We start from the raw sequence: 56303 nt of genomic DNA, 5'->3' as shown, positions 1-56303 counted from the left end.
TGCCGAAGCGCTATCCGGCGCTGGTGGACGCCGGCATCATCGATATGATGGCGGAGAACCTGCGCAGCCGGCTGTCCGGCGTCGGCGAATCGGTGGTCAAGTTCTCGCTGGCGTCGCTGGTGGGGCTGCTGACGCTGGCGATTTATCTGATTCTGGTGCCGATGATGATGTTCTTCCTGCTCAAGGATAAAGAGCAGCTGCTGAACGGCGTGCGGCGCATCCTGCCGCGCGACCGCGGGCTGGCCGGCCAGGTGTGGGCGGAGATGAACCAGCAGATCACCAACTATATCCGCGGCAAGGTGCTGGAGATGGTGATCGTCGGCGTGGCGACCTATCTGGTGTTCCTGGTGCTGGGCATGCGTTATTCGCTGCTGCTGGCGGTGCTGGTCGGCTTCTCGGTGCTGATCCCCTATATCGGCGCGGTGCTGGTCACCATTCCGGTGGTGGTGGTGGCGATGTTCCAGTGGGGCGTCGGCGCGGATTTCTGGACGCTGATTATCGCCTATCTGGTGGTGCAGGGGCTGGACGGCAACCTGCTGGTGCCGATTCTGTTCTCGGAGGCGGTCAACCTGCACCCGCTGCTGATTATTTTGTCGGTGATTATTTTCGGCGGGCTGTGGGGGTTCTGGGGGGTATTCTTCGCCATCCCGCTGGCGACCCTGGTGAAAGCGGTGATCCACGCCTGGCCGGATGAGATGCTGGTTGAGCGCGACGGCGAATAAGCCTGCGCCCCGCCGTAAAAGCAAAGGCCCCGGAAACGGGGCCTTTGGCGTTATCAGCGCAGCGCTCTTCAGTGCGCCTGAAGATACTCCAGCACGATATCGTGGTGGTTAGTGGTCTTGAAGCTGTCAAACACCTTCTCCACCTTGCCGTCCGTACCGATCAGGAAGCTGATGCGGTGGATACCGTCATAGGTTTTCCCCATAAAGGTTTTTTCACCCCACACGCCGAATTGCTCGGCAACCTGATGGTTCTCATCAGACAGCAGGGTAAAGTTCAGCAGCTCTTTTTCGGCAAAGCGGGACAGCTTTTCCGGCTTGTCGGTGCTGATGCCCAGCACTTCAACGCCGGCCTGCTTCAGCTGATCCATATTGTCGCGCAGACCGCAGGCCTGCACGGTGCAACCGGGCGTCATGGCCTTCGGATAGAAATAAACCAACACCTTCTGTCCCTGGAAGTCGGCCAAACTAATTTCCTCACCGTCCTGGTCAGGCAAACTAAATTTCGGCGCTGTATCACCGGCTTTCAATGGGCTCATCACTACTCTCCATCTCTCTCATCATGCTGTGGATAGTTCACGACGTTAATACTGCCTTGTGCATTCAATTCTGTACATAGGCGATGGAAGGCTTGCTCAATATTTAACGCATCCGCCTTGCCGGGGCTGTGCGCGGTAATCTGAATATACAGCTGCGGCGGCCGATCGCCCTCGGCCGGCTGGGTGCGCGACACCAGCTCGGCGATATTCATCTGGCTGGAGTCGAACAGATCGGTAAAGCGTTCGATGATATGCGGCGAATCCTTCACTTCCACCTGCACCCAAACCGTGGCCGGCATTGGCGGGCGTTCGTGCGCATTGGTGCGTTTCATCACAATCAGCAGCTCAAGTTCGGCCCCTTTCTGCGGCAGGGTCGACTCGATCAGCGTAATGGCGTTCCAACTGCCGGACAGCAGCATAATAAAGGTGAATTCCTCGCCCAACATGGCCAGACGGCTATCTTCGATATTGCACCCGCAGCTACTGACGTGGCGGGTGATGGTGTTGACGATACCGGTGCGGTCGGCGCCGAGAGCGGTAATCACCAGATAGTGTTCAGCGGGCTGTGGCGACATGGGGCTTCCTGTTGTGCTCAATGGAATACGCGGGGGATGGCCTCCGCCGGCGAAGACAACGCCGCGTATTTTGGGTATACCATGGTAAACACAAAAAAAACCGCCTGCCAAGCGCTTACAACGCCGTTGTTTGCTTGCTTTTGGTCAGGCAGCAAAAGTACCATGGGTGACTTGTTTGTGGAGGGGACGGCCAATGTTTACGGGAAGTATAGTTGCACTGGTTACGCCGATGGACGACGCGGGCGCCGTCGATCGTGCGAGCCTAAAAAAACTGATTGATTACCATGTTGCCGCCGGGACGTCGGCGATTGTTTCCGTCGGGACGACTGGCGAGTCGGCAACGCTTGCCCATGATGAGCATGTGGACGTGGTCCTGCAGACGCTGGAGCTGGCCGATGGCCGCATTCCGGTGATCGCCGGCACCGGCGCCAATGCCACCGCCGAGGCGATTGCCCTGACTCAGCGCTTCAACGGCACCGGCGTCGCGGGCTGCCTGACGGTGACGCCGTATTACAACAAACCAACGCAGGAAGGGCTGTTCCAGCACTTCAAGGCGATTGCCGCAAGCACCGATCTGCCGCAAATTCTGTATAACGTACCGTCTCGCACCGGCTGCGATATGCTGCCGGCGACCGTGGCGCGGCTGGCCAAAATTAAAAATATTGTCGCAATTAAAGAGGCGACGGGGAACTTAAGCCGCGTTAGTCAGATCCAACTGCTGGTTGATGATGAAGATTTCATTCTGCTGAGCGGCGACGACGCCAGCGGACTGGACTTTATGCAACTGGGCGGTAAAGGGGTAATATCCGTGACGGCCAACATCGCCGCGCGTGAGATGGCGCAGCTTTGCCAACTGGCCGCGCAGGGCGATTTCGCCGCCGCGCGCCGTTTGAACCAGCGCCTGATGCCGCTGCATCAGGACCTGTTTGTCGAAGCGAACCCGATTCCGGTGAAGTGGGCCTGCAAGGCGCTTGGCCTGATTGCCAACGACACCATGCGTCTGCCGATGACGCCGCTGGCCGACGCCGCCCGCCCGATTGTTGAGCGTGCGCTGAAAAGCGCCGGTTTGCTTGAACCCTGAACGCGTGATGCCGCGGTAACGACGCCGCGGCGAGGGTGCGCAGGATGAAACTCTTAAAGGAAATTTGATGGCTTATTCATTGCAAAAGTCGACGGTGGCAAAAGTTGTCGGCATCTCCCTGGTGATGATGCTGGCGGCCTGTTCCAGCGATCAGCGTTATAAACGTCAGGTTAGCGGCGACGAGGCCTATCTCGACGCGGCGCCGCTCAAAGCGCTGAGCGCACCGGCCGGCATGATTCTGCCGATTCAAAATGGCAACTACGACGTGCCGCAGACCGCTGCCAAAGGCCAGGTCGGCAAGCAGCTGGACATTCGTCCGCCGGTGCAGCCGCTGGCCCTGCTGAGCGGTTCTCGCGCGCAGTACGCCGGCGACAGCGGCACGCTGCTGCTGGAAAACAGCCCGCAGAACCAGAACCTGTGGTCGCGCGTCGTCAGCCAGCTGCAGGCGAAGAACATCAGCATCGCTTCCCGTCAGGACGCCGGTCAGACGCTGACCACCGACTGGGTGAAGTGGAACCGCCTGGATGAAGACAACCAGTACGAAGGCCGCTATCAGATTAGCGTCCAGCAGCAGGGTTACCAGCAGGCGCTGGTGGTGAAAACCGTCGGTCTGCAGCAGCAGGGTAAAACCGAACAGGTGACCGACCCGTCTGAAGTACAGCGCTACAACGGCATGATGATGAACACCCTGGTGGAAGGGCTGGATAAACAGGAGAGCCTGACCAACGCCCAGACCGCCAACCGCGCCGGCGCGCTTGACGTGCAGAGCGGTGCTGACGATACCGGCCTGCCGGTGCTGATCGTGCGTGCGCCGTACACCGTGGTGTGGGACCGTCTGCCGCCGGCGCTGGAAAAAGTCGGCATGAGCGTGGGCGACCGCAGCCGTCCGCAGGGCACCGTGGCCGTGACCTACAAATCCCTGAGCAGCAGCGACTGGGATGCGCTGGGCGTGAAGGATCCGGAACTGACCGAAGGCGATTACAAGCTGCAGGTCGGGGATCTGAACAACCGCACCAGCCTGCAGTTTATTGCCAACAAAGGGAAACCGCTGACCCAGTCGCAGAACGACGCGCTGGTTGCGGTATTCCAGTCTGCGTTTAGTCAAACCAGCGCAAAATAATCAAAAAGGGGCCGCGGCCCCTTTTTGTTTTGCATAGACGGTATCGTTTGCGTCGGAGTTTTGGCACAATAGAAGCCCGTGCGTTGAGGCATTTTTTTAGAACTATTCTTTATTGGAGTAAGTAAGATGCAAAAGCTAGCTGAGTTGTATCGCGGCAAGGCAAAAACGGTCTACACCACTGAAAATCCGGATCTGCTGGTGCTGGAATTCCGTAACGATACGTCAGCACTGGATGGTCAGCGCATTGAGCAATTCGATCGCAAAGGGATGGTGAACAACAAGTTCAACCACTTTATCATGAGCAAGCTGGAAGAAGCCGGTATCCCGACGCAGATGGAACGTCTGCTGTCCGATAACGAAGTGCTGGTGAAAAAGCTGGATATGGTGCCGGTCGAATGCGTTATCCGCAACCGCGCCGCCGGTTCGCTGGTGAAGCGCCTGGGCATTGAAGAAGGCCTGGAGCTGAACCCGCCGCTGTTCGACCTGTTCCTGAAAAATGATGCGATGCACGACCCGATGGTCAACGAATCCTACTGCGAAACCTTCGGCTGGGTCGGCAAGGAACATCTGGCGCGTATGCGCGAGCTGAGCTACCGCGCCAACGAGGTGCTGAGCAAGCTGTTTGACGATGCTGGCCTGATCCTGGTGGACTTCAAGCTGGAGTTCGGCCTGTTCAACGGCGAAGTGGTGCTGGGCGACGAGTTCTCGCCGGACGGCAGCCGCCTGTGGGACAAAAATACCCTCGACAAGATGGACAAGGACCGCTTCCGCCAGAGCCTGGGCGGCCTGATCGAAGCCTACGAAGAAGTTGCGCGCCGCATCGGCGTAACGCTGGATTAATTACCTGCGCTAACGGGACGCGGCAAGCGCGTCCCGTCATTTCAGCCCCATTTCCGGAAAAATTCTGCATTTCCCTCCGCCGCAAACCTTTATACTGTAGTCACTGACAGGACAGACGATGCCACGTTCGCTATTGCGGGCAGCCGTCTGATTACCTACGATTATTAAAAAATTCATCTGGAGTTTACTTATGCGTTGGCAAGGGCGTCGGGAAAGTGACAATGTTGAGGATCGTCGCGGGCAATCTTCAGGTCTGGGCGGCGGCGGCGGTTTCCGCCCGCCGATCCGCGGCAAGGGCGGCATTGTGCTGCTGGTGGTGGTGCTGGTCGCCGGGTATTACGGCATTGATCTGTCGCCGCTGCTGACCGGCGGCGATGTAACGCCGCAAACCCAGCAGCAGAGCGCCAGCATCAGCCCGAAAGATGATGAGCTGGCGAAGTTCACCTCGGTGGTGCTGGCCTCTACCGAAGATAACTGGAAAGAAGTGTTCCAGCGGATGAACAAAACCTACCAGCCGCCGAAGCTGGTGATGTACCGCGGCGTCACCGCTACCCGCTGCGGCACCGGCCAGTCGGCGATGGGGCCGTTTTACTGCCCGGGCGACAGAACGGTGTATATCGACCTGTCGTTCTACCAGGATATGAAAGATAAGCTGGGCGCCGGCGGCGACTTCGCCCAGGCGTATGTGGTCGCGCACGAAGTGGGTCACCACGTGCAGAATCTGCTGGGCATCGAGCCGAAGGTGCGCCAGATGCAGCAGGGCGCCAGCCAGAAAGAGGTTAACCGCCTGTCGGTGAAAATGGAGCTGCAGGCTGACTGCTTCGCCGGCGTGTGGGGCAAGTACGCCGAGAAACAGCAGATGCTGGAAGAGGGCGACCTGCAGGCGGCGCTGAATGCGGCGCAGGCGATCGGCGATGACCGTCTGCAGCAGCAGGGCCAGGGGCGCGTGGTGCCGGACAGCTTCACCCACGGCACCTCCGAACAGCGTTACACCTGGTTTAAACAGGGCTTTGACAGCGGCGACCCGAACACCTGCAACACCTTCGCCAGCCGCTGAACACGCGCTTTTTATGTTGACCGAGATGCCGGCGCGCTTGCGCCGGCATTTTTATATCCGGGCTGAATAGTTATGTTACCGACAATGCAACAGCGCATGCAGCGACAGGGCATCCGCCGGCTGCTGGTGTTAAGCGGCGACGCCGCCTGGTGCCGTCAGCAGGCGCAACGGCTGATGGCCGCCATGCCCGGCGACTGGCCGTGGTGCGGCGGCGAAGCGCCGCACGGCGCGCAGGCGCTGAACAGCGGCGAGGTGCGCGGCCTGTTGGGGCAGGAGCGGCTGCATGCGGTGTTTGACGCCGGCGACGGGCTGGACGTGGAGGCGTTGGCGCAGCTGGCCGGCGTGCTGCGCGCCGGCAGCTGGCTGCTGCTGCTGACGCCGCCCTGGCAGACGTGGCCGCAGCGCCGGGATGCCGACAGCCAGCGCTGGAGCGACAGCCCGCAGCCGATCGCCACGCCGCATTTTATCGCGCATCTGCAGCAGCGGCTGACGGCGGATGCCGAAGTCAGCATTTGGCAACAGGGTCAGCCGCTGCAGCTGGCGCCGCTGCCGGCGCGGCCGGACTGGCAGGCGCCGGACGGTTCCCCCACCGGGGAGCAGCAGGCGCTGCTGACGCAGCTGCTGGCGGGCGAGCGCGGCATTTGGGTGCTGACCGCGCCGCGCGGCCGCGGCAAATCAACGCTGGCGGGGATGCTGGTGCAGCGTTCGGCGCTGAACTGCTGGATCACCGGCCCCAGCCGCGCGGCGACCGAGGTTGCTGGCCGCTGGGCGGAAGACAAGGCGCAGTTCTGGGCGCCGGATGCGCTGCTGGCGCACTGTCGGCAGTCAGACAGCGCGCTGGCCGACTGGCTGCTGGTTGACGAGGCGGCGGCGATCCCCGCGCCGCTGCTGCAGCAGCTGATCGCCTATTTCCCGCGGGTATTGCTGACCACTACGGTGCAGGGCTATGAAGGCACCGGCCGCGGCTTTCTGCTGAAATTTTGCGCCTCGCTGCCGCAGTGGCAGGGGCTGAGCCTGCAACAGCCGATGCGCTGGGCAGCGGGCGACGCGCTGGAGCGGATTATCGATGATGCGCTGCTGTTTAATGAACTGCCGCCATGGCAGGCGGCCGGCCAGACGATTGACTACCGTCCGCTGACGCAGCAGCAGCTGTGCGGCGATGACGCGCTGCTGCAGCGCTTTTACGCCTTGCTGACCAGCGCGCACTACCGTACGTCGCCGCTTGACCTGCGGCGGCTGATGGATGCACCGGATATGCAGTTTGCCGCCGCCGTGCAGGCGGACGGCGAGGTGGCGGGGGCGCTGTGGCTGACGGAAGAGGGCGGCTTACCCGCGGAGCTGGCTCACGAGGTATGGGCCGGCCGCCGCCGGCCGCGCGGCAATCTGGTGGCGCAGTCGCTGGCGGCGCACGGCGGACAGTGGTGGGCGCCGACCCTGCGTTCCCGCCGCGTAACCCGCGTGGCGGTGCTGCCGGCGCTGCGTCGGCAGGGCATCGCCCGCCGGCTGATTGAGCAGCAGCGGCAGCAGGCGCAGGGGCTGGATTACCTGTCCGTCAGCTTTGGCTACACTGAGCCGCTGTGGCGTTTCTGGCAGAGCTGCGGCTTTGAGCTGGTGCGCATCGGCAGCCGGCCGGAAGCCAGCAGCGGCTGCTACAGCGTGATGGCGCTGCTACCGCTCAGCGAGCAGGGCGAGCTGCTGTGTCAGGCGGCGCGCAAGCACCTGGCGCGTGACTGGCGCTGGCTGCAGCAGCGCATCGCGCTGACGCTGGAGCTCCCCGGCGACGACGGCGATCCGCAGCTCAATGAAGACGACTGGCGCGAGCTGGCGGGGTTTGCCTTTGCCCACCGGCCGCTGGAGGCCAGCTTAGGCGCGCTGCAGCGTCTGTTGCTGCACAGCGCGTTGCCGCTGCCGGCGCTGCGTGCGCACTTACAGCAGCTATTGCCTGTGATGCAGTGCGTGGCGCAGTGCCGCGTCAGCGGCCAGAAGGCGTTGCTGCGCCTGTGGCGGCAGGAGACCGGGCAGGCGCTGTCACAGCTGGATGAACAGCATTGCCGCCGCTGGCGTGAATGGAGCGCCGCCCGGCCATAAATAAACAGGGCGCCGTTTGGGCGCCCTGCGGTTATTTCTTTTTCTTCGGCCAGTCGTCTTCGTCGTCCCACTGTGCGTTGTTATCACGGTGCGGCGGCAGTTCGGGTTTATCGGCCAGGTACTTTTTGACGTCAACGCGGCGCAGTTCCTTAATGCCGCTGACCACCATTCCCACCAGTACCAGGAGGATCACCCACCAGTAATCTGCTAACCAATGCATATTTACACCTTTCCTTCTGCGCGTATAAAACGCGAAAATATTGCCGGCAGATGCTGCGTCAGCCATTCGCTGCCGGCCACGTCCTTATCCTGCCAGGCCGCCAGCAGCAGCGCCGGCGTCAACAGGTGTTCCGCCTGCTGCGCCAGCGGACGGTAGCTCAGGTGCCAGGGTTCAACAGCCACGCCGTCGCCGTCTTCGGTAAACGGGCGATAAAAGCCGAACTCGGCCATATGCGCCGTCAGCCACTGGTTCAGCGGCGCGAAGTAGCCGCCTTCCTCATATTCCCACGGCTCCAGCTGCAGCTTCTGATCCGCCGGCAGCAGCGTAGGATCGTAAATATCCAGATCGCTGCCCCAGTGATGGCGGCTGGCGCCCGGCAGCGCCGACCAGCGCAGAATGGCGGTGCAGCGCTCCTCCGCCGACAGCGGCCCGACGTCTATCGGACAGCTGTCATGATCTAAGACTGGTCGCTCGCCGCGAAATTTGCCATTCCAGATCGCCAGCTGCCGGTCGAAATCGCGGAAGGTGCTGGCGGGCTGCAGGTCAAACCCCGCCTGCGCGGCGGCCTGCTGCATGGCGAGAAAGGCCTGCGCCGCCTGCGGTTGCAGGCGGTGGTTGCCGACCAGCGGCGTCAGATGCTCGGTTGAGCGTCCGGTTAGCATTTCCGGGGTGATCATGCGATCAGTTGCTCCATAATGCGCTGATACATCCGGCTGAGCTGCTGCAGATCGGCGGCGTTCACGCATTCGTTGATTTTGTGGATGGTGGCGTTGACCGGCCCCAGTTCCACCACCTGCGCGCCCATCTGGGCGATAAAGCGCCCGTCGGAGGTGCCGCCGGTGGTCAGCAGCTGCGGCGTCAGCTCGGCATAATATTCAACGGCGTTGACCACCGCATCCACCAGCGCGCCGCGCGGGGTGAGGAACGGCTGGCCGGAAAGACGCCATTCAATACTGTAGTTTAGCTGATGACGCTCCAATAGCTCTTCGACCCGCTGTTTGATGAGGGCGTCGGTCAGCTCGGTGCTGAAACGGAAATTAAACTGTACAAACAGTTCTCCGGGGATGACGTTGTTGCTGCCGGTGCCGGCCTGGATATTGGCGATCTGCATGCTGGTCGGCGGGAAGTAGTCGTTGCCGCGGTCCCATTCGATGCTCACCAGCTCATTCAGCGCCGGCATGGCGCGGTGCACCGGGTTGTCCGCCAGATGCGGATAGGCGACGTGGCCCTGTACGCCGTGAATATGCAGGTTGGCGGTAATCGAGCCGCGACGGCCGTTCTTCACCACATCGCCGACGCGGTCGGTGCTGGACGGCTCGCCGACCAGACAGTAGTCCAGACGTTCGTTGCGCGCCATCAGCGCTTCAACCACTTTTACCGTGCCGTGGGTGGCGCTGGCTTCTTCGTCAGAGGTGATGAGAAACGCCAGCCGTCCCCGATGGTCAGGGTTAGCGGCGACGAAGCGCTCGGCCGCGACCACCATCGCCGCCAGCGAACCTTTCATATCGGCCGCGCCGCGGCCGTACAGCATGCCGCCGCGGATGGTCGGCTCAAACGGCGGGTTGTCCCAGCGGCTTTCATCACCGCTCGGCACCACGTCGGTATGGCCGGCAAACGCCAGCGTTTCGCCTTCGCCGCGCCAGGCCCAGAAATTTTGCGTATCTTCGAAATCCATCTGCTCGACGGTAAAGCCGATAGCCGTCAGGCGCTCAATCAGCATCGCCTGGCAGCCTTCGTCATGCGGGCTGAGGGAAGGGCGGCGGATTAACTGTTGCGCCAGATCGATTACGGGGCAAATCATGCGGTTACCTCGGCAATAAATTGTTGGTACTGCTCGGCCTTAAAGCCCAGCAGCGCGTGGCCGTTGCCGTCGTCCAGCAGCGGACGTTTGATGATGGCCGGCTGCGCCAGCATCAGGGCGATGGCCGCATCGGCATTGTCGCAGGCGTTGCGCTGCGCTTCGTCCAGCTTGCGCCAGGTGGTGCCGCGGGTGTTCAGCAGCGGCTGCCAGCCCAGCAGCTCGACAAAACCGCGCAGCTGCTGTTCGCTCAGCCCGTCCGCGCGATAGTCGTGAAATTGGTACGCCACGCCCTGTTCTTCCAGCCAGCGGCGCGCTTTTTTAATGGTGTCGCAGTTTTTGATGCCGTACATGGTCAACGTCATGGTGTTGTGCCCTTTTTTTGCCACGAAACACCGGGAATAACCGGTGAAAAAACCGCCGTCGGCGGTAAAGCGAGAATTAGCGTTCAGCATGCCGAAAAAAGGCGGTGAGTTCCACCGTACAATGCTCTGAAAGGCGCAGAATACGTGAAAAAAACGCCGTGGACGCCGGCCGGTAAAATTTTGCTAATCCCGCCGGCAAGGTGATTAAAAAGATGAATAATCAGACTCAGCGCACGTAGCCATTATCCTGCAGCCGGCTGAGCGCCGCGCCTTCGGCAAACACCATGCCGGTGGTCAGATCGTGGAAGCCGTACTTTTTATAGAAGGCCAGCTTGTCGGGTACGGCGTAGATAAATATTTTGCCGAGCGGCGCCAGGTCGTCCATGATGCGGTCCATCAGCTGCCGGCCGTAGCCGCGGCCCTGAAAATCCGGATGAATCGCCACGTCGGCCAGATAGGCCACTGAAATGCGGTCGCTGATGGCGTGGGCGGTGGCAATCAGCTCGCCGTCCAGGTAGCCCCAGTAGCAAAACGCATTGTTGTGGTAGATCTGCTCGGTCAGCTGCGGGTCGCGTTTGCCCAGCCCGGCGGCTTCCAGCAGGGCCGCCAGACGCGTCCAGTCAACGCGATAGCGCAGTTGGTCGGTGACGATTTCCATGGATGCTCCTTAATGTGCGGTAACGGTGTTGCTGTTGTTCAGTATGCACACGGGAAAACAAAACGGCAGCGAAAATCGCTGCCGTTTCTTTAAGGATCAGCCGTCGCTATGCTCCGCCGGCGGCAGGAGTTTTTGCCGGCCGGGGAAGCGGCGCCGCACCAGCACAAAGAACAGCGGCACAAAGTAAATCGCCAGCAGGGTGGCGGAAATCATCCCGCCCATCACTTCGGTGCCGACCACACCGGCAAGCCATTTATGACGGGCCTTATTCCGATCTTATAGCGAAGACGTCTCCGCCATCATCGCGCTCCAGCAGCGACCAGCAGGCGCGGTGTTTATTGCCATGCTTGTCTTCAAAATCAGGCATAACCTGTGCGACCCGGATTTGAGCGTACTGTATAGTACCGTTGACAATGGTCGCCCAGCGTCCGGCAAACGGAGCAACCACGCCGCTCCAGCAGGTGATACGCACCGGCTCAAATGATTTGCCTTCATCTTCCTTATCCAGCTCCGCACTGGCCGCATCGAAGCGTCTATACCACTTCATTGTTGATTCTTTATCAAACTGAAAGTTATTGCGCTCTGAGTAGAAATGCAGCGAGCGTGAGCCATTAAAACGCACTGGTTTGATCATTTGGTTTACTTTTACCAGTAATGGCGGCAGTTCTTCAGTTTTCGTTTCGCCCAGCGCTGGCGGCAGTGCTCCGGCCTTGAGGATAATGCCGCTGTTATAGGGCAGCAGCTCTATTTCTGGCGTTTTCGCCAGACGGTGAGCCAGTGTCTTCACACCACCGAGTTTTTCCAACCATGGATTACCCAGAATGGTATACCAGCAGGCTCCTTTCAGGCTGATAGCTGCTCCAGTCCCTTCAAGAGTGCCAATAGAGTCCACCATTACGCCGGGGAAGCGCTGGGCCAGAGCATATTCGTAGGGGAACATTCGCTCAAACGCGTAAGGTAGAATAAAGGATAATCCGGCATAACCACTTTCAACGTTGAAGGTATTACAAAGCCACATCAGCCAGGACTGATAATGTTCCTTGCCATCAGGCTCTTTCAGCAAAGATAACGGGAATACCAGTTTAATCACCGAGCGATCATTATCATTATGGAAAATCCGTTTACCCATGATAAGTATTTCATACTCAGGTGCGTGATAATCAGTTTCAACACTCCCTAAGTACCAGGAAAAAATCTCTTCAGGAGATGAGTCCAGGATCATCTGTCGTTTTTTTTGATAGTTTTTTTCGGTGATTCCAACCCAGTTAGGGGTCAGAGTCTTCTTCAGGTGTGGCTTAAATTCCTCGTAGTAACGATCCACACACTCCACCATCTTACGGCGGACTTCGGGAGTATGACCGTCTTTAAAAAACATGGTGATAATCAGCCCAAGATTCACCGCCGGACTGCCGTCCTTATACTTCACCGAGGCTTCCGGCAACCACTGCTCGATATAATTCAGCTCAAAATCCTTCAGTTCCATCATTATTCCTTATTGCGTTGCCAGTGTGCCGACCACACCGGCAAGCCATTTATGACGGGCCTTATTCCGATCTTATAGCGAAGACGTCTCCGCCATCATCGCGCTCCAGCAGCGACCAGCAGGCACGGTGTTTATTGCCATGCTTGTCTTCAAAATCAGGCATAACCTGTGCGACCCGGATTTGAGCGTACTGTATAGTACCGTTAACAATGGCCGCCCAGCGTCCGGCAAACGGAGCAACCACGCCGCTCCAGCAGGTGATACGCACCGGTTCAAATGATTTGCCTTCATCTTCCTTATCCAGCTCCGCACTGGCTTTATCGAAGCGGGCAAACCACGCCATGGAGGACTCTTGCTCAAACTGGAAATTTGCATGTTCGGAGTAAAAATGCAGTCCGTTATGGCCATCTTGCCGGATGGGTTTAATCAACTGGTTTACTTTTACCAGCAACGGCGGTAGGGCTTCGGTTTTTGTTTCACCCAGTGCTGGCGGCAGTGCTCCGGCCTTGAGGATAATGCCGCTGTTATAGGGCAGCAACTCTATTTCTGGCGTTTTCGCCAGACGGTGAGCCAGTGTCCTCGCACCGCCGATTTTTTCCAGCCATGGATTACCCAGAATGGTATACCAGCAGGCTCCTTTCAAGCTATTGGCTGCATCTCTGCCCTCAATCGTCCCTAGGGAATCTACCATTACACCAGGAAAGCGCTGGGCCAAAGCATATTCATAGGGGAACATCCGCTCAAACGCGTAAGGCAGAATAAAAGACAACCCAGCATAACCACTTTCAACGTTGAAAGTATTACAAAGCCACATCAGCCAGGACTGATAATGTTCCTTACCATCAGGCTCTTTCAGTAGTGATAACGGGAATGCCAGTTTAATCACCGAACGATCATTATCATTATGGAAAATCCGTTTACCCATGATAAGTATTTCATATTCAGGTGCGTGATAATCAGTTTCAACACTCCCTAAGTACCAGGAAAAAATCTCTTCAGGAGATGAGTTCAGAATCATCTGTCGTTTTTTTTGATAGTTTTTTTCGGTGATTCCAACCCATTTAGGGATCAGAGTCTTCTTCAGGTGTGGCTTAAATTCCTCGTAGTAGCGATCCACACATTCCACCATCTTACGGCGGACTTCGGGAGTATGGCCGTCTTTAAAAAACACGGTGATAATCAGACCGAGGTTAACTGCCGGGCTGCCATCCTTATACTTTACTGAGGCTTCCGGCAACCATTTCTCGATATAATTCAGCTCAAAATCCTTCAGCTCCATCATTATTCCTTATTGCGTTGCCAGTGTGCCGACCGCTCCGGCGCCCAGTACTGCCGCCAGAGTTTCCCACGCAGCGATCGCCAGACGGACAATCAGCAAAAATGCCGCCAGCAGGGCTTCCGGGATGCCCAGCGTCACCACCAGCACCCCCACGCCGACAGCGACCAGCACCACACCGACAGTAATCGCCACATCCGTCAGTACCTGTACCCAGTCGACCTGTTTTAACATCTCCAGCGTCATATCAGTTGCTTGCTGTATCGCCGACCATGCCGCTCTGAGCTGTTCGTCCGTCCACGATGCCACGCGCCGTCCTGTACTGCTGACCCACTGCCATACCTGGCTCCCCTGATAATATACCCATTCACCGCTGTCATTCAGCCAGCCGGCAACCTGGCTCAGCGTCTGTTGCATCTCGTCTGACAGGGCATCCCAGCCTGCGGCGACGTTGTTAACGATCCCTTCACTGAGGTCGGCAACGGTTTTCCCAATATAGCTCCACGGTTCTATCTTCGCCGGAGTGGGGAGAGCCGGAGGCCGGGGAGTAAAGATTGGCGGGTAGAGGAACAGCGGCCAATATTTCTCCCCGCTGGTCTGCCAGGCTTTCATCGTCACGTTAATGACTTGATCGCCCCACTGCTGCTCTTTATTTCGGCAATCATGGATTTCCAGTATGGTGATGCGTGTCTTATCATCACCGACAATAAACATATATTCATCATACTGTTCTCGTTCGAGCTTATCCCCCGGAAATTTGACCTCAACCAACCGTTCCAGATTATCCACATGCATCTGGCCTTCTGCATCCGATCCTGCCAGTCCTGGCCAGCGGTCGTATTTGTTCTTCACGATAATGATATCGGGACGACGGTAGATGCCCTTGCCCGGCACCGGAAAGGGGTTGATGGTATGCCGTCTTCCGGGGCCTTCTGCAAGTAACGTACTGCTGAGGAACGGGCGTGGTGGTATGGTCCGCATATCGAACGGCACTTCGGCCTTATACAACCACTGATAATTATGGTTGATTTCATCCAGCCGGATAAGCCCGCTCAGCATCAGTTGCTTGAGGCTCATCTGATAGCTTTTGCCCTCGCGGCGAATTTCAGCGGATAAGCGAGGAAAACGCATGGCGTATTCCACTTTGATGTGCAGATACTGACGGTTATCCGGGGTCGGCAGTCGGGACTGCTTCTCGGTCATTTCAACGCCGGTTGTCGTGCAGTCCCAGACCTTATTGTTCGTCCCGGTGGGGATATCCGCTGTCGGGGGGGCGGGTAAATCGGGCATGGTCATGACATCTTCTCCCTGAGTTCGGTTGCCAGTTGCTGATTGTCCTCATCACCGATAAACCACATGGTTTCTTTCGGTGCCGGCTTGCTCTGCACAATATGCAGCTCCACGTCTTCCTGTTCCGGGGTATAAACCGGCACGGTCCAGCCCTCATCGTCACTGTAGCCTGTTGCGACCTGCCCGGACGCTGTTTTCAGGTGGTAAGGTACCCCCGCCAGAATATTGCCCTGTTCATCACGGAGCTGGTAAACGGCGGAATAAATATGCGAAGTGCCCATCAGCGGGAACGACACAGGTATGTTTACGGGGACGGTGGCATGAGTACGCTTAACTTTGCGCGTATAGGTCGTATCCGTGCCGTACTCTATCTTCCCGCCTTCGATTTTCAGGTAGCTGCCGCCGCCAATTAAGGTCACTTTCTTCTTGCCCGCAAACAGCATGTCACTGGCCGATATCAGACTCAGTCTTTGCTCTGCGCTGATGTGCATTGCGCCGTTCTGCGCCTGGATTTGCAGCGGACCTTCGCTGGCGTTCAGCGTCAGTGAACCCGTGCGTGCGAACAGGCCGACACTTTCTCCGGCCAGCATGGCGGTGTGGCCCTGCGACCCGCTGCTGAAATCCCCCGCAGTATTCATCGCCACATTGTTACCGGCGGTCAGTTGCATATGCTCGCCACTGGTGAACGCCACGCCCTGCGGGCCGTGGAAATGGATCATCGCGTTCAGCGGTTGCAGACGCTGGTTGAACATCGCTATCTGACTGGCGATATCCGCCTCCAGCGCCTGTGCCTGTTCGGCGGCCGCCGCCAGCGCTTGCAGCTGCTGCTGGCAGAGTGTAATTTCATTAAGGGCCGTTGCCATATCCAGCACCTCACCTGCCGCTTTCTGCTGTCCGTCGGCGGTAATAAACAATCCTTTTGCCACGCGGATTACGCCGTATTCATCGGTTCTGAGTTCAAAGCCGGAGCCGCGCTGTGTGTTCTGCCGATCAACGATATGTCCCTGATTGAGCTGCGTGCTGCCAAATGGCGTGCTCAGTGCGATGTGCTCCTGCCCGCGCTGGTCTTCCATCCGTAGTTCGTTGTTTGCCGCGGTGCGCAGGATGTTCTGGCTGCGGTTCTCGCGGGTGACGATGTCCTGGTGGGCTGAGTCGTGGAACGCGTGGGCGATATACGGGCGGTCTATATCGCCGTCGTCATAGGCAATACCGACTTCGGTACCGTCAATCAGTGGCGTGTGCCAGCCGTAACTCTCGCCGGAATAGGGCTTGGCCTGACGGATCCACAGGTAGTTGTAACCCGGTTCGGCATCCTCATGGCTGAAGTCCAACTTCACCCGGTAACGGCCGACGTTGTCCAGATGGGCGTAGGTGTCGCCTTGCTCCCGGCTCTCAATACGGGCCGGCAGTGTACCGTGAATGACCGGGCGGGGGATTTCAGTAGGGCGAAAGCAGAACCGTTCGCTGTAAGGCATCCCCCAGAGCGAAACATGCAGGCGTGAATCGCGGGAAGCCCAGAAAGAAGTGAAGGTAATGAGTACCCCGTCACTGAGGGCGTGAATTGTGCTGCCTGAGGTTTCCAGCACCTGGCCCGGTGTCAGGCCGCAGGCGTTGCTGAACAGATGCAGGCGGACAGATTGATTCAGTTCACGCTCATGGTGAAGTCGGGCATAAAAAGCCCCGCTTTCGGTTTCCGGCTCGCTGTCATCGCCAACTGCCAGAAACGGGCCGCCATAGCGGTAATGTTCCCCGGTAGTGACGGCTTCGTTGCGGACTACCACGGTCGAATCCATTGGTGTAGTCGCCGCACGGTAGTTGTAATCGCGGGTGCGGACCAACCCGGCCACCGTGTGGTGCCAGGCGCGCAGACCCCAGACAGATTCGGCGGCACCGTCATACAACGCAGATGGCTCTTGGTACGGCAGATGTTCTCCAAACTGGTAGAACTGCTGGCTGTCGGCAAAGGTCACGGTATCCAGCCCGGTAATCTCACTCATCCCGCACTGATACCAGATCCCCACCTCTGCCAGCAGGCGTTGGATAAATTCGAGATCGGTTTCCCGCCACTGTGTTATCAGCTCCCGCTGAGGGTAGCTTTGTTCAAGCCTGAAATTGAAATCCGCCCCCTCCAACCCGTGGGCCCGCAGTATTCGCTCCACAAGCTCCGGCACGCTGGTATTCAGATATACGGCACAGCGTCGGGTCAGGTTCAGCAGGGAAAGGCGAGAAGAGAGCGTCACCGCGTAGTGAGACTGGTCAGGGCTGTTCCCCAGCCACTCAAAACGGGTGATAACACCATGCACGCTCTTACCGGCGCGCATCAACAGGCTGGCGTACTTCAGCAGCACGTCGCTGTCTGTCACGTCTTGCCGGGTGGTGAACTCAATACGCCAGGAGAAGGGGCGGCTTAGTGCTTCAGTACCACGAAAACGCAGTACATCGGGGCTTACCGGGCTGTCGTTGATTGTCAGAGAATAGGGAGAGACTGGTTCCATCAGATCAATCCTGAATATAATCAATAGCCTGAAATTGTCTGTCTATTAACCATGTAAATCAAGTGGAATAGTGGCGTTTTGCTCGCTTGCGGGTGTTTTTGCCCTAAGGGGCAGGAGGGGAGAGATCGACGGTGGTAGTACTGCAGCAATGCGGGCATGGCATCGAAAGATAGTTCGCCATTAGTGTTACGACGGGAACAGACATCATGGATGTTGCCCCGTATGCACATAGGAAAATAAAACGGCAGCGAAAATCGCTGCCGTTTCTTTAAGGATCAGCCGTCGCTATGCTCCGCCGGCGGCAGGAGTTTTTGCCGGCCGGGGAAGCGGCGCCGCACCAGCACAAAGAACAGCGGCACAAAGTAAATCGCCAGCAGGGTGGCGGAGATCATCCCGCCCATCACCCCGGTGCCGACCGCATGCTGGCTGCTGGAGCCGGCGCCCTGGCTGGTGGCCATCGGCAGCACGCCGAAGATAAAGGCCAGCGAGGTCATCAGGATCGGGCGCAGACGCATGCGCGCGGCCTCCAGCGTGGCGGCGGTCAGCTCTTTACCCTGTTGATGCAGCTCATTGGCGAATTCGACAATCAGAATCGCGTTCTTGGCGGACAGCCCGATAATCGTCAGCAGGCCGACCTGGAAGTACACGTCGTTTTCCAGCCCGCGCAGCCAGGTGGCGGCCACGGCGCCGATTACCCCCAGCGGCACCACCAGCATCACGGAGAACGGAATTGACCAGCTCTCGTACAGCGCCGCCAGGCACAGGAACACCACCAGCAGGGAGATGGCGTACAGCGCCGGCGCCTGCGCGCCGGACAGCCGCTCCTGATAGGACATGGCGGTCCACTCCAGGCCAAAGCCGTTCGGCAGCTGCTTGACCAGCCGCTCCATTTCATCCATTGCGGTGCCGCTGCTGACGCCGTCGGCCGCTTCGCCGACGATCTCTACCGACGCGCTGCCGTTGTAGCGCTCCAGCCGCGGCGAACCGTATTCCCAGTGGCTGGTGGCGAAGGCCGAGAAGGGCACCATGCCGCCGCTGCTGTTGCGCACATACCATTTATTGATGTCTTCCGGCAGCATGCGGAATTTCGCCGCCGCCTGCACATACACTTTTTTCACCCGGCCGCGGTCGACAAAATCGTTGACGTAGCTGGAGCCCCAGGCGGTGGAGAGCGTGTTGTTAATGTCATCCACGTTTACCCCCAGCGCCTGCGCCTTGCGCTGGTCGATATCAATCTGCAGCTGTGGGCTGTCGTCCAGGCCGTTGTGGCGCACGCGCGACAGCAGCGGGCTTTCCGCCGTCAGCTGCAGCAGCTGGTCGCGGGCGGCCATCAGCTTGACGTGCCCGAGGCCGCCATGGTCTTCCAGCTGCATGTCAAAGCCGGATGAGCTGCCCATGCCGCTGATGGCCGGCGGGCTGCTGGCGATCACCCGCGCTTCTTTGATGTTTTTGAAGGCTTCGCCGGCGCGGGCGATAATATCGAAGGCCGACTCGCCGGCGCCGCGCTGATCCCAGTCTTTCAGGCGCACAAACAGCCGCGCCACGTTCTGGCCGTTGCCGCCGGGGCCGGCGCCGATAATGGCGAACACCGACAGCACGTCGTTTTTCTCCGCCGTCAGCAGGTAGTTTTCCACTTTTTCCACCACCTTGCTGGTTTGCTGCTGGGTAGAGCCGGTCGGCAACTGCACCTGCACGGTGAAGACGCCGCGGTCCTCCAGCGGCAGGAAAGAGGTCGGCAGCTTGATAAACAGCAGCGCCAGACCGCCCAGCAGCAGCAGATAAATCAGCAGGTAGCGCACGCCGTGGTGCAGCACGCGCGCCACGCCGCGCTCATAGCGCAGGGTGTTGCGGTTGAACATGCGGTTGAACCAGCCGAAGAAACCGCGTTTGCCGTGGTGGTGGCCTTTGGCGATCGGCTGGAGCAGGGTGGCGCACAGCGCCGGGGTCAGGATCATCGCCACCAGCACCGACAGCACCATGGAAGAGACGATGGTAATGGAGAACTGGCGGTAGATGGCGCCGGTGGTTCCGCCGAAGAACGCCATCGGGATAAATACCGCCGACAGCACCAGCGCGATGCCGACCAGCGCGCTCTGGATCTGCCCCATTGATTTGCGCGTGGCCTCGCGCGGCGGCAGGCCCTCTTCGCTCATCACGCGCTCCACGTTCTCCACCACCACGATGGCGTCATCCACCAGCAGGCCGATCGCCAGCACCATGGCGAACATGGTGAGGGTATTGATGCTGAAGCCGCAGGCGGAGAGGATGGCAAAGGTGCCGAGCAGCACCACCGGTACGGCGATGGTCGGGATCAGCGTCGCGCGGAAGTTCTGCATAAACAGGTACATCACCAGGAACACCAGCAGCACCGCTTCCAGCAGGGTTTTCACCACGTCGTGGATCGAGGCCTTGACGAACGGGGTGGTTTCATAGGCCACCTTGGCCTCCAGCCCGCGCGGGAAATACTGCGACAGCTCGTCGATTTTGGCTTTCACCAGCTCGTCGGTCTGCAGTTCGTTGGCGCCGGAGGCGAGCTTGATATTCATCCCCGCCGCCGGCATGCCGTTGTAGCGGCTGAGGTAGTCGTAGTTTTCGCCGCCTAGCTCAATAGTGGCGACGTTGCCGAGGGTCACCAGCGAGCCGTCCTGATTGACGCGCAGGGTGATGTCGCGGAACTGCTGCGGCGTCTGCAGCTGCGACTGGGCGTTGATGGTGGCGTTCAGCGCCTGCTTGTCGACCGACGGCGTGCCGCCGACCTGGCCGACGGCCACCTGGGCATTCTGCGATTTGATGGCGTTGACCACGTCGGTGGTGGTCAGGGCGTAGCTGTTGAGCTTGTCGGGATCGAGCCAGATGCGCATGGCGTACTGCGAGCCGTACACGTCCATACTGCCGACGCCGTTGATGCGGCTGAGCGGGTCCTGCAGGTTGGAGACGATATAGTCGGCGATGTCCTGCTTATCCATACTGCCGTCGGTGGAGACAAAGGCCACCATCATCAGCGTGGTGTCGCCGGATTTGGAGACCGTCACCCCCTGCTGCTGCACCGCCTGCGGCAGCCGCTTGACCGCGGCCTGCAGCTGGTTCTGCACCTGCTGCATCGCCTCGTTGGGGTCGGTGCCGGCCTCAAAGGTCAGGGTTACCGTGGCGCGGCCGGTGTTGGTGCTCTGCGACGACATATACATCATATTGTCGAGGCCGGTCATATTCTGTTCGATAATTTGCGTAACGGTATTCTCCAGCGTCTGGGCGGAGGCGCCGGGGTAGTTCGCACTGATGCGCACGTTAGGCGGCGCCAGATTAGGGTACTGTTCCACCGGTAATGAATAAATCGCCAAGGCGCCGGTGAGGCAAAGAATGATTGCCAGCACCCAGGCGAAAATGGGGCGATCAATAAAAAAATTGGCCATACAGTGCGAACCTCGTTATGAGTTGTTCTATCTTTATTACGCACCAACGTTGCGTTATATCAGAGCCTGGGAAGGATCCCGAGGCTATTGCACTTTACTCGGGATGGGCAGGGAAAGCGTGGAGAAAAAAAGGAGATAGTGTAAAAAACGGTAGTTAGCGAACGTTCTGCACCGGAGATTACGCCGGATGCGGAAAAATTCCCCCGACGCTGGAGCAAACCATGGAATTAAACCCGGTATTCGCCCGCCGCTTGTACTTATGCTGGCTGATCGACCACAGCGAGCGTCCCAATGTGCCCAAACTGATGGAGCTGACCGGCTGGCCGCGCCGGACGCTGCAGGACGTGCTGAAAGCCTTGCCCGGACTCGGCGTAGAGCTGCAGTTTGTGCAGCAGGGCGTGCGCAACAACGATGGTTACTATCGGCTGGAAAGCTGGGGGCCGCTGAATAAAGGCTGGGTTCATCAGCACCATCAGGCCCTGCTTGACGCCATCGCCTGATGGGCTGCGGCCCGTTGCATTACTGACTTTTGTGTTCCAGGTACATCACCGTGGCGGCGACGCGCGAACGGACATCCAGCTTGCGCAGCATATTGCGGATATGCACCTTCACCGTCTCTTCGGAAATATGCAGCTGCGCCGCCACCTCTTTGTTTGACATGCCGCGCGCCACTTCCTGCAGCACGTCCAGCTCGCGTTCGGTCAGTTCGGCGAACGGGTTGTGCTGTTCGCTGCGCGAGGCGAGGTAGCCGGCGATCGCCTCGCTGATCACATTGTTGCCTTCCGCCGCCGCGCGGATATCTTCCAGCAGCTGTTCCGGCTCGCTGTCTTTGAGCAGATAGCCGTCCGCGCCGGCGTCGATCAGGGCGTACACGTCGCTGCGCGCGTCCGATACCGTCAGCACCACGATGCGCGCGTCGACGCCGTCGTCACGCAGCGCCTTCAGGGTATCCAGCCCGGACAGCCCTTTCATGTTCAAATCCAGCAGGATGATGTCCGGCTGTTTCTGCGCCGCCAGCGCAATGGCCTCATTGCCGTTGCTGGCTTCAGCGATGGTGCTGAACTGCGGATCCAGCCCCAGCAGCTGTTTGATGCCGCGTCGCATCAGCGGATGGTCGTCGACGATCATTACCTTATAATTTTGCATCACCATGAAATGGCTCCCTGTCAGGTGTCAAGCCGCGCCGCTATGAGTATCGGCACGATAGGGCTGAATCTTATAAAAATAGAAGTTTTTGGCGCCTGGCGCGCCTTTTTACCGTCAGGCGGTTAATTATGCCGGAAAAGACAAACTGACTTCCGTCCCGCTCTGTTGACCACGGGCAATGCGTAATGTTCCGCCAAGGCGGGCGGCGCGCTCGTTCATGATATTCAGCCCGTAATGGCCTTCCGGCTCATCAAGGCTGGCAATGCCGCAGCCGTTGTCGGTAATGGTGATCTGGTTATCGCCGCCTGCGGTTTTACCGCAGCGGATAACGATATCCTGCGCATCGGCATGCTTAATTGCGTTGAGCACCGCTTCACGCACGATCTGCAGCGCGTGCACCTGCTGCTGCGCATTCAGCGCCTGCGAAGGCAGCTCACAGTGTAACTGAATCCGCGCCTGGGTCAGAACTTTTAATGGCGCCAGCAGCTGCTGCAGCGCGGTGTTCAGGTCGGCGTCCTGAATACTCAGGCGGAAGGTGGCCAGCAGCTCGCGCAGCTGACGGTTGGCGTCGGCCAGCGCCTGGTCGAAGTCGTCGATGATGCTCTGCGCCTGTGACGGGCCGGCGGGCAGGGTGCGCTTCAGCAGCGTCATCTGAATACGCAGAAACGCCAGCGCCTGCGCCAGCGAGTCGTGCAGTTCGCGGGCGATGGTGGCGCGCTCCTCCATCAGTAAAAACTGCATATGCTGCTTTTGCGTACGGTTGAAGTAGAGGCCGCGGCCGAGCATGTTCGCCACGCTTTGCATCAGGTGCGGGTTGGCCGCCTGCTGGCGCGGCTGCCAGCAGAGCTGCCCCAGCGGCTGCTGCTCCTGGCTGATGGTCAGCTGCTGCCACTCGACATCCTCCTGCGGGACGCCGCTGCTCAGCTGCCAGGGGCTCTGCCCGTCCTGCACGTTGAGCCGCAGGCAGCGGAGCTGTTCGCTCTGGCGCACGATATGCAGCACTTTTTCAAAGGCGTGGCGGTCGATCTGGCCGCTGCTCAGCGCCTGTGAACAGCCGTACATCACCTCCAGCGATTTATTGGCCTGCTGCAGACGTTCGGTTTTTTCCTGCACCTTGTGCTCCAGCGAGCGATACAGACGGGAGAGTTCGTCGGACATGGCGGTAAACGCCTGCGACAGCACGCCCAGCTCGTTCGGCAGCGTTACGTCCAGCGGCGCGTGGTTAAAGTCGCGCTGCTGGATCTGCTGGCTGGCCGCCACCAGTTGCCTGAGCGGCGCCACCACCTGTTTGCGCATCAGGCGGATACAAAACAGCACCAGCGCGATAATGGTGATATAGCCGAGTACGCTGAACGCGGCGACGATCGCCAGCTTGATTTCCGAATAGCGCTGCAGCGCCAGCACGAAGTGGTCGATCTGGTTGACGTAATCAACCACGCTGGCCTGATACGCCGGCGCGCGGCCGGCGCGGATATGCTGCTCCAGCGGCTGCCAGGCCTGCTGCAGCGCCCGGTATTTATCGCGCACGTCGGCCGGTACGTAAAAGCGGCTGAGTTTTTGCAGCGCCGGCGCCTGCAGCGACTGGCGGTAGTGGCGCAGATGCTGCGGCAGCGCCGCGCTGTTCTGCGTTAGATCATACGCCAGGCGGTAGCTCTGCATGCGCAGCGAACCGGCGATATTCACCGCTTCGGCGTCGCGCAGGCTGTCGGCGACGGTGGTCAGCGCCAGGCCGGTGGAAAGAACCGACAGGGCGACAATGGCGATCAGGGCCTTGGCCAGGCTGCGGGTGACGGAGCGTTTAACAAGCAAACACGGATCCTTATCGGCTAAGCCAGTGGATTGTAGGGAAATATACCCTGAATACTTCGAGTGGCAGGCGGGCGGCAAGGGAAGGAACCCCGCTGAGTTTACACCGGTCAGTGATTCAGGTGACTGAGCGTAGCCAACGCGCCTGCAGCTTAAAGTATGGCGGGTATAGATATATTTTATTTATATTAAAGCCTATGCATTGATCGAGTCGATAAAAAGCCCCGTTTTGCCGGATGATGCCCCATATCCGAACGCCTTCTTTCGCTTCTCATTCCTGCCGGCGCTCCCCCCTTCGGTAGTAGCCGGGCGCGCCTACGCTAACAGCCCGTCGGCGGGTTGCTAAACAATATTCCGTACTTATTTGACCTGGCGCAACGAACCCCGCTGTTTACCCCTTTCGGGTGATTATATACCCCTATGATTAGCCCTATTTTTACCCTGCCAAAAAAACACAGTGATTATAAGGACAAGCAGCATGGCCGGACTGTCGCGGCGCGGATTGCTCAGCGGACAATGGCGTCGTCCCTCCAACGTACAGCGTCCGCCCTGGGCGCGTGAGGAAGCCCCGTTTATCGCCGGCTGCAGCCGCTGTCACGCCTGTATCGACGCCTGTGAAACCGGCATGCTGATCGCCGGCAGCGGCGGCTATCCGGAAATCGATTTTTCCCGTGCGGAGTGCAGTTTTTGCCGCCGCTGCGTCGACGCCTGTGAAGCGGGCGCGTTTGACGTCGCGGCGGAGAGGCCGTGGCGGCTGCAGCCGGAAGTTTCAACGCGCTGTCTGGCGCTGCAGGGCGTGGAGTGCCGCAGCTGTCAGGACAGCTGCGATAGCGGGGCGATCCGTTTTCGGCCGCGCCTGGGCGGCATTGCGCAGCCCGTGCTGACGGCGGCGGCCTGCAGCGGCTGCGGAGCCTGCGTCGCCCCTTGTCCGACCGGCGCCATGGCGCTAACCCGGAGTGAACATCATGAATAACGAATGGCACGTCAGCGGTCTGCTGGTGCAGGCCCGTCCGGCGGCGTTTTCGCAGCTGGTTCCCGCGCTGTTGGCGATCCCGGAGACCGAAATAGCGGCGCAGGATCGCGAACAGGGCAAGCTGGCGGTGGTGATGCAGGCGGCGCACTCGCGCGCGCTGCTGGAAAAAATTGAGTCGGCGCGCAATCTGGAAGGCGTGCTGGCGGTGTCGCTGGTTTATCACCAGCAGGATGAGCAAGGTGAGGTAATGCCATGAAACTCAGTCGTCGAGACTTCATGAAAGCCAATGCCGCAGCGGCAGCCGCCGCGGCGGCCGGGTTGACCATTCCGACGGTGGCGCAGGCGGTGGTTGGCGGTACGGAAGAGATTAAATGGGACAAGGCGCCCTGCCGCTTCTGCGGTACGGGCTGCGGGGTGCTGGTCGGCACGCAGAACGGCCGCATCGTCGCCTCGCAGGGCGATCCGGACGCGCCGGTCAACCGCGGGCTGAACTGCATCAAAGGCTATTTCCTGCCCAAGATCATGTACGGCAAAGATCGCCTGACGCAGCCGCTGCTGCGCATGAAGAACGGTCAGTACGATAAGCAGGGTGAATTTACGCCGGTGAGCTGGGAGCGCGCCTTCGATGTGATGGCGGAGAAGTTCAAAGACGCGCTGCGCGCCAAAGGGCCGGATGCGGTGGGCATGTTCGGCTCCGGCCAGTGGACCATCTGGGAAGGTTACGCCGCCGCCAAGCTGTTCAAGGCGGGGCTGCGCACCAATAACCTCGACCCGAACGCGCGCCACTGCATGGCCTCCGCGGTGGTGGGCTTTATGCGCACCTTCGGCATGGATGAGCCGATGGGCTGTTACGATGATATCGAGCAGGCCGACGCCTTTGTGCTGTGGGGCTCCAATATGGCGGAGATGCACCCGATTCTGTGGTCGCGCATCACCAACCGCCGTCTGAGCAGCGATCGGGTCAACGTTTCGGTGCTGTCCACCTTCGAACACCGCAGCTTCGAGCTGGCGGATAACGGTATGGTGTTCGCGCCGCAAACCGATCTGGCGATCATGAACTACATCGCCAACTACATTATTCAAAACGACGCCGTCGACCAGGATTTCCTGGCGCGCCACGTCAATATCCGCCAGGGGGCGACCGATATCGGCTACGGCCTGCGTCCGACCCACCCGCTGGAGAAAGCCGCCAAGAACCCGGGCAGCGACGCGTCGGAGCCGATGAGCTTTGAGGCGTTCAAGGCGTTTGTCGCCGACTATACGCTGGAGAAAACCGCCGCGCTGAGCGGCGTACCGCAGGATCAGCTGGAAGCGCTGGCGAAGCTGTATGCCGACCCGAACGTCAAGGTGGTGTCCTACTGGACGATGGGCTTTAACCAGCATACCCGCGGCGTATGGGCCAATAACCTGTGTTATAACCTGCACCTGCTGACCGGCAAGATCTCCAAGCCCGGCTGCGGTCCCTTCTCCCTGACCGGTCAGCCTTCCGCCTGCGGCACCGCCCGCGAGGTCGGCACCTTTGCCCACCGTCTGCCGGCCGATATGGTGGTGACCAACGAGGCGCACCGCAAGATCGCCGAGGAAAAATGGCGGCTGCCGGCCGGCACCATTCCGGCCAAAGTGGGGCTGCATGCGGTGGCGCAGGACCGGGCGCTGAAAGACGGCACGCTCAATGCCTACTGGGTGATGTGCAACAACAACATGCAGGCCGGCCCGAACATTAATGAAGAGCGGATGCCGGGCTGGCGCGACGCGCGCAACTTTGTGGTGGTGTCCGATCCTTATCCGACGGTCAGCGCGCTGGCGGCGGATCTGATCCTGCCGACCGCGATGTGGGTGGAGAAAGAGGGGGCCTACGGCAACGCCGAGCGGCGCACGCAGTTCTGGCGCCAGCAGGTGCGCGCGCCGGGCGAGGCAAAATCCGACCTGTGGCAGCTGGTGGAGTTCTCCAAGCGCTTTACGGTGGAGGAAGTCTGGCCGGAGGCGCTGCTGGCGCAAAGCCCGCAGCTGCGCGGAAAAACGCTGTACGACGTGCTGTATGCCAACGGCAGCGTCGACCGCTTCACGCTGGAGGAGATCCCGGACGATCAACTGAACGACGAGGCGCGCGCCTGCGGCTTTTATATTCAGAAAGGGCTGTTTGAAGAGTACGCAAGCTTTGGCCGCGGCCACGGCCACGATCTGGCGGCGTTCGATATGTATCACCAGGCGCGCGGCCTGCGCTGGCCGGTGGTTGACGGCAAGGAAACCCTGTGGCGCTACCGTGAAGGCACGGACCCTTACGTGAAAGCGGGCGAGTCGGTGCGTTTCTACGGCAAACCGGACGGCAAAGCGGTGATTTTCGCGCTGCCTTATGAGCCGGCGGCGGAAAGCCCGGATGAAGAATACGACCTGTGGCTGTCGACCGGCCGCGTGCTGGAGCATTGGCACACCGGTTCGATGACCCGTCGCGTGCCGGAACTGCACCGCGCCTTCCCGGAGGCGGTGTTGTTTATTCACCCGCTGGATGCCAAGAGCCGCAATCTGCGGCGTGGCGATAAGGTGAAAGTGCTGTCGCGCCGCGGCGAAGTGCTCAGCACGGTGGAAACCCGCGGGCGCAACCGTCCGCCGAAGGGGCTGGTGTATATGCCGTTCTTCGATGCGGCGCAGCTGGTGAACAACCTGACGTTGGACGCCACCGATCCGTTATCCAAGGAAACCGACTTCAAGAAGTGCGCGGTCAAACTGGAGAAGGCGTAAGGCTGCCTATGAGCCGGCAACGAGACAAGGCCCCGGCGCGTCGTCGCTTCCTGCGGGATGCGGCGCGCAGCGCCGCCGGGCTGGCAGGGATTGCGGCGCTGCTGGGGTTGCAGCAGCGTCAGTCGCAGGCGCGCGACGGTCTGGCGCTGCGTCCGCCGGGGGCGCTGGCGGAAGGGGATTTTGTCAACGCCTGCATTCGCTGCGGCCAATGCGTGCAGGCCTGCCCGTATCAGACGCTGAAGCTGGCGACCTTGCTGTCGCCGCTGGCGGCGGGCACGCCGTACTTTGTCGCGCGCGACGTGCCCTGTGAAATGTGTGAGGACATTCCCTGCGTGGCGGCCTGCCCGAGCGGCGCGCTCGATCCGCAACTGAGCGATATCGACCAGGCGCGGATGGGGCTGGCGGTGCTGCTGGATCATGAAAACTGCCTTAACTGGCAGGGGCTGCGCTGCGATGTCTGCTACCGCGTCTGTCCGCAGATTGACGCCGCCATCACGCTGGAGCTGCAGCGCAACCCGCGCACCGGCAAGCATGCGCTGTTTTTACCGACGGTGCACAGCGATGCCTGCACCGGCTGCGGCAAGTGCGAACAGGCCTGCGTGTTGGAGGAGGCGGCGATAAAAGTACTGCCGCTGTCGCTGGCGCGCGGCCAGCTGGGCGGCCACTACCGCTGGGGCTGGCAGGAGAAACAGCGCGCCGGCCAGGCGCTGGTGCCGGAAGGCGGCCAGCTGCCGGCGCACGGCGTCGGGGAGGGGAAATAATGGCGAATCCGGTTGCTCAGGCCGGCCGCGATGCGCGTCTGCGTCACGGCTGGTGGCGCAGTCACCGTTTTTTGATCCTGCGGCGCTGCAGTCAGCTGCTGATTTTACTGATGTTTCTCTCCGGCCCGCTGTGGGGCGTGTGGATCCTGCGCGGCAACTACAGCGCCAGCCTGCTGCTTGACACCGTGCCGCTCACCGATCCGCTGATGATGCTGGAAAGCCTGCTGGCCGGGCAGTGGCCGGCCTGGCTGACCTGGGTCGGCGCGGCGGTGGTGCTGACGTACGCCCTGATCGGCAACCGGGTGTTCTGCGGCTGGGTATGCCCGCTGAATCCGCTGACCGATCTGGCGGCCTGGCTGCGGCGACGGCTGGGGCTGCGCCAGTCCGCCACACTGTCGCGCCGGCTGCGTTACGGCATTTTGCTGATGGTGCTGGTAGGCAGCGCGCTCAGCGGCAGCCTGCTGTGGGAGTGGGTCAACCCGGTGGCGCTCACCGGACGCGGCCTGATTCACGGCGCCGCCGGCGATGCCGTCGGTTGGCTGCGCGGGCTGGCGGCGGCGTTTGGCGCCGGCGTCTGGCTGCTGCTGGCGCTGTTTCTGTTCGACCTGCTGGTGGTGGAGCACGGCTGGTGCGGCCACCTGTGCCCGGTCGGCGCGATGTACGGCGTGATTGGCAGCCAGGGTGTTATGCAGATCAGCGCGCAGCAGCGGGAGCAATGCACCCGCTGTATGGACTGTTTCCACGTCTGCCCTGAGGCGCAGATCCTGCGCGAGCCGCTGTTGTCGCCCGACGCCCCGCCGCAGGTGGCCAGCGATGCCTGCATCGCCTGCGGGCGCTGTATCGATGTCTGCGCGGAAAACGTATTCACAATAACAAGCAAATTTCATTCTTCGGGAGCCAAAAAATGAACAGCACCGTACTGAAAAAGCGCGGGGCCCTGTGGGCGGCGCTGATGTCTCTGGCCGTGGCCGGTTTCGCCTTTGCCGCCGGCGATGTCGATCTCAGCCAGTCGCCGGAGGTCTCCGCCACCGCCGAAGGGCAGATCACCATGCCCAAGCAGCAAGAGCGCATGGCGCTTAACTATGTCAATCAGCCGCCGATGATCCCGCACAGCATCGACGGCTATCAGGTGAGTAAAAACACCAACCGCTGTCTGCAGTGCCACGGCGTTGAGCACTACCGCACCACCGGCGCGCCGCGCATCAGCCCGACGCACTTTATCGACAGCGACGGCAAGGTGCGCGGCGACGTCGCGCCGCGTCGCTATTTCTGCCTGCAGTGCCATGTGCCGCAAACCGACGCGGCGCCGATTGTCGGCAACAACTTTGAGCCGTTGCCCGGCTTTGGCAAATAACCGGAGGAACTATGGCCGAACGTAATACTGATAAGAAACCGGGGCCGATTCGCCGTCTGTGGCAGTGGTGGCGCAGGCCGAGCCGGCTGGCGCTGGGCACTTTGCTGCTACTGGGCTTTGTCGCCGGGATCCTGTTCTGGGGTGGTTTCAACACCGGGATGGAGGTGGCGAACACCGAGCAGTTCTGCATCAGCTGCCATGAAATGCGTGAAAACGTGTACGAAGAGTATATGGAAACCGTGCACTACAATAACCGCAGCGGGGTGCGCGCCACCTGTCCGGATTGCCACGTGCCGCATGAGTGGGGGCCGAAAATGCTGCGTAAGCTGAAGGCCAGCAAGGAGCTGTACGCCAAGATATTCGGCCTGATCGACACGCCGCAGAAGTTTGAAAGCCACCGTCTGGCGATGGCGAGCAACGAGTGGGCGCGTATGAAAGCCAATAATTCGCAGGAGTGCCGCAACTGCCATAACTTCGAATATATGGATTTCACCGCGCAAAAAACCGTGGCGGCCAAAATGCATGACAAGGCGATTAGCGAAGGGAAAACCTGTATCGACTGCCATAAGGGCATCGCCCATAAACTGCCGGATATGCGCGAGGTGCCAAACGGCTTTTAAGCGCTTTATCGTGCTGAACCCCGCTTAGGCGGGGTTTTTTATGAGGCATTTTTTGCTACCGTAGCGACGTGAAATTTTGCAGCAATGAAAAGTGACCAAAGAAGGGTGTATGTCCGCAATAATAGGGAATGTAAAAAAAGAACTGCTCGCCGACAGTTGGTCGGTGCTTAATAAATATACTTTTGATTTACAGCGTAAGAACGGCGGCGTCGTTCAGCAGGTGCGGGAAGTGTATGACCGCGGCAACGGCGCGACGATTTTGTTATACAACCGGGAGAAGGGCAGCGTTGTGCTGATTAATCAGTTCCGCATGCCAACCTACGTCAACGGCAATGAGAGCGGTATGCTGCTGGAAGCCTGCGCCGGCCTGTTGGAGGGAGATGCGCCGGAATACTGCGTGCGTCGTGAAGCGATGGAAGAAACCGGTTTTCAGGTGGATAAGGCGCAAAAGGTATTCGAGGCCTATATGTCACCGGGCGGCGTGACCGAGATCGTCCATTTCTTTATCGCTGAATATCGTGACGAACAGCGCCGTACGGTCGGCGGCGGTATTGAGGATGAGGATATTGAGGTGGTCGAGCTGCCGTTTAGTGAAGCCATCGCCATGATCGCCGACGGCCGCATCAAGGACGGTAAGACCATTATGCTGCTGCAGTATCTGCAGCTGCATAATCTGATGTAAGGCAAACGAAAAAGGCGCCGCAAGGGCGCCTTGAGGTTGATGACAAAGTGGTCTGAGAGTCCGAGATACTCGGGCCTAGCCTAACGAGGGGCACTCCGGCGGCTTACGCCGCTACGACCCCATCGCCACGCTCTCCCTAATAACAGGCTTTGTCAGCAGCCTGAGGCGCCGCAAGGGCGCCTTTATTATGGCTATAATCCGCCGGTTACTTCAGCAGCGCCTGAGCTTGCGCCACCACGTTCTCCACGGTGAAGCCGAACTCCTTGAACAGCTGGTCCGCCGGCGCCGACTCGCCGAAGGTGGTCATGCCCACCACCGCGCCGTTCAGGCCGGTGTACTTCAGCCAGTAGTCCGCAATGCCCGCTTCAATCGCCACCCGCGCCGTTACCGCCGCCGGCAGCACCGCTTCGCGGTAGGCCGCATCCTGCTTGTCGAACGTGTCGGTTGACGGCATCGACACCACGCGCGCCTTGCGGCCCGCTGCGGTCAGCTGACCCGCCGCCTCGACCGCCAGCTCCACTTCCGAGCCGGTGGCAATCAGGATAACGTCCGGCGTGCCGTCGCAGTCCTGCAGCACGTAGGCGCCGCGATACACGTTCGCCAGCTGCTCTGCGCTGCGCGGCTGCTGCGCCAGGTTCTGACGCGAGAAAATCAGCGCCGTCGGGCCGTCGTTGCGCTCGATGGCGTACTGCCAGGCAATCGCCGACTCCACCTGGTCGCACGGACGCCAGGTGCTCATGTTCGGCGTGACGCGCAGGCTGGCCAGCTGCTCCACCGGCTGGTGGGTCGGGCCGTCTTCGCCCAGACCGATGGAGTCGTGGGTGTAGACGAACACGTTGCGCTGCTTCATCAGCGCCGCCATGCGCACCGCGTTACGCGCGTATTCCACAAACATCAGGAAGGTCGCCGAGTACGGCAGGAAGCCGCCGTGCAGCGCGATGCCGTTGGTGATGGCGGTCATGCCGAACTCGCGCACGCCGTAGTGGATGTAGTTGCCCGCCGGGTCTTCGTTCAGCGGTTTGGAGCCGGACCACATGGTCAGGTTGCTCGGCGCCAGGTCGGCGGAGCCGCCGAGGAATTCCGGCAGCAGTTTGCCGAAGGCTTCCAGCGCGTTCTGCGACGCCTTGCGGCTGGCGATGTTGGCCGGGTTGGCCTGCAGCTGCTCGACGTAGGCCTTGGCCTGCGCCTGCCAGTCGGCCGGCAGCTCGCCGCTCATGCGGCGGGTGAACTCGGCGGCCAGCTCAGGGAAGGCCTGCGCGTAGGCGGCGAACTTGTCGTTCCAGGCGGCTTCACGCGCCTGACCGGCCTCTTTGGCGTCCCACTGGGCGTAGATGTCCTGCGGGATTTCAAACGGCGGGTAGTGCCAGCCCAGCTGCTCGCGGGTGGCGGCCACTTCGGCCTCGCCCAGCGGCGCGCCGTGGGAATCGTGGGTGCCGGCCTTGTTCGGCGAGCCGAAGCCGATAACGGTCTTGCACATCAGCAGGGACGGCTTGTCGGTGACCTTGCGGGCTTCCTCGACCGCCGCCTTGATGGCGTCGGCGTCGTGGCCGTCCACGCCGCGCACCACGTGCCAGCCGTAGGCTTCAAAGCGCTTGGCGGTGTCGTCGGTGAACCAGCCGTCGACGTGGCCGTCGATGGAGATGCCGTTGTCATCGTAGAAGGCGGTCAGCTTGCCGAGCTTGAGGGTGCCGGCCAGGGAGCAGACTTCGTGGGAGATGCCTTCCATCATGCAGCCGTCGCCCATAAAGACGTAGGTGTTGTGGTCGACGATGTCATGGCCCGGACGGTTGAACTGGGCGGCCAGGGTGCGTTCGGCGATGGCGAAGCCGACGGCGTTGGCGATGCCCTGACCGAGAGGACCGGTGGTGGTCTCGACGCCGGCGGTGTAGCCGTACTCAGGGTGGCCCGGGGTTTTGGAGTGCAGCTGACGGAAGTTTTCCAGCTCGCGCATCGGCAGGTCATAGCCGGTGAGATGCAGGAGGCTGTAAATCAACATGGAGCCATGGCCGTTGGAGAGGACGAAGCGGTCGCGATCGGCCCAGTGCGGGTTGGTGGGGTTGTGGCTGAGGTAGTCGCGCCACAGGACTTCGGCGATATCGGCCATACCCATCGGGGCGCCCGGGTGACCGGATTTTGCTTTTTGTACGGCATCCATGCTGAGGGCGCGGATGGCGTTGGCTAATTCTTTGCGTGAAGACATAGTAAAGCTCCGGATAATTACAGTTCTGCGGCCAGCATGTCTTCCAGCTTCTGCTGGTCAACGGCGAACAGGCGGATGCCCTCGGCCAGTTTTTCTACCGCCATCGCGTCCTGATTATGCAACCAGCGGAATTCTGCTTCGGCCAGCGGCGCCGGCTGATGGAAACCTTCGGTGGACGGCGTCAGTTTGCGCTCAACCGGCTGTTCGCTGTGCTTCAGCTGTTCCAGCAGGTTTGGCGCGATGGTCAGGCGGTCGCAGCCGGCCAGCGCCAGGATCTGCTCAACCTTGCGGAAGCTGGCGCCCATGATCACGGTCTGATAGCGGTGCTGTTTATAGTATTCATAGATATCACGCACGGACTTCACGCCCGGATCCTGCTCGACGTCGTAGTCGGCGCTCGGCTGTTTTGCCTGATACCAGTCATAGATACGGCCGACGAACGGCGAGATCAGGTACACGCCGGCTTCGGCGCAGGCGCGGGCCTGGGCGAAGGAGAACAGCAGCGTCAGGTTGGTGTTGATGCCTTCTTTTTCCAGCTCTTCCGCCGCCTTGATGCCTTCCCAGGTGGCGGCCAGTTTGATCAGGATGCGCGACTTATCGATCCCTTGCTCCTGATACATGGCGATCAGCTTGCGCGCCTTGGTGACGCACATACCGCGGTCGAAGGACAGGCGGGCGTCCACTTCGGTGGAGATACGGCCCGGCACGCTTTTCAGAATTTCGACGCCGATATTGACCGCCAGTTTGTCGCAGGCGTTGATCAGCTGGGTTTCTTTGTTGCCGCCCTGCTGGCGCGCGTAGTTCAGTGCTTCGGTAATCAGCGCCTTGTACTGCGGCAGCGCGGCAGCTTTCAGGATCAGTGAAGGGTTGGTGGTTGCATCTTCCGGTTCGAACTGGCGGATGGACTCAATGTCGCCGCTGTCGGCAACCACTACGGTCAACTGCTTGAGTGCGTCTAATTGGTTCATGTATAGCTCCTTGATTTACCCTTCATCTCTAAGGGGGCAGCAGCGCAGCAGCGCGCTTTTGCGCCATCAGGTTAAACGTCTATTTAATAGGGTGAACACACTGCATCATAGGTGTGCCAAATAAAATGCGCTTTTTCTGATTGTTGCGATGGATAAGAACAATGGATCCCGAGTAAACGCAGGCAGGGCGCGCATTGGCGCGCGCCTGCCCCTGGCCGGAAAGCGGTGTCAGCGTGGTTGGGCCGCCTGTTCGTAGTGGCTGATTTTCGCCACTTTGGGCGCCGATCCGCCGCCTTCAAACTCGGAGGCCAGCCAGGCGTCAACGATGGTTTTCGCCAGCTCCGCGCCGATCACCCGCGCGCCCAGCGTAATGATCTGGGCGTCATTGCTCTTGCGCGCCCGCTGTGCCGAATAGGTATCGTGGCACTGGGCGGCGCGTATCCCCGGCACCTTATTGGCAACGATGCTCATGCCAATTCCGGTACCGCATAACAGAATACCACGTTGATGCCGTTCGTTCCTGATGGCTTGCGCTACCTGGAAGGCGATATCGGGGTAGATCCCGTTATCGTCGCCGCGATCGCGGGTGTAATCGGTGACGGCGATATCGCGTTGCTGCAGATAGGCAACGATCACGTTCTTCAATTCAATGGCGGCATCATCGGCGCCGATGGCAATAGGCAACATAACGATCTCCTGGTTGATAGCGGAAAGGCTGACGATCCTCGCGGGGGCGTCTGCTGTTGAAGATATCGCCAATAATACAAATGTTCAACATTTGTTCTTTTGTTTTATCTGTTTTAAGTGTGAGCGGAGCATTTTAAGTGATGATGATCACGTAATTGGCGCTTGATAGCGCTTTTGTCGCGTTGAGAGGCGAGTTTTTGAGCGTAATCACAGTTTGAAAAGTTCATGGTGGGCAAATCTGTCGGCTGAGTTTAGTGTTCATTTGTTCTTATTTTGTATTAATGTTCATGATAGTGACCCAGCCAGAGGATAAAACTATGTGTCAGACCTGTGTAACAGCGGCAAAAATGGCGGACGGCATCCCAGAAACCATGAAGGCGATCGTTGCCTACGCGCCAAAGGATTACCGTCTGGAAGAGGTGGCGGTGCCGAAGATCGGCCCGAAAGAGATCCTGGTTAAGATCGAGGCCTGCGGCATCTGCGCCGGCGATATCAAGGCGTTTGAAGGCGCGCCGAGCTTCTGGGGCGATGAGACGCAGCCGGCCTATATCAAGGCGCCGATGATCCCGGGGCATGAATTTATCGGCCACGTGGTCGGCTACGGCGAGGGCGTGGAAGGGTTTGAGATCGGCGACCGGGTGATCTCCGAGCAGATCGTCCCCTGCTGGCAGTGCCGCTTCTGCAACCGCGGCCAGTACTGGATGTGTGAAAAACACGATCTGTACGGCTTCCAGAAGAACGTCAACGGCGGCATGGCCGAATACATGAAGTTCACCAAAGAGGCGATTAACTACCATGTACCGGCGGATCTGCCGATTGAAAAAGCCATTCTGATCGAACCTTACGCCTGTTCGTTCCATGCGGTGCAGCGCGCCAATATCAAACTGGGGGACGTGGTGGTGCTGGCCGGGGCCGGTACGCTGGGTCTGGGGATGATCGGCGCGATCAAAAAATCCGGGCCGTCGAAGCTGATCGTGCTCGATCTGTCGGATGACCGGCTGGCGCTGGCGAAGACCTTCGGCGCGGATCTGACGCTCAATCCTACCCGCGACGACGTACCGGCGATCGTCAAACAGCTGACCGACGGCTACGGCTGCGATATCTACATTGAAGCCACCGGCGCGCAGAAGTCGGTGGAGCAGGGGCTGACGCTGATCCGCAAGCTCGGCACCTTCGTGGAGTTCTCGGTGTTCAAGGATCCGGTGACCGTTGACTGGAGCATCATCAGCGACCGTAAAGAGCTGGACGTGCTCGGCTCTCACCTTGGCCCGTACTGCTATCCGCTGGTGATAGAGGGCATCCACAACGGCGATTTGCCGACCGAAGGGGTGGTGACTCACACCCTGCCGCTGGAGCAGTTTGCCGAAGGTTTCGAGCTGATGAAACGCGGCATCGGGTCGATCAAAGTGGTGCTTAATCCAAACCTGTAAACCTGCGCCATTCCTCGGGTGCAGGCCTGCCTGCGCCTCCACAATGACATGTGTTGGGGTGTTCTATGTTGCACGGACTGATTCATCGCATTGGTCTTTCACCGAAACTGCTGCTGGGCTATGCCGGCGTGCTGGTGTTTATGATGGGGGAAGGGCTGGAGCAGGGCTGGCTGTCGCCCTATCTGATCGGCAAGGGGCTGAGCATTCAGGAGTCGGCGCTGCTGTTTAGCGTGTACGGCTTTGCCGCCGCCATCGCCGCCTGGTTCTCCGGCGTGCTGGCGGAAATTTTCACCGCCCGCCGGGTGATGCTGGCCGGCCTGCTGCTGTTCCTGTTCGGCTCGGTGTGTTTTCTGCTGTTTGGCCTGCCCAGCAATAACCTGTCGATTATGGTGCCGACCTACGCCCTGCGCGGGCTGGGCTACCCGCTGTTCGCCTACGGTTTTCTGGTCTGGGTGGCCTATGAGGCGCCGCCGGAAAGGCTGGGCTCCGCCGTGGGTATTTTCTGGTTCGTCTACAGCGGCGGGCTGAGCGTGCTGGGCGTGCTCTACTCCAGCATCATGCTGCCGTATCTCGGCGAGATTCATACCCTGTGGAGCGCGCTGATCTTTGTGGTGCTGGGGGCGGCGATCGCTCTGTTGCTGAACCGCGGAACGCCTGACGGGCAAAGCGCCAATAAAGAGAAGGCGTCGCTGAGCTATGTGCTGAAGGGCATCACCATCGCGTTTGAAAATCCGAAGATTGGTCTGGGCGGCATTGTGCGCACCATCAATACCTCGGCGGCTTACGGCTTCGTGGTGTTTATGCCGATGTACATGATGGATATGGGCTTCACCCGCACCCACTGGCTGCAGATGTACGCCGCGCTGTGGACGGTGAACATTATTTTCAACCTGATTTTCGGCGTGATCAGCGACGGCCTGGGCTGGCGTAACGTGGTGATGTGGTTCGGCTGCGTCGGCTGCGCGATTACCACGCTGATGTTCTATTACGCCCCGCAGTTCTTCGGCGCCAATTACCTGATCACCGTGGCCGCCGCCGGCCTGTTCGGCGCCTGCCTGGCCGCCTTTGTACCGCTGTCGGCGATTATGCCGTCGCTGGCGCCGGAGAATAAGGGCGCGGCGATGTCGATTTTAAACCTCGGCGCCGGCCTGAGCACCTTCGTCGGGCCGGCGGTGGTGGGGCTGTTTATCGGCAGCCTCGGCGCGGTCGGGGTGATCTGGATCTTCACCGGTCTGTATCTGTTCAGCGGCGTGCTGATGAAATTCGTCACGCTGCCGAAAGAAGCGCCCGGCGGGGCCAAAGACGCCAACCCCAGTTTGGCGAAAATATCCTGATGCAACGTGATACCCATCGTTTAGGGAGAGAAAGATGAACAATCAGCAACGGGCAGGCGACAGCGCGCTGACCCTACAGGGCAAGGTGGCGCTGATCACCGGCGGCGGCGCCGGCATCGGTTACGCGATTGCCGAACAGTATGTGCAGCACGGCGCGCGCGTGGTGCTGCTGGACCGGGCCCCCGACGTGGCGGCCACGGCGCAGGGGCTTGACGCCGAACATGCGCTGGGCCTCGTCGCCGACGTGACCGATCGGGCCTCGGTGGAACAGGCGCTGGCCGACGCTCTGGCGCATTTCGGCCGGCTGGACGTGCTGGTCAACAGCGCCGGCATCGTGGCGCTGAATCCGGCGGAGGAGGTGACGGAGGCGGAGTGGGACGCCACGCTGGCGGTGAACCTGAAGGGCGTTTTTCTTACCAGTCAGGCCGCCGGACGGCATTTTATCCGCCAGCGCAGCGGCAGCATTATCAACCTGGCTTCGCAGGCGGGCGTGGTGGCGCTGCCCAACCATCTGGCCTACTGCGCCAGCAAGGCCGGCGTCATTGGCCTGACGCAGGTGCTGGCGCTGGAGTGGGGGCCGCACAACGTGCGGGTGAACGCCATATCGCCCACCGTGGTGCTGACCGAACTGGGACGCAAGGCGTGGTCCGGCGAACCGGCGCGGCAGATGCTCGACAAAATCCCGCTGCGCCGCTTTGCCGAACCGCAGGATATCGCCGCCGGCGCGCTGTTTCTGGCCGGCGACGGCGCAGCAATGATTAACGGCGCGAATCTGGTGATCGACGGCGGATACACCATTCAGTAATTCATCTTCAGGCGAGAGAGGCAGCAATGAACAGAATTATCAACGACCCCGACCACGTGGTGGAAGACGCGATTCAGGGCTATCTGCAGGCGCATCCCGACTATTTCAGCCCTACCGATAACGCCCGGGTGCTGAAGTATCCCGCCGCGCCGATCGGCGGCAAGGTGGGCATCGTCACCGGCGGCGGTTCCGGCCATGAACCGGCGTTTCTGGGCTATGTGGGCAAAAATATGCTGGATGCGGTGGCGATCGGCGAAATCTTCTCGTCGCCGACCGCCGGCGCTTTTCTTGACGCGTTTAAAGCCGCCGACGGCGGCGCCGGCGTCGCCTGCCTGTACGGCAACTATGCCGGCGATAATATGAACGTCAAAATGGCGATGAAAAAGGCCGCCGCCGCCGGCATTACGGTGAAAACCGTGGTGGCGAACGATGACGTAGCCTCGGCGCCGGCCAGTGAAATCGACAAGCGCCGCGGCGTGGCCGGGGAAATCATGATGTGGAAAGTCGGCGCTGCCGCCGCCGCCAAAGGCTATGACCTGGACGGGGTGATCGGCGCGGCGCAAAAGGCGATCGACAGCTGCCGTTCGATCGGCGTGGGGCTGAGCTCCTGCACCATTCCGGCGGTGGGCAAGCCCAACTTCCACATCGAGGACGGCAAAATGGAGATCGGCATCGGCCACCACGGCGAGCCGGGCATTGAGGTGTCGCCGATCCAGCCGGCGTCCGGCATGGCGGCGACCATGCTGGATTTCATCCTCGGCGATATGCCGCTGGAGCAGGGTGATGAGGTGGCGGTGCTGGTTTCCGGCCTGGGGGCCACGCCGGTGATGGAGCTGTATATTTATTATGGCGAAATCGCCCAGCGTTTGGCGGCGCGCGGCATCACGGTGCACCGGCGCTACGTCGGCAACTACTTCACCTCGCTGGAGATGATGGGCGTGACGCTGACGGTGATGAAGCTGGATGATGAACTGAAAACCCTTATTGATATGCCAAGCCAGTCGCTGGGTTTGACCCAGGTGGAGTGACGTGATGACAGAACAGATTTCTACGCAGTACGGTAATGAGATGGTCGAAGGGCTGGTGACGGTGATCGTCAGCCACCGCGAGTTCCTGAGCGAGATCGACGGCGCAATCGGCGACGGCGATCACGGCATCAATATGGCCAAGGGTTTTACCCTGTGCGGCGAGGCGATGAAAGGCAAGACGCTGTCGTTGGCGCAGGCGTTTGATACGCTGTCCGATGCGCTGATGGAGGGCATTGGCGGTTCGATGGGGCCGCTGTACGGCAGCCTGTTTATGGGCATGGCGGACAGTGTGCGCGAGAAGGCGCAGCTGGATGCGCCGGCGTTTCTCGCCATGCTGCAGCAGGGGCTGAGCGAGCTGCAGGATATCAGCAGCGCCGGCGTCGGCGACAAGTGCCTGATGGATACGCTGATCCCGGCGGTGGCGGCGTTCGAGCAGGCGCTGCAGCGCGGCGATGACTTCTCCGGCGCGCTGGCGCAGATGAAGCAGGCGGCGGCGGATGGGCGCGACTCCACCCGCGATCTGGTGGCGAAAATAGGCCGCGCCAGCCGGCTGGGCGAGCGTTCGCGCGGCGTGCTGGATGCGGGGGCGGTCTCCTGCTGCCTGCTGCTGACCACGCTGGCGGAGGCGACGGAGCGGCGTTTGCAGACCGTGGCCGCCTGAGTTGCCGCGGCGTTTCGGCGCCGCCGTGATGCAACGCCAATTATTTAGGGTATATACTGGCGACAGTTAAGTTTTATCGCACAATGGGTTCAGAGACGCTGAGCCCATTTTGCCGATAACCGGCCAACCTGCCGTGGGGAATCGTGTAACGGATGGAAAAACAAACAGTGTCCCAGGATAACGAACTACTGACTGAAATTGCCGTTGCGTATTATCAGGACGAAATCACCCAGGAAGAGATCGCCAAAAAATTCGGCATCTCGCGCATTAAAGTGGGGCGTCTGCTCAAGCGTGCGAAGGAAGAGGGCATCGTTGAGATTACCGTGCGTTACCACCCGGTGTTCAGCACCCGGCTGGAACAGCAGATGCTGGAGCGTTTTCCCATCAGCCGTGCGCTGATCGCCCTTGACCATCAGGATGAAGATGAGCAGCGGCGGCAGGTGGCGGCGCTGGTGTCCAATTACCTGTCGATGTCGCTGAAGGATGATATGGTGCTGGCGGTCGGGCAGGGGCGCAACGTGGCGGCGATTGCCGATCACGTCGGCAGCGTGCCGGAGCGCAACTGCCGGTTTATCAGCGGTATCGGCGGCACCCACCGGCCCGGCGATGCGATTAACGCCGATCATATCAGCCGCCGGCTGGCGAAAAAGTTCGGCGGCAGCAGCGAGACGCTGTACGCGCCGGCCTACGTGGAGAACCGCGCGCTGAAGCAGGCCTTTATGCAAAACGGCACCATCAAGGAGACGCTGGACCGGGCGCGCAAGGCCGACGTGGCGCTGGTGGGCATCGGCGATATGAACGAGAACAGCTACATGGTCAAACTGGGCTGGTTTACGCCGCATGAGATTATCGACGCCAGCCTCAATCAGGGCGTGATCGGCGATATCGCCGGCTATGATTTTTTCAACGCCCAGGGGCAGCACGTGGACACGGTGATGAACGACCGGGTGATCGGGCTGAGCATCGACGAACTGCGTAAAATCCCCTGCGTAATCGCCATTGCCTCGGAAAACACCAAGGCGCTGGCGATCCTCGGCGCGCTGCGCACCGGCGCGATTGATATTATCGCCACCAGCGCGCTGAATATCCGCACCCTGCTGAATATGTCGCAGTAGGCGACAATCCTCCTCTATTCGCCATAAAAAGGGTCAGCACCGCGCTGACCCTTCGGCATTTCTTTAACCGGTTAATTGCTCAGGTTTACGTCAATCGCCTGGTAGAACGCATTGCCGGTATCGGCTACGTCCCACACAGCAAGGATCACGTGCGAACCGCTGCGGTCCGCCGGTATGGTGCACTTATGCGACACCTTGGCCGCCGGAATCGCGCCGCCGTCATCATACTGACAGAACGGCGTCAGATCGAAAGAGGCGCGGCTCAGCGGCTGTGAGGCGTCCCAACCCGGCTTGGTAATAAAGTAACGCCAGCTGGTGGTGCTGTGGCGCGCGGTGAGGTTCCAGGTGAAGGTGTTTTCGCCGGTGTGCAGATTCAGCTTGTTCCAGCGGGTTGGCGTTTGCTGATCCAGCTCGAAGAAGGTGGCTTTGTCGGCGCTGGCGATGTGGCCGTCCGGCGGACCGGCCTGCGGGAAGCCCTTCAGGCCTTCCACGCTTTGCGGTTCATACTGCACGCTGCCGCACTGGGTGTTGAGCTGCTGCTTGCACTGGTAGGCGCGGCTGGCGGGCGATTCCACATAGCCGTGCGCGCTGGCGGTGTGGGAGACGCCCAGCGTAGCGGCGCTGAGCAGGCCAAGGGTCATCAGAGTACGGGTCATAGTGTTCATGGTATTACTCCTGATTAAGGTTTGATGTTCGGGTAATGCTTATTTCACCGACGCATTAGCAGGCGAGAAGTTAAATAACCTGTCTGCATCGGCTGGTTATATTTTTGTCCGGGCGGAGGAGGTGAATAACGGAATTATTTGTTGATGATGAACTGAATTTATTATTGTGAACGGCATTGTCGGTCACGTTGAAATAAATGCCGGCACGGATGCGGATTGACTAATACGATGGTTTATTTATACCGCGCATGACTTGCCGTGTCCGGCAGGGCTGGCGGTGTGGCCTGTTTTTTATCTTTTTCACCGTGGGAAATTAGCGTCAATTTTTTTCTTTATTCGTCAAAGAGGAATGTTTATGACCAGATTATCCCTGGATGCGATTAAAATAATCGACACCATCAAAGAGACCGGCTCATTTTCTATGGCGGCGGACGTGCTGCATAAAACGCCGTCGGCCATCTCTTACCGCGTCGCCAATATTGAAAATAAACTGAATGTAAAACTGTTTCACCGCCACGGCCCGGTGGTCAGCCTGACGGAGGAGGGTGAGTTTTTATTAACGGAAGGGCGCTGGATCGTCAACGCGGTGCAGGATCTGGAAAACCGCGTGCGCAATATCCCCAAACTGACGCACGAGATTCGCATTGTGGTCGACACCTTTTTCCCACACGCCTGCCTGACGCAGGATATCCGTGAATTTATTGGCCGCTATCCCCACGCCAGTATCAGCGTACGGCGTGAGACGTTGAACGGCGTCTGGGATGCGTTAAAAAGCAACCGGGCGGATCTGGCGATCGCTACCGGAGCGGTGCCGGATAACGTCGCGGCGAAAACGCTGATGCTGGGCAAGCTGGATTTTGCGCTCTGTATTTCTCCTTCACACCCGTTTGCCGCCCAGCGCAGGCCGGTGAGTAAACAGCAGCGGCTGGACGATATTCTGATCGCCATCGGCGACAGCAGCCACGAACTGCCCCGACGACAGGGTGAAGCGCTGCCGCTGCAGCGGCAACTGCAGCTGTGCGATGTGGAGAGCGCGCTGTCGCTGCTGAAACGCGGCGTGGGGCACGCGTTTCTGCCGCCGGCGCTGGTGGCCGCGGAGCTGGAGAAGGGCGAACTGGTGACGGCCGACGTCGACTGGGCGAAGGGGGATGAGATGCTGTGGCTGGCCTGGCACCCGGCCTGCCGGGGCGAAGCGTTTGACTGGTGGCGGCAGCGGCTGCGCGACAAGAGCGCACGGTTCGGCTGCGAAGGATATGAAATGGTGCGCGAGGGGGGATGCCGCTAGTTGCTGCCGACGCCGGGCTGGTTGGGCCTGCGGAACGGCGGTTTTTTTCTTGTCCATTCTGTGTTACATGTTTTTAACCTAATGCATACCTTTCATACATGAAGTTGTCCGGAAGCGGCAGGGCGCAGCGCCTTGCCACAACTTCAATTATTTCAGGTATCTGAAAGTTTCGCGCAGGGTTATGGCAGGCTTCAAAGTTTGCGGCGATTCTCTCACTATACTGGTGTAACAAAACAGCCTTACCTCAGATAAAAGTAAAAACAAAGGACCCTATAATGGACGAACAGCTCAAACAGAGTGCCCTTGATTTCCATCAGTTTCCTGTTCCAGGGAAAATCCAGGTCTCCCCAACCAAACCGCTGGCCACCCAGCGCGATCTGGCGCTGGCCTACTCGCCGGGCGTCGCCGCGCCTTGCCTGGAAATTGCCGAAGATCCGCTGGCGGCCTACAAATATACCGCCCGCGGCAACCTGGTGGCGGTTATCTCCAACGGCACCGCGGTGCTGGGGCTGGGCAATATCGGCGCGCTGGCCGGTAAGCCGGTGATGGAGGGCAAAGGCGTACTGTTCAAGAAGTTTTCCGGCATCGACGTGTTCGATATTGAAGTGGACGAAAATGACCCGGATAAGCTGATTGACGTGATCGCTGCGCTGGAGCCAACCTTCGGCGGCATCAACCTGGAAGATATCAAAGCGCCGGAATGCTTCTATATCGAGAAAAAGCTGCGCGAGCGGATGAAAATTCCGGTGTTCCACGATGACCAGCACGGTACGGCGATCATCACCACCGCGGCGGTGCTGAACGGCCTGCGGGTGGTGAAGAAAAATATTTCCGATGTGCGTCTGGTGGTATCCGGCGCCGGCGCGGCGTCGATCGCCTGCCTTAACCTGCTGGTGGCGCTGGGGCTGCATCGGCAGAACATCACGGTGTGCGACTCCAAAGGGGTGATCTACCAAGGCCGTGACGAGAAAATGGAAGAAACCAAGACCGCCTACGCCATCGAGGACAACGGGCAGCGCACGCTGGCCGACGCCATTCCGGACGCCGATATCTTCCTTGGCTGCTCTGGCCCGGGCGTGCTGACGCAGGAGATGGTGAAAACCATGGCGCGGGATCCGCTGATCATGGCGCTGGCCAACCCGGAACCGGAAATTCTGCCGCCGCTGGCGAAGGAAGTGCGCCCGGACGCGATTATCTGCACCGGCCGCTCCGACTACCCGAACCAGGTCAACAACGTACTGTGCTTCCCGTTTATTTTCCGCGGCGCGCTGGACGTCGGCGCCACCACCATCAACGAAGAGATGAAGCTGGCCTGCGTGCATGCGATTGCCGACCTGGCGCTGGCGGAGCAGAGCGACGTGGTAGCCTCCGCCTATGACGATCAGGATCTGTCATTTGGCCCGGACTACATTATTCCCAAGCCGTTTGACCCGCGCCTGATCGTCAAGATCGCGCCGGCGGTGGCCAAGGCGGCGATGGATTCGGGCGTGGCGATGCGGCCGATTGAAGACTTCGACGCCTACGTGGAGAAACTGACCGAGTTCGTTTACAAAACCAACCTGTTTATGAAGCCGATCTTCGCCCAGGCGCGCAAAGAGATGAAGCGCGTGGTGCTGGCGGAAGGTGAAGAGGAGCGGGTGCTGCACGCCACGCAAGAGCTGGTGTCGCAGGGGCTGGCGTTCCCGATTCTGGTCGGGCGTCCGAGCGTGATTGAGATGCGCCTGAAAAAACTCGGCCTGCAGATGACGCCGGGCAAAGACTTTGAGGTGGTGAATAACGAATCCGATCCGCGTTTTAAAGAGTACTGGGGCGAGTATTACCAGATCATGAAGCGCCGCGGCGTTTCGCAGGAGCAGGCGCGCCGCGCGGTGATCGGCAACCCGTCGCTGATTGCCGCCATTATGCTGCACCGCGGCGAGGCCGACGCGATGATTTGCGGCACCATCGGCAGCTACCATGAGCACTATGAGGTGGTGAAAAACGTGTTCGGCTTCCGCGAGGGCGCGCACGTCGCCGGGGCGATGAACGCTCTGCTGCTGCCGAGCGGCAACACCTTTATCGCCGATACCTACGTCAACGACGACCCGACGCCGGAGCAGCTGGCGGAAATTACCCTGATGGCGGCGGAAACCGTGCGACGCTTCGGCATTGAGCCGAAGGTCGCGCTGCTGTCGCACTCCAGCTTCGGCTCTTCCGACTGCCCGGCGGCGCGCAAAATGCGCAAAACGCTGGAGCTGGTCAACAGCATGGCGCCGGAGCTGGAAATTGACGGCGAAATGCACGGCGACGCCGCGCTGGTGGAAAGCATCCGTCACGATCTGATGCCGGACAGCCCGCTGAAAGGCTCGGCCAACCTGCTGATCATGCCGAATATGGAGGCCGCGCGCATCAGCTACAACCTGCTGCGCGTCTCCTCTTCTGAAGGGGTGACCGTCGGGCCGGTGCTGATGGGGGTGGCGAAGCCGGTGCACATCCTGACGCCGATCGCCTCGGTGCGACGCATCGTTAATATGGTGGCGCTGGCGGTGGTTGAGGCGCAGACCGCGCCGCTGTAATCGTCGCGCGGTGGCGTATATGAGAAGGGCGCAGCGGATGCTGCGCCCTTTTGTCGTTTAGCGTCCGGCGAGCTGGCCGGCGATAGCGCGGATATCCTGCGGCGTGGTGCGGCAACAGCCGCCGATCAGACGCGCGCCGCTCTGCCGCCAGGCGTCCAGCTGGCCGATCAGGCTGCCGTGCTCGCCGTCGCAGGCGTGCCAGGTTTTGCTGACCGCGTCGTAGTGTTCGCCGGAGTTCGGGTACGCCAGCAGCGGCAGCGTGGTCAGCGCGGCCAGCGTGCGCAGCGCCGGGGTCACCTGTTCCAGCGCGATGCAGTTGACGCCGACCGCCAGCGCCTGCGGGCTGGCGTTCAGCAGGGCGGCGACCTCGGCAAGCGACGTGCCGTCGCTCAGGTGCTCGCTGTCGCGCAGCGTAAAGGAGAACCAGGCGCCCAGCGTCGGATAGTCCGCCAGCAGCGTCAGCAGCGCCTGCAGTTCGGCAAACGAGGGCAGGGTTTCGCAGGCCAGCAGGTCAACGCCGGCGGCGGCCAGCGCCGCGATGCGCGGACGGTGGAAGGCGATCATCTCCGCCTGCGGCAGCTGATAATCACCGCGGTATTCGGAGCCGTCGGCCAGAAACGCGCCGTAGGGGCCGACGGAGCCGGCCACCAGCAGCGGCGCCGCCTGCGGCTGCTGCGCCAGATAGTCCGCGCGCGCCTGCTGCGCCAGCTGCACGCTGGTGGCGATCAGCGTCAGCGCCTGCTCCTCATTCAGGCCGCGGCGCAAAAAGCCCTGCGGCGTGGCCTGGTAGCTGGCGGTAATGGCGCACTGCGCGCCGGCGCGGAAATAATCCAGATGCACCTGATAGATAAGCGTGGGGTTTTCCAGCAACACCTTGGCGGACCAGAGCGGATCGCTTAAATCGCAGCCGCGCGCCTCCAGCTCGGTGGCCAGCGCGCCGTCGAGAATCAACGCGCGTTCGTCAGCCAACAGCGGGGCCAGAGGATTATTAACCGACATGTTTTTCTCCTGCATTGAGTTCGGTGGTTTTTTTGCCTGCGCCGTGGCTGACATAGTAGGCGACATAGCACAGTGCGACAAACGGCAGGCCGCAATAGAGCGCTATGCGTTGTTCGGCGTCGAAGGCCAGGCCGATGCACGCCAGCAGACAGAGCGCGAAGCCGGCGATCGGCGTCAGCGGGTAGGCGGGCGCGCGGAACTTGAGGCCGCTCAGTGGCTGGCCGCTGCGCAGATAGCTGCGGCGAAACGCGTAGTGGGCCGCGCAGATGCTCAGCCACACCGCCACCACGGCGAAGCCGGAAATCGCCGACAGCGCGACAAATACCGTATCCGGCGCAATCACGCTGGTCAGCAGCGCCAGCACGCCGCCGAGCATGCTGAAGGTCAGGGCGTTAAACGGGATGCCGCGGCGGTTGACCCGGGCAAAGTAGGCCGGCAGCGTGCGCTGATTGGCCAGTGACCACAGCATGCGGCCGGAGGCGTACAGCCCCGAGTTGGCGGCCGACAGGATGGCGGTCAGGATCACAAAGTTGAAGATATCGGCGGCGTAGGGCACGCCGATACGCTCGAAGACCAACACAAACGGGCTTTTCACCACTCCGGCCTGCTCCATCGGCAGCAGGGCCGCCAGCACGAATACCGTGCCGATAAAGAACACCATCAGGCGGATCACCGTGGTGCGGATCGCCCAGGGCACGACTTTTTCCGGGTTTTCGGTTTCGCCGGCGGCGATGCCGATCAGCTCCGTGCCGGAAAAGGCGAAGTTCACCGCCACCATGGTCATCAGAATCGGCAGCGTGCCGTTCGGCAGCCAGCCGGAGGCGGTCAGGTTATGCAGGAACGGCGCCGGCGTGCCGTCTTTCATCGGAATAATGCCGAACAGCGCCGCGCCGCCCAGAATGATAAACGCCAGAATGGTGACCACCTTGATCAGCGAGAACCAGAACTCGCTTTCGGCGAAGAAGCGGGTGGTGACCACGTTCAGCAGGAAGATCGCCGCGCAGAAAATCAGGCACCACAGCCACACCGGCGACTGAGGAAACCAGTACTGCATGCAGAAGCCGGCGGCGGTCAGGCTGGAGCCGAGCGCCACCGTCCAGGTCAGCCAGTACAGCCAGGCGACGGTGTAGCCGGTCGCCGGGCCGAGATAGCGCGAGGCGTAGACGTGGAACGCGCCGGTTTCCGGCATGGCGACGGCAAGCTCGCCGAGGCACAGCATCACCAGATAAACCACCAGCGCGCCGATCAGGTAGGCCAGCAGCGTACCGAGTGCGCCGGTGGAGGCGATGATATAGCCGGTGTTGAAGAACAATCCGGTGCCGATCACGCCGCCGAGGGAAAGCATCACCAGATGGCGGGCCTTCATGCTGCGTTTGAACTGCCCTTCATGGCTGACAGAAGATGTTTGCATTTTTTGTCCGTATAGACGTCTAAGTATCTAAATGGCTAGTCGTTATACCCGCTCCGCGCGGCGAAATCAATGCGCAAAGCGGTTTAGCGCCAATTTGTTATTTGTAAATGATAATTGTTATCTATAATGGGCGCACGATCGGCAGAAGGATAACACTATGAAATTTTGGGTTTTCATCGCGGTGCTGGTGCTCAGCGCCTGCTCGCAGGTTCCTGCCGGGCAGAACAGCGGCAAGGCCGCGCCGCCGCCGGGCGTCATCACCGATTTGCGCAGCGGCGAAACGCTGACGCCGCCGCAGCTGTTGGCGCGGCTGGCGCAGGCGCCGCGGCTGATCGTCGGGGAAAAGCACGATAACCCTTATCACCATCGCGCGGAGCTGTGGCTGGTGCAGCAGTTGCCGCAGCAGCGTCCGCAGGGCAGCGTGCTGCTGGAGATGATTAACCCCGACCGGCAGGCGCAGGTCGATGCGCTGCAAGCGCGTCTGCAGCGCGGCGAGCGGGTGGTGCCGGACGAACTGCCGGCGGAATTGGGCTGGCGGCAGAGCTGGCCGTGGGCGCAGTACGGCGATCTGGTGACCGCCGCGCTGATGGCGCCGTATCCGCTGTGGTCGGCCAATCTGGACCGCAGTGAGATTAGGGCGATTTATCAGCGGCCGCAGCTGCCGCCGGGCCGGCTATCCACCCGCGCCGCGGTGCGTCAGGGGCTGGCGGAGACCATACGCGCCGCCCACGGCGGCCAGATTGAGGCGCCGCAGCTGGCGGCGATGGTCGCCATTCAACAGCAGCGCGATCGCCGTATGGCGCAGCGGCTGCTGGCGGCGCCGACGCCGAGCCTGCTGATTGCCGGCGGCTATCATGCCTCCCGGCTGGTGGGGGTGCCGCTGCATATGCAAGATTTACAGCCGGCGGTACGGCCGGCGGTGCTGATGCTGGTGGAGCAGGGGAGCGAAGTGGGTAAGGAGCAGGCCGACTACCTGTGGGCGACGCCGGCGGCGGATTAGCGTTTACGCTGCTGCAGCCACTTATCCAGCTCGTTGGCGAACTGCTGACGGTCGCGCTGGTTCAGGGCGTTCGGGCCGCCGGTCTGAATGCCGCTGGCGCGCAGGGTATCCATAAAATCGCGCATATTGAGCCGCTCGCGAATGGTGGCCGGGGTATAGCGCTCGCCGCGCGGATTCAGCGCCGCCGCGCCTTTTTCTATCACTTCCGCCGCCAGCGGAATATCGGCGGTGATCACCAGATCGCCCGCTTCGCAGCGGCGGACGATCTCGTTGTCCGCCACGTCGAAACCGGCGGCCACCTGCAGCGTGCGCAGATACTTCGACGGCGGCGTGCGCAGCGGCTGGTTGGCCACCAGCGTCACCAGCGTGGCGGTGCGATCGGCGGCGCGGAACAGCACCTCTTTAATCACGTTCGGACAGGCGTCCGCATCAACCCAAATCTGCATTACGCCTCCTCCTGCAGCCAGTCGCGTACCGGCAGGAAGTCGCGGTACAGCAGCGCTTCCGGGCTGCCTTCTTCCGGCTGATAGCCATATTCCCAGCGCACCAGCGGCGGCATCGACATCAGGATCGACTCGGTACGGCCGCCGGTCTGCAGGCCGAACAGCGTGCCGCGGTCCCACACCAGGTTGAACTCGACGTAGCGGCCGCGGCGGTACAGCTGAAACGCACGCTCTTTCTCGCCCCAGCTCAGGGTCTTGCGCTTCGCCACGATCGGCAGATAGGCATCGAGGAAACCGTTGCCGACCGCGCGGGTAAAAGCAAAGCAGTGTGCAAAGTCCGGGCTGTTCAGATCGTCGAAGAACAGCCCGCCGATGCCGCGCGCTTCGTTGCGGTGTTTGATAAAGAAGTAGTCGTCGCACCACTTTTTATACGTCGGGTAGACCTCGTCGCCAAACGGCGCGCACAGCTGCTGCGCGGTGCGGTGCCAGTGCACCGCGTCCTCTTTAAAGCCGTAATAGGGGGTTAAATCAAAGCCGCCGCCGAACCACCACACCGGCGCTTCACCCGGCTTTTCGGCAATAAAGAAGCGCACGTTGGCGTGGCTGGTGGGGATATAGGGGTTCAGCGGGTGGATCACCAGGGAGACGCCCATCGCCTGGAAGCTGCGGCCCGCCAGTTCCGGGCGGTGCGCGGTGGCGGACGCCGGCAGCATCGCGCCGGAGACGTGTGAAAAGTTGACCCCGGCCTGTTCGAACACCGCGCCCTGGGTCAGCACCCGGCTGCGGCCGCCGCCGCCTTCCGCGCGCGTCCAGCTGTCTTCAACAAAGGCGCCGCCGCCGTCGGCCTGCGCCAGTTGTTCGCAGATGCGGTCTTGCAGCGCCAGCAGAAAGGATTTTACTTCAGCGATATCAGGTGAGCTCATCGGGTGGTTCGCACGTCAGTCTTAAACAGCCGTCAAGTATATACCCAAAAGCGCCGCCGAGGCGATTAGGCCGTGCGCCGGCGGTCCGCCTCGCGCAAGAAGGCGAGAATGCCGTCGGCGATGGCGCGGGCGATCTTTTCGCGGAAGGCGGTGGTGCCGAGCAGCTGCTCTTCATGCGGGTTGGTGATAAACGAGGTCTCCACCAGCACCGACGGAATGGACGGGGATTTCAGCACCGCAAACGCCGCCTGCTCGGTGCTTTGGCTGTGCAGATGGTGCACCGGGCGGATCTGCCCCAGCACGTGGCGGCCAAGGGTCAGGCTGTTGTTGATGGTGTTGGTCTGCACCAGATCGAACAGCGCCTGCTGCAGATAATTATCCTGCTGCTTATATTTGGCGCCGGCCACCTCATCGGCGGCGTTTTCACGTTTTGACAGATAGCGCGCCATGGCGCTGCTGGCGCCGCGGTTGGACAGGGCGAAGACCGAGGCGCCGTTGGCCGACGGATTGGTGAAGCCGTCGGCATGGATGGAAATAAACAGATCGGCCTGATGCTGATGGGCGATTTCCACCCGCTGGAACAGCGGAATAAAGTGGTCTTCTTCACGCGTCAACCGCGCCTCGACGTGGTCGTGCTGGTGCAGAAAGCGGCGCACGTGGTTGGCAATTTCCAGCACCACGTGCTTTTCCTGTGCGCCTTCGTGGCCGACCGCGCCGGAGTCGATGCCGCCGTGGCCGGGGTCGAGCATCACCAGCCGTTTGCTGCCGGCCGGTTTGGCGGCCGGTTTGGCGTGCGCGCTGCGCAGCATGCCGCCGGACTCCCGCGCCTGCGCCGCGCCGGCTTTGCCGCCGAGCAGGGCGAACGCCAGGCCCGACAGCAGCAGTTGGCGACGTGAGGACGAGGTGTTCAGCGGGGTGAAGTTAAGAAAGGGTTTTAGCTGTTTTTTCATGCCGTTGTGCTCCGTCGCTGCAAACTATTTGCAATGTTATATCGTATTGAACGGCGGCGTTCGAGATGATAACTATTTCCATTTATTAACAGGGTTTCCGTTTTCAAGGGCGAAAAAGGCGTTCTCTTTCAGCATCCTTGCGGCAGCGCCGCTTATTTGGGGTAGGCCCGTCATCCTTCAAGTTACGGATGCGTTGGCGGCTGAATCACCGATCTGAGTAAGCTCAGCGGGATTTCTCCCCTTGCGCCTTTCTGTAACTGGAATTATTTAGGGTATATAATCAGAGAAATAACTCATTAACAGCGGCGAACAACGATGGAAATTCGCGTATTTCGGCAAGACGACTTTGAAGAGGTCATCACGCTTTGGGAAAGGTGCGACCTGCTGCGCCCGTGGAACGATCCGGAAATGGATATCGAACGTAAACTGCATCACGATGCCGATCTGTTCCTGGTGGCGGAAGTCGGCGGCGAGGTGGTCGGCTCGGTGATGGGCGGCTATGACGGCCATCGCGGTTCGGCCTATTATCTTGGCGTGCATCCGGATTATCGCGGCCGCGGCATCGCCAACGCGCTGATTAACCGGCTGGAAAAGAAGCTGATGGCGCGCGGCTGTCCGAAAATCCAGCTGATGGTGCGCGAGGATAACGACACCGTGGTCGAAATGTATGAAAAGCTCGGCTATGAAATCCAGGGCATTACCAGCCTGGGTAAACGGCTGATCGAAGATCAGGAATACTGAGCCGAGAGGGCGGCGCTGGCCGCCGCCCCGTCAGCGTTACTGGATTTTCTTGAGGTTTTTCACATCCACTTCCAGCTTGCTCCACTCTTTATCAACCTTACCTTCCAGCTGAACTTTATCTTTCGGCGTAATGGTCTGACCGTTCCAGCGTTTGTGGTCGATTTCCACCGTCAGCGTGCCGGTGGCGTCGCGGAAGGTGTAGGTGTCGTCGCCGACGCGCTGTTCAATATTGCCTTGCAGCATCACCCAGGCGTCATCGCTCATCGATTTCACCTTGTCGACCGTGGTCAGCGAAGCGCTGGGGCCGGAAAAACCGCCCTGCTGAGTCTGTTGCACGTTCTGCGCGCCGGGGCCGTCGAAGCCGCCCTGCTGCGCCAGAACCGGGGTGCTGCACAGGGCGATCAATGCTGCCAGAGTCAGTTTTTTCATTGTTAAGCTTCCTTTTCGTTTTGCAGTGAATCGTGCGCGCCGGCGAGCGGCGTCGCTCAGTTGATAGTGCTAAGTAAAGCACATCAATCTTAAGAGCTTCTTAAGCCGGCGCAGGAATTTCTGCCGGCAGGATTGAAATTGCCGGCGCGGACTCCCATCTGTGTCTGCACGACAACGGACAATTAAGGAAACGGCCGTGAAGCCTTCTCCCGTTTTTTCCCCGGATGATTACGACAGCCACGGCGTGTTGCGCCTGCCGCTGTGGTTCTGGGGCGTGTTAATTTTGCAGGCGCGCACCTGGCTGCTGTTTGTGATGGCCGGCGCCTCGCGCCAGCAGGGGGAGAGCATGCTGGCGCTGTTTTACCCCGACACCCGCTCTTTTTGGTACGGTATGGCGCTCGGCCTGCCGGCGGCGCTGGCGTTTTTGCTCAGCGGACGCCGGGCGCAGTGGCCGCGGCTGTGGCGCGCCTGGCGCTGGGTGCTGCTGCTGTCGCTGCTGGCGGCGCTGGGCGGTTCGCTGGCGGGCGTCTGGCAGGGGGAGGGCACGCCGCTGCTTGACGGCGTGCTGGCGCTGCTGGATGCGCTGGCGCTGGCCTATCTGCTGGTTAACCGCCGTCTGCGCGCCTGTTTCTCGGATTCCGCGCAGGAGTAGCGCGCCGGTTTGCGGCACTTTTCGCATTTTCTGCACTCCAAGCAGGCAACCGATGGTGAAGCGCCGGCCAGTGTGAGAGGCTGGCGTTCACATAACGCGAATAACCGCGGAGGCGCAGCCCGCCCCCGCGACCGATGTTAAGGAGCTACGAAATGAATATTCGCCCGCTGTTGTTAGGGCTGCCGCTGGTGCTGACCGGCTGTTCGACGATGTCCAATTTCTCCTGGTCAAGCCTGTCGCCGTTCAACTGGTTCGGCAGCAGTCTGGAAGTCAGCGGCAAAGGCGTCGGCGACATTAACGGCGGCACGCCGATGCTGGAGCACGCGATCGACGAGGGCCTGGACGGCAATTATCGCCTGCGTAGCGGCATGGGCACCAATAACGGCCAGATCGTCGCCTTTTATCAGGCGATGGACGGCAACGATATCAAGCTGGTGATCAGCGGCGAGCCGAAAGGCAGCGTGCAGCGGGTCGACGTGATGGATCAGGACGTGGTGACCGCTTGGGGCAGCAAGCTCGGCACGCCGTTCAGCGAGCTGTACAGCAAGGCCTTCGGCGCCTGTAAGCCGGGCGAGGGCGAAGACGTCGGCAAGGTCGAGTGCGTCGCCGGCCAGAGCCGCTACGTCACTTACCTGTTCAGCGGCCAGTGGGCCGGGCCGAAGGATATCATGCCGCCGGACGATACCCTGCAGAACTGGACGGTCAGCAAAATTGTCTGGCACGCCAAGCCGCAGTAAACGCTCTGCGACGGCGTGAGCAATTTTCTTTGCGTTCAGGCAAGGTAATCCCGCCCGCTTGCGGTATGATTATGGCTGATTTTAACCGCGCGGGCGCGGCCTGCGCGGTGAGCGAATAAGGAACGAGGGTAACTACATGACACAGGTTCAGAGCGGTCTTTTGCTGGAGCACTGCCGTTTCGCCATTTTTATGGAAGCCATGGTTCAGGGGGAGTTTGCCGATCTGCGTCAGGGCTGCAAGCAGTTTTGCCAGACGCTGAGCGAACTGCAGCAACAATTCCCTGACGCCAAACTGGGGGCGGTGGTCGCCTTTGGTTACGACGTCTGGCACGATCTTTCCAACGGTCAGGGCGCGTCGGAGCTCAAGCCTTTCACCCCGCTTGGCAAAGGGCTGGCGCCGGCGACGCAGCGCGATCTGCTGATTCACATCCAGTCGTTACGTCATGATGTTAACTTTACCCTGGCGCAGGCGGCGCTGGCGGCCTTCGGCAACACCATCAAGGTGGAAGAAGAGACCCACGGTTTCCGCTGGGTGGAAGAGCGCGATCTGAGCGGCTTTATCGACGGCACCGAAAACCCGCAGGGCGAGCAGCGTGCGGAAGTGGCGGTGATTGGCGAAGACGACGCACAGGACGCCGGCGGCAGCTACGTGTTCGTCCAGCGTTATGAACACAACCTGCGCCAGTGGTCGCGCTTTAGCACCGAGCAGCAGGAACAGATTATCGGCCGCACCAAGCAGGACAGCGAAGAGCTGCCGCCGGAAGCGCGGCCAAACACCTCGCACGTCAGCCGCGTCGATCTGAAAGAGAACGGCAAGGGGCTGAAAATTCTGCGCCAGAGCCTGCCGTACGGCACCGCCAGCGGTAAGCACGGCCTGTTCTTTATCGCCTACTGCGCGCGTCTGCATAATATCGAACAGCAGTTGCTGAGCATGTTCGGTGAAACGGACGGCAAGCATGACGCCATGCTGCGCTTCACCCGCGCGGTGAGCGGCAGCTACTACTTTGCGCCGTCGCTGACGCGTTTGCTGGCGCTGTAATGCGCCGCGCGGGGCCGCAGCGCCGGCCCCGTCACCTCTCTTCAGCCCCGCCCACCATACCGCTCCGCGCCTGCCTTATAGCATTTGATGCTTGTAAATCACCAAACGGTATATAAAAGCGTTACGGATCTGCACCGAGTTATAAATACACTGATCACACGGGGGATAACACCCGACAGATTGATCGAGTAATAAGGTGCAAAATGAAACAGACGCGGGTTAAACATATGATGCTGAAAGGGTGGCTGGCGGCGGCGTTGCTGGCCAGCGGCACCGCTTCGGCCACTGAATTATTAAACAGTTCCTATGACGTTTCCCGCGAACTGTTTACCGCGCTGAACCCGGGCTTTATCCAGCAGTGGAATCAGCAGCATCCGGATGACAAGCTGACCATCAAGCAGTCGCACGCCGGCTCTTCCAAGCAGGCGCTGGCGATTCTGCAGGGGCTGCGTGCCGACGTGGTGACCTACAACCAGGTGACCGATGTGCAGATTCTGCACGATCGCGGCCGGCTGATCGCCGGCGACTGGCAGACGCGCCTGCCGAATAACAGCTCGCCGTTTTACTCCACCATGGCGTTCCTGGTGCGCAAGGACAACCCGAAAGGCATCCATGACTGGAACGATCTGGTACGCGACGACGTAAAACTGGTGTTCCCGAACCCGAAAACCTCGGGCAACGGCCGCTACACCTATCTGGCCGCCTGGGGCGCAGCCAGCCAGGCCGACGGCAATGACGCGGCGAAAACGCGCGACTTTATGACCCGCTTTTTGAAAAACGTGGTGGTCTTCGACACCGGCGGCCGTGGTGCGACCACGACCTTTGTCGAACGCGGCCTCGGCGACGTGCTGATCAGTTTTGAGTCGGAAGTGAATAACATCCGCAAGCAGTACGGTGAAGATAAATATCAGGTGATCGTCCCGCCGGTCGATATTCTGGCCGAGTTCCCGGTGGCCTGGGTAGATAAAAACGTCGAGCGCAACGGCAGCGAGCAGGCGGCGAAGGCCTACCTGAACTACCTGTACAGCCCGGCGGCGCAGCAGGTGATCACCGGCTATTACTACCGCGTTAACGATGCACAGGCGATGGCGGCGGCGAAGGATAAGTTCCCGCAGACCAAACTGTTCCGGGTGGAAGATCAGTTCGGCGGC

Annotated in this window: 54 protein-coding genes (2 of these 54 cut by a window edge); 29 read left to right on the top strand and 25 right to left on the bottom strand. The window is 60.5% G+C overall.

What is annotated here, in order from left to right:
* On the top strand, positions 1-722 hold the 3' portion of the coding sequence (locus I6G83_RS00550) for an AI-2E family transporter (RefSeq protein ID WP_054306916.1). 349 nt of this gene lie to the left of the window's left edge; 722 of the gene's 1071 nt are visible here — the last part of the coding sequence; the start codon falls outside the window, past its left edge; the stop codon is at positions 720-722.
* Positions 723-790: 68 nt separating this feature from the next.
* Here the strand turns inward: I6G83_RS00550 and bcp are convergent, their stop codons facing one another.
* The gene (gene bcp, locus I6G83_RS00545; protein ID WP_054306915.1) at positions 791-1258 is read right to left on the bottom strand and encodes a thioredoxin-dependent thiol peroxidase; all 468 of its coding nucleotides are present in this window, start codon (positions 1256-1258) and stop codon (positions 791-793) included.
* Positions 1259-1260: 2 nt separating this feature from the next.
* Entirely contained in the window at positions 1261-1833 is a 573-nt protein-coding gene (locus I6G83_RS00540; protein WP_054306914.1) for a glycine cleavage system transcriptional repressor, read from the bottom strand.
* Between the two features lie 193 nt (positions 1834-2026).
* Between I6G83_RS00540 and dapA the strand changes: the two genes are divergently transcribed.
* The 5 genes from dapA to I6G83_RS00515 all read left to right on the top strand — a co-directional run bounded on the left by dapA (position 2027) and on the right by I6G83_RS00515 (position 8019).
* Positions 2027-2914, top strand: coding sequence for a 4-hydroxy-tetrahydrodipicolinate synthase (gene dapA, locus I6G83_RS00535; protein WP_054306913.1), 888 nt, complete (start codon positions 2027-2029; stop codon positions 2912-2914).
* Between the two features lie 67 nt (positions 2915-2981).
* Positions 2982-4034 carry an outer membrane protein assembly factor BamC gene (gene bamC / locus I6G83_RS00530; protein ID WP_062779188.1) on the top strand — a complete coding sequence of 351 codons (1053 nt, stop codon included), beginning with the start codon at positions 2982-2984 and terminating at the stop codon, positions 4032-4034.
* A 126-nt stretch (positions 4035-4160) separates the two neighbouring features.
* Positions 4161-4874 (top strand): phosphoribosylaminoimidazolesuccinocarboxamide synthase, encoded by a 714-nt coding sequence (purC, locus tag I6G83_RS00525; protein WP_015673334.1) that lies wholly within the window; start codon positions 4161-4163, stop codon positions 4872-4874.
* 190 nt (positions 4875-5064) lie between these two features.
* Complete coding sequence (gene ypfJ / locus I6G83_RS00520; RefSeq protein ID WP_054307823.1) at positions 5065-5931, top strand: KPN_02809 family neutral zinc metallopeptidase; 867 nt, start codon at positions 5065-5067, stop codon at positions 5929-5931.
* A gap of 72 nt (positions 5932-6003) precedes the next feature.
* The gene (locus I6G83_RS00515; RefSeq protein WP_062779185.1) at positions 6004-8019 is read left to right on the top strand and encodes a tRNA(Met) cytidine acetyltransferase TmcA; all 2016 of its coding nucleotides are present in this window, start codon (positions 6004-6006) and stop codon (positions 8017-8019) included.
* Between the two features lie 31 nt (positions 8020-8050).
* Here the strand turns inward: I6G83_RS00515 and I6G83_RS00510 are convergent, their stop codons facing one another.
* The 11 genes from I6G83_RS00510 to acrD form a co-directional block, all read right to left on the bottom strand.
* Positions 8051-8239 (bottom strand): YpfN family protein, encoded by a 189-nt coding sequence (locus I6G83_RS00510; protein WP_054307805.1) that lies wholly within the window; start codon positions 8237-8239, stop codon positions 8051-8053.
* Between the two features lie 2 nt (positions 8240-8241).
* A complete protein-coding gene (locus I6G83_RS00505; protein ID WP_054307806.1) occupies positions 8242-8916 on the bottom strand; it encodes a M15 family metallopeptidase in 675 nt (224 codons plus the stop codon).
* Positions 8913-10040: a succinyl-diaminopimelate desuccinylase gene (gene dapE / locus I6G83_RS00500; protein ID WP_015673329.1), complete on the bottom strand. Its 1128-nt coding sequence runs from the start codon at positions 10038-10040 to the stop codon at positions 8913-8915. The genes I6G83_RS00505 and dapE overlap by 4 nt, the downstream gene beginning before the upstream one ends.
* Positions 10037-10402, bottom strand: a complete 366-nt coding sequence (locus tag I6G83_RS00495; RefSeq protein WP_054307807.1) for an ArsC family reductase — start codon at positions 10400-10402, stop codon at positions 10037-10039. Before I6G83_RS00495 ends, dapE begins: the two co-directional genes overlap by 4 nt.
* 226 nt (positions 10403-10628) lie before the next feature.
* Complete coding sequence (locus I6G83_RS00490; protein WP_015673327.1) at positions 10629-11060, bottom strand: GNAT family N-acetyltransferase; 432 nt, start codon at positions 11058-11060, stop codon at positions 10629-10631.
* Positions 11061-11156: 96 nt separating this feature from the next.
* On the bottom strand, positions 11157-11300 hold the full coding sequence (locus I6G83_RS00485) for a hypothetical protein (protein WP_156484023.1): 144 nt from the start codon (positions 11298-11300) through the stop codon (positions 11157-11159).
* Positions 11301-11325: 25 nt separating this feature from the next.
* Positions 11326-12543, bottom strand: a complete 1218-nt coding sequence (locus I6G83_RS00480) for a DUF3396 domain-containing protein (protein ID WP_062779182.1) — start codon at positions 12541-12543, stop codon at positions 11326-11328.
* 61 nt (positions 12544-12604) lie between these two features.
* Positions 12605-13822 carry a DUF3396 domain-containing protein gene (locus I6G83_RS00475; protein WP_062779179.1) on the bottom strand — a complete coding sequence of 406 codons (1218 nt, stop codon included), beginning with the start codon at positions 13820-13822 and terminating at the stop codon, positions 12605-12607.
* Positions 13823-13831: 9 nt separating this feature from the next.
* On the bottom strand, positions 13832-15115 hold the full coding sequence (locus tag I6G83_RS00470) for a VRR-NUC domain-containing protein (RefSeq protein WP_171020759.1): 1284 nt from the start codon (positions 15113-15115) through the stop codon (positions 13832-13834).
* Positions 15112-17604, bottom strand: coding sequence for a type VI secretion system Vgr family protein (locus I6G83_RS00465; RefSeq protein WP_062779176.1), 2493 nt, complete (start codon positions 17602-17604; stop codon positions 15112-15114). The genes I6G83_RS00470 and I6G83_RS00465 overlap by 4 nt, the downstream gene beginning before the upstream one ends.
* Positions 17605-17879: 275 nt before the next feature.
* Positions 17880-21014, bottom strand: coding sequence for a multidrug efflux RND transporter permease AcrD (acrD, locus tag I6G83_RS00460; protein ID WP_062779173.1), 3135 nt, complete (start codon positions 21012-21014; stop codon positions 17880-17882).
* Between the two features lie 221 nt (positions 21015-21235).
* Here acrD and I6G83_RS00455 point away from each other — a divergent pair, with 221 nt between their 5' ends.
* On the top strand, positions 21236-21514 hold the full coding sequence (locus I6G83_RS00455; RefSeq protein ID WP_054307011.1) for a winged helix-turn-helix domain-containing protein: 279 nt from the start codon (positions 21236-21238) through the stop codon (positions 21512-21514).
* Between the two features lie 19 nt (positions 21515-21533).
* Here I6G83_RS00455 and narL read toward each other — a convergent pair whose 3' ends face one another.
* Together narL and narQ are read right to left on the bottom strand one after the other, a co-directional pair.
* On the bottom strand, positions 21534-22166 hold the full coding sequence (gene narL / locus I6G83_RS00450; RefSeq protein ID WP_054307010.1) for a two-component system response regulator NarL: 633 nt from the start codon (positions 22164-22166) through the stop codon (positions 21534-21536).
* A gap of 120 nt (positions 22167-22286) precedes the next feature.
* Positions 22287-23969, bottom strand: a complete 1683-nt coding sequence (gene narQ, locus I6G83_RS00445) for a nitrate/nitrite two-component system sensor histidine kinase NarQ (protein ID WP_054307009.1) — start codon at positions 23967-23969, stop codon at positions 22287-22289.
* A gap of 475 nt (positions 23970-24444) precedes the next feature.
* Between narQ and napF the strand changes: the two genes are divergently transcribed.
* From napF to nudK, 8 genes are all read left to right on the top strand, one after another.
* Positions 24445-24939, top strand: coding sequence for a ferredoxin-type protein NapF (napF, locus tag I6G83_RS00440; RefSeq protein ID WP_054307008.1), 495 nt, complete (start codon positions 24445-24447; stop codon positions 24937-24939).
* On the top strand, positions 24929-25195 hold the full coding sequence (napD, locus tag I6G83_RS00435; RefSeq protein ID WP_171020799.1) for a chaperone NapD: 267 nt from the start codon (positions 24929-24931) through the stop codon (positions 25193-25195). The genes napF and napD overlap by 11 nt, the downstream gene beginning before the upstream one ends.
* Complete coding sequence (gene napA / locus I6G83_RS00430) at positions 25192-27678, top strand: nitrate reductase catalytic subunit NapA (RefSeq protein ID WP_062779170.1); 2487 nt, start codon at positions 25192-25194, stop codon at positions 27676-27678. The genes napD and napA overlap by 4 nt, the downstream gene beginning before the upstream one ends.
* Before the next feature lie 8 nt (positions 27679-27686).
* Entirely contained in the window at positions 27687-28439 is a 753-nt protein-coding gene (gene napG / locus I6G83_RS00425) for a ferredoxin-type protein NapG (protein ID WP_015673319.1), read from the top strand.
* Positions 28439-29347, top strand: a complete 909-nt coding sequence (gene napH / locus I6G83_RS00420) for a quinol dehydrogenase ferredoxin subunit NapH (RefSeq protein WP_054306676.1) — start codon at positions 28439-28441, stop codon at positions 29345-29347. Before napG ends, napH begins: the two co-directional genes overlap by 1 nt.
* Positions 29344-29793: a nitrate reductase cytochrome c-type subunit gene (napB, locus tag I6G83_RS00415; protein WP_015673317.1), complete on the top strand. Its 450-nt coding sequence runs from the start codon at positions 29344-29346 to the stop codon at positions 29791-29793. Before napH ends, napB begins: the two co-directional genes overlap by 4 nt.
* 11 nt (positions 29794-29804) lie before the next feature.
* On the top strand, positions 29805-30413 hold the full coding sequence (gene napC, locus I6G83_RS00410; protein WP_054306677.1) for a cytochrome c-type protein NapC: 609 nt from the start codon (positions 29805-29807) through the stop codon (positions 30411-30413).
* A gap of 109 nt (positions 30414-30522) precedes the next feature.
* Entirely contained in the window at positions 30523-31095 is a 573-nt protein-coding gene (gene nudK, locus I6G83_RS00405; RefSeq protein ID WP_054306678.1) for a GDP-mannose pyrophosphatase NudK, read from the top strand.
* Positions 31096-31300: 205 nt separating this feature from the next.
* Here the strand turns inward: nudK and tkt are convergent, their stop codons facing one another.
* The 3 genes from tkt to rpiB all read right to left on the bottom strand — a co-directional run bounded on the left by tkt (position 31301) and on the right by rpiB (position 34950).
* The gene (gene tkt / locus I6G83_RS00400; RefSeq protein WP_128143749.1) at positions 31301-33295 is read right to left on the bottom strand and encodes a transketolase; all 1995 of its coding nucleotides are present in this window, start codon (positions 33293-33295) and stop codon (positions 31301-31303) included.
* Between the two features lie 17 nt (positions 33296-33312).
* Positions 33313-34263, bottom strand: coding sequence for a transaldolase (gene tal, locus I6G83_RS00395; protein WP_054307287.1), 951 nt, complete (start codon positions 34261-34263; stop codon positions 33313-33315).
* Positions 34264-34491: 228 nt separating this feature from the next.
* Positions 34492-34950: a ribose 5-phosphate isomerase B gene (gene rpiB / locus I6G83_RS00390; RefSeq protein ID WP_015673312.1), complete on the bottom strand. Its 459-nt coding sequence runs from the start codon at positions 34948-34950 to the stop codon at positions 34492-34494.
* A gap of 317 nt (positions 34951-35267) precedes the next feature.
* Between rpiB and I6G83_RS00385 the strand changes: the two genes are divergently transcribed.
* The 6 genes from I6G83_RS00385 to I6G83_RS00360 all read left to right on the top strand — a co-directional run bounded on the left by I6G83_RS00385 (position 35268) and on the right by I6G83_RS00360 (position 41323).
* The gene (locus tag I6G83_RS00385; RefSeq protein ID WP_015673311.1) at positions 35268-36380 is read left to right on the top strand and encodes an erythritol/L-threitol dehydrogenase; all 1113 of its coding nucleotides are present in this window, start codon (positions 35268-35270) and stop codon (positions 36378-36380) included.
* 65 nt (positions 36381-36445) lie between these two features.
* Positions 36446-37714, top strand: coding sequence for an MFS transporter (locus tag I6G83_RS00380; RefSeq protein WP_015673310.1), 1269 nt, complete (start codon positions 36446-36448; stop codon positions 37712-37714).
* Positions 37715-37748: 34 nt separating this feature from the next.
* Entirely contained in the window at positions 37749-38519 is a 771-nt protein-coding gene (locus tag I6G83_RS00375; RefSeq protein WP_015673309.1) for a GolD/DthD family dehydrogenase, read from the top strand.
* 26 nt (positions 38520-38545) lie between these two features.
* On the top strand, positions 38546-39547 hold the full coding sequence (locus I6G83_RS00370) for a dihydroxyacetone kinase subunit DhaK (protein ID WP_054307288.1): 1002 nt from the start codon (positions 38546-38548) through the stop codon (positions 39545-39547).
* Positions 39548-39587: 40 nt separating this feature from the next.
* On the top strand, positions 39588-40208 hold the full coding sequence (gene dhaL, locus I6G83_RS00365; protein ID WP_371851020.1) for a dihydroxyacetone kinase subunit DhaL: 621 nt from the start codon (positions 39588-39590) through the stop codon (positions 40206-40208).
* Between the two features lie 152 nt (positions 40209-40360).
* Complete coding sequence (locus I6G83_RS00360; RefSeq protein ID WP_015673306.1) at positions 40361-41323, top strand: sugar-binding transcriptional regulator; 963 nt, start codon at positions 40361-40363, stop codon at positions 41321-41323.
* Between the two features lie 71 nt (positions 41324-41394).
* Here the strand turns inward: I6G83_RS00360 and I6G83_RS00355 are convergent, their stop codons facing one another.
* Positions 41395-41988 (bottom strand): lytic polysaccharide monooxygenase, encoded by a 594-nt coding sequence (locus I6G83_RS00355; RefSeq protein ID WP_054307289.1) that lies wholly within the window; start codon positions 41986-41988, stop codon positions 41395-41397.
* Between the two features lie 355 nt (positions 41989-42343).
* Here I6G83_RS00355 and I6G83_RS00350 point away from each other — a divergent pair, with 355 nt between their 5' ends.
* Together I6G83_RS00350 and maeB are read left to right on the top strand one after the other, a co-directional pair.
* The gene (locus I6G83_RS00350) at positions 42344-43273 is read left to right on the top strand and encodes a LysR substrate-binding domain-containing protein (protein ID WP_054307290.1); all 930 of its coding nucleotides are present in this window, start codon (positions 42344-42346) and stop codon (positions 43271-43273) included.
* Between the two features lie 275 nt (positions 43274-43548).
* A complete protein-coding gene (gene maeB, locus I6G83_RS00345) occupies positions 43549-45828 on the top strand; it encodes an NADP-dependent oxaloacetate-decarboxylating malate dehydrogenase (protein ID WP_062779333.1) in 2280 nt (759 codons plus the stop codon).
* A 57-nt stretch (positions 45829-45885) separates the two neighbouring features.
* Here the strand turns inward: maeB and mmuM are convergent, their stop codons facing one another.
* Positions 45886-46827, bottom strand: coding sequence for a homocysteine S-methyltransferase (mmuM, locus tag I6G83_RS00340; RefSeq protein WP_054307292.1), 942 nt, complete (start codon positions 46825-46827; stop codon positions 45886-45888).
* A complete protein-coding gene (mmuP, locus tag I6G83_RS00335; protein ID WP_054307293.1) occupies positions 46817-48238 on the bottom strand; it encodes an S-methylmethionine permease in 1422 nt (473 codons plus the stop codon). The genes mmuM and mmuP overlap by 11 nt, the downstream gene beginning before the upstream one ends.
* A gap of 157 nt (positions 48239-48395) precedes the next feature.
* Between mmuP and I6G83_RS00330 the strand changes: the two genes are divergently transcribed.
* Positions 48396-49238: a ChaN family lipoprotein gene (locus tag I6G83_RS00330; protein WP_054307294.1), complete on the top strand. Its 843-nt coding sequence runs from the start codon at positions 48396-48398 to the stop codon at positions 49236-49238.
* On the opposite strand, the gene I6G83_RS00325 is transcribed toward I6G83_RS00330, so the two are convergent.
* From I6G83_RS00325 to amiA, 3 genes are all read right to left on the bottom strand, one after another.
* Positions 49235-49684 (bottom strand): YaiI/YqxD family protein, encoded by a 450-nt coding sequence (locus I6G83_RS00325; RefSeq protein ID WP_015673299.1) that lies wholly within the window; start codon positions 49682-49684, stop codon positions 49235-49237. The genes I6G83_RS00330 and I6G83_RS00325 overlap by 4 nt on opposite strands.
* A complete protein-coding gene (gene hemF, locus I6G83_RS00320) occupies positions 49684-50604 on the bottom strand; it encodes an oxygen-dependent coproporphyrinogen oxidase (RefSeq protein ID WP_054307295.1) in 921 nt (306 codons plus the stop codon). Before hemF ends, I6G83_RS00325 begins: the two co-directional genes overlap by 1 nt.
* Positions 50605-50669: 65 nt before the next feature.
* The gene (amiA, locus tag I6G83_RS00315; protein WP_054307296.1) at positions 50670-51554 is read right to left on the bottom strand and encodes an N-acetylmuramoyl-L-alanine amidase AmiA; all 885 of its coding nucleotides are present in this window, start codon (positions 51552-51554) and stop codon (positions 50670-50672) included.
* Between the two features lie 315 nt (positions 51555-51869).
* Between amiA and I6G83_RS00310 the strand changes: the two genes are divergently transcribed.
* A complete protein-coding gene (locus tag I6G83_RS00310) occupies positions 51870-52295 on the top strand; it encodes a GNAT family acetyltransferase (protein ID WP_054307297.1) in 426 nt (141 codons plus the stop codon).
* A 36-nt stretch (positions 52296-52331) separates the two neighbouring features.
* On the opposite strand, the gene I6G83_RS00305 is transcribed toward I6G83_RS00310, so the two are convergent.
* The gene (locus I6G83_RS00305) at positions 52332-52724 is read right to left on the bottom strand and encodes a YgiW/YdeI family stress tolerance OB fold protein (RefSeq protein WP_015673295.1); all 393 of its coding nucleotides are present in this window, start codon (positions 52722-52724) and stop codon (positions 52332-52334) included.
* 196 nt (positions 52725-52920) lie between these two features.
* Here I6G83_RS00305 and I6G83_RS00300 point away from each other — a divergent pair, with 196 nt between their 5' ends.
* From I6G83_RS00300 to I6G83_RS00285, 4 genes are all read left to right on the top strand, one after another.
* Positions 52921-53376, top strand: coding sequence for a DUF2919 domain-containing protein (locus I6G83_RS00300; protein WP_054307298.1), 456 nt, complete (start codon positions 52921-52923; stop codon positions 53374-53376).
* A 152-nt stretch (positions 53377-53528) separates the two neighbouring features.
* On the top strand, positions 53529-54113 hold the full coding sequence (locus tag I6G83_RS00295; protein ID WP_015673293.1) for an RpoE-regulated lipoprotein: 585 nt from the start codon (positions 53529-53531) through the stop codon (positions 54111-54113).
* A 136-nt stretch (positions 54114-54249) separates the two neighbouring features.
* Positions 54250-55152 (top strand): Dyp-type peroxidase, encoded by a 903-nt coding sequence (locus I6G83_RS00290; protein WP_054307299.1) that lies wholly within the window; start codon positions 54250-54252, stop codon positions 55150-55152.
* Between the two features lie 203 nt (positions 55153-55355).
* On the top strand, positions 55356-56303 hold the 5' portion of the coding sequence (locus I6G83_RS00285; protein WP_015673291.1) for a sulfate ABC transporter substrate-binding protein. 75 nt of this gene lie beyond the right edge of the window; 948 of the gene's 1023 nt are visible here — the first part of the coding sequence; its start codon is at positions 55356-55358; its stop codon lies beyond the right edge, outside the window.

The sequence above is a fragment of the Serratia rubidaea genome (assembly GCF_016026735.1).
In the GTDB taxonomy this organism is placed as follows: Bacteria; Pseudomonadota; Gammaproteobacteria; order Enterobacterales; family Enterobacteriaceae; genus Serratia_B; species Serratia_B rubidaea.
Note: the sequence above shows the minus strand (reverse complement) of the source record. Positions and strands in the feature narration are given on the sequence as shown.

Coding starts and splice junctions, on each gene's coding strand:
- bcp (WP_054306915.1), bottom strand. CDS start 1,258: ATGAGCCCATTGAAAGCCGGTGATACAGCGCCGAAATTTAGTTTGCCT.
- I6G83_RS00540 (WP_054306914.1), bottom strand. CDS start 1,833: ATGTCGCCACAGCCCGCTGAACACTATCTGGTGATTACCGCTCTCGGC.
- dapA (WP_054306913.1), top strand. CDS start 2,027: ATGTTTACGGGAAGTATAGTTGCACTGGTTACGCCGATGGACGACGCG.
- bamC (WP_062779188.1), top strand. CDS start 2,982: ATGGCTTATTCATTGCAAAAGTCGACGGTGGCAAAAGTTGTCGGCATC.
- purC (WP_015673334.1), top strand. CDS start 4,161: ATGCAAAAGCTAGCTGAGTTGTATCGCGGCAAGGCAAAAACGGTCTAC.
- ypfJ (WP_054307823.1), top strand. CDS start 5,065: ATGCGTTGGCAAGGGCGTCGGGAAAGTGACAATGTTGAGGATCGTCGC.
- I6G83_RS00515 (WP_062779185.1), top strand. CDS start 6,004: ATGTTACCGACAATGCAACAGCGCATGCAGCGACAGGGCATCCGCCGG.
- I6G83_RS00510 (WP_054307805.1), bottom strand. CDS start 8,239: ATGCATTGGTTAGCAGATTACTGGTGGGTGATCCTCCTGGTACTGGTG.
- I6G83_RS00505 (WP_054307806.1), bottom strand. CDS start 8,916: ATGATCACCCCGGAAATGCTAACCGGACGCTCAACCGAGCATCTGACG.
- dapE (WP_015673329.1), bottom strand. CDS start 10,040: ATGATTTGCCCCGTAATCGATCTGGCGCAACAGTTAATCCGCCGCCCT.
- I6G83_RS00495 (WP_054307807.1), bottom strand. CDS start 10,402: ATGACGTTGACCATGTACGGCATCAAAAACTGCGACACCATTAAAAAA.
- I6G83_RS00490 (WP_015673327.1), bottom strand. CDS start 11,060: ATGGAAATCGTCACCGACCAACTGCGCTATCGCGTTGACTGGACGCGT.
- I6G83_RS00480 (WP_062779182.1), bottom strand. CDS start 12,543: ATGGAACTGAAGGATTTTGAGCTGAATTATATCGAGCAGTGGTTGCCG.
- I6G83_RS00475 (WP_062779179.1), bottom strand. CDS start 13,822: ATGGAGCTGAAGGATTTTGAGCTGAATTATATCGAGAAATGGTTGCCG.
- I6G83_RS00470 (WP_171020759.1), bottom strand. CDS start 15,115: ATGACCATGCCCGATTTACCCGCCCCCCCGACAGCGGATATCCCCACC.
- I6G83_RS00465 (WP_062779176.1), bottom strand. CDS start 17,604: ATGGAACCAGTCTCTCCCTATTCTCTGACAATCAACGACAGCCCGGTA.
- acrD (WP_062779173.1), bottom strand. CDS start 21,014: ATGGCCAATTTTTTTATTGATCGCCCCATTTTCGCCTGGGTGCTGGCA.
- I6G83_RS00455 (WP_054307011.1), top strand. CDS start 21,236: ATGGAATTAAACCCGGTATTCGCCCGCCGCTTGTACTTATGCTGGCTG.
- narL (WP_054307010.1), bottom strand. CDS start 22,166: ATGGTGATGCAAAATTATAAGGTAATGATCGTCGACGACCATCCGCTG.
- napF (WP_054307008.1), top strand. CDS start 24,445: ATGGCCGGACTGTCGCGGCGCGGATTGCTCAGCGGACAATGGCGTCGT.
- napA (WP_062779170.1), top strand. CDS start 25,192: ATGAAACTCAGTCGTCGAGACTTCATGAAAGCCAATGCCGCAGCGGCA.
- napG (WP_015673319.1), top strand. CDS start 27,687: ATGAGCCGGCAACGAGACAAGGCCCCGGCGCGTCGTCGCTTCCTGCGG.
- napH (WP_054306676.1), top strand. CDS start 28,439: ATGGCGAATCCGGTTGCTCAGGCCGGCCGCGATGCGCGTCTGCGTCAC.
- napB (WP_015673317.1), top strand. CDS start 29,344: ATGAACAGCACCGTACTGAAAAAGCGCGGGGCCCTGTGGGCGGCGCTG.
- napC (WP_054306677.1), top strand. CDS start 29,805: ATGGCCGAACGTAATACTGATAAGAAACCGGGGCCGATTCGCCGTCTG.
- nudK (WP_054306678.1), top strand. CDS start 30,523: ATGTCCGCAATAATAGGGAATGTAAAAAAAGAACTGCTCGCCGACAGT.
- tkt (WP_128143749.1), bottom strand. CDS start 33,295: ATGTCTTCACGCAAAGAATTAGCCAACGCCATCCGCGCCCTCAGCATG.
- tal (WP_054307287.1), bottom strand. CDS start 34,263: ATGAACCAATTAGACGCACTCAAGCAGTTGACCGTAGTGGTTGCCGAC.
- rpiB (WP_015673312.1), bottom strand. CDS start 34,950: ATGTTGCCTATTGCCATCGGCGCCGATGATGCCGCCATTGAATTGAAG.
- I6G83_RS00385 (WP_015673311.1), top strand. CDS start 35,268: ATGTGTCAGACCTGTGTAACAGCGGCAAAAATGGCGGACGGCATCCCA.
- I6G83_RS00380 (WP_015673310.1), top strand. CDS start 36,446: ATGTTGCACGGACTGATTCATCGCATTGGTCTTTCACCGAAACTGCTG.
- I6G83_RS00375 (WP_015673309.1), top strand. CDS start 37,749: ATGAACAATCAGCAACGGGCAGGCGACAGCGCGCTGACCCTACAGGGC.
- I6G83_RS00370 (WP_054307288.1), top strand. CDS start 38,546: ATGAACAGAATTATCAACGACCCCGACCACGTGGTGGAAGACGCGATT.
- dhaL (WP_371851020.1), top strand. CDS start 39,588: ATGGTCGAAGGGCTGGTGACGGTGATCGTCAGCCACCGCGAGTTCCTG.
- I6G83_RS00360 (WP_015673306.1), top strand. CDS start 40,361: ATGGAAAAACAAACAGTGTCCCAGGATAACGAACTACTGACTGAAATT.
- I6G83_RS00355 (WP_054307289.1), bottom strand. CDS start 41,988: ATGAACACTATGACCCGTACTCTGATGACCCTTGGCCTGCTCAGCGCC.
- I6G83_RS00350 (WP_054307290.1), top strand. CDS start 42,344: ATGACCAGATTATCCCTGGATGCGATTAAAATAATCGACACCATCAAA.
- maeB (WP_062779333.1), top strand. CDS start 43,549: ATGGACGAACAGCTCAAACAGAGTGCCCTTGATTTCCATCAGTTTCCT.
- mmuM (WP_054307292.1), bottom strand. CDS start 46,827: ATGTCGGTTAATAATCCTCTGGCCCCGCTGTTGGCTGACGAACGCGCG.
- mmuP (WP_054307293.1), bottom strand. CDS start 48,238: ATGCAAACATCTTCTGTCAGCCATGAAGGGCAGTTCAAACGCAGCATG.
- I6G83_RS00330 (WP_054307294.1), top strand. CDS start 48,396: ATGAAATTTTGGGTTTTCATCGCGGTGCTGGTGCTCAGCGCCTGCTCG.
- I6G83_RS00325 (WP_015673299.1), bottom strand. CDS start 49,684: ATGCAGATTTGGGTTGATGCGGACGCCTGTCCGAACGTGATTAAAGAG.
- hemF (WP_054307295.1), bottom strand. CDS start 50,604: ATGAGCTCACCTGATATCGCTGAAGTAAAATCCTTTCTGCTGGCGCTG.
- amiA (WP_054307296.1), bottom strand. CDS start 51,554: ATGAAAAAACAGCTAAAACCCTTTCTTAACTTCACCCCGCTGAACACC.
- I6G83_RS00310 (WP_054307297.1), top strand. CDS start 51,870: ATGGAAATTCGCGTATTTCGGCAAGACGACTTTGAAGAGGTCATCACG.
- I6G83_RS00305 (WP_015673295.1), bottom strand. CDS start 52,724: ATGAAAAAACTGACTCTGGCAGCATTGATCGCCCTGTGCAGCACCCCG.
- I6G83_RS00295 (WP_015673293.1), top strand. CDS start 53,529: ATGAATATTCGCCCGCTGTTGTTAGGGCTGCCGCTGGTGCTGACCGGC.
- I6G83_RS00290 (WP_054307299.1), top strand. CDS start 54,250: ATGACACAGGTTCAGAGCGGTCTTTTGCTGGAGCACTGCCGTTTCGCC.